56 protein-coding genes, 1 other RNA gene and 1 pseudogene (2 of these 58 only partly in view) are annotated in these 55,309 nt (G+C 59.5%); 28 read left to right on the top strand and 30 right to left on the bottom strand.

The annotated features are described in order from the left end of the window. Together ettA and GOB86_RS03985 are read left to right on the top strand one after the other, a co-directional pair. Window positions 1–1,343, top strand: the 3' portion of a protein-coding gene (ettA, locus tag GOB86_RS03990; RefSeq protein ID WP_165991081.1) for an energy-dependent translational throttle protein EttA. Its footprint begins 337 nt before the window's first position; the window shows 1,343 of its 1,680 coding nt (coding positions 338–1,680); its start codon lies beyond the left edge, outside the window; the stop codon is at window positions 1,341–1,343. Between the two features lie 58 nt (window positions 1,344–1,401). After that, on the top strand, window positions 1,402–1,899 hold the full coding sequence (locus GOB86_RS03985) for a GNAT family N-acetyltransferase (protein WP_165991080.1): 498 nt from the start codon (window positions 1,402–1,404) through the stop codon (window positions 1,897–1,899). A 69-nt stretch (window positions 1,900–1,968) separates the two neighbouring features. Here the strand turns inward: GOB86_RS03985 and GOB86_RS03980 are convergent, their stop codons facing one another. The 3 genes from GOB86_RS03980 to GOB86_RS03970 all read right to left on the bottom strand — a co-directional run bounded on the left by GOB86_RS03980 (window position 1,969) and on the right by GOB86_RS03970 (window position 4,535). After that, window positions 1,969–2,592: an MlaC/ttg2D family ABC transporter substrate-binding protein gene (locus GOB86_RS03980; protein WP_165991079.1), complete on the bottom strand. Its 624-nt coding sequence runs from the start codon at window positions 2,590–2,592 to the stop codon at window positions 1,969–1,971. A 25-nt stretch (window positions 2,593–2,617) separates the two neighbouring features. Next, window positions 2,618–3,466 (bottom strand): MlaA family lipoprotein, encoded by an 849-nt coding sequence (locus GOB86_RS03975; protein ID WP_165991078.1) that lies wholly within the window; start codon window positions 3,464–3,466, stop codon window positions 2,618–2,620. Window positions 3,467–3,707: 241 nt separating this feature from the next. After that, window positions 3,708–4,535: a TerB family tellurite resistance protein gene (locus tag GOB86_RS03970; protein ID WP_165991077.1), complete on the bottom strand. Its 828-nt coding sequence runs from the start codon at window positions 4,533–4,535 to the stop codon at window positions 3,708–3,710. A gap of 116 nt (window positions 4,536–4,651) precedes the next feature. Here GOB86_RS03970 and GOB86_RS03965 point away from each other — a divergent pair, with 116 nt between their 5' ends. Both GOB86_RS03965 and GOB86_RS03960 read left to right on the top strand, forming a co-directional pair. Beyond that, window positions 4,652–5,578, top strand: a complete 927-nt coding sequence (locus GOB86_RS03965; RefSeq protein WP_165991076.1) for a ketopantoate reductase family protein — start codon at window positions 4,652–4,654, stop codon at window positions 5,576–5,578. Between the two features lie 114 nt (window positions 5,579–5,692). Beyond that, window positions 5,693–6,565, top strand: coding sequence for a PhzF family phenazine biosynthesis protein (locus tag GOB86_RS03960; protein WP_165991075.1), 873 nt, complete (start codon window positions 5,693–5,695; stop codon window positions 6,563–6,565). A 54-nt stretch (window positions 6,566–6,619) separates the two neighbouring features. Here GOB86_RS03960 and GOB86_RS03955 read toward each other — a convergent pair whose 3' ends face one another. From GOB86_RS03955 to queA, 4 genes are read right to left on the bottom strand one after another with little or no spacing between them, the layout of a single operon-like run. Then, window positions 6,620–6,868: a ribbon-helix-helix domain-containing protein gene (locus tag GOB86_RS03955; protein WP_165991074.1), complete on the bottom strand. Its 249-nt coding sequence runs from the start codon at window positions 6,866–6,868 to the stop codon at window positions 6,620–6,622. Beyond that, a complete protein-coding gene (gene queG, locus GOB86_RS03950; protein ID WP_165991073.1) occupies window positions 6,865–7,977 on the bottom strand; it encodes a tRNA epoxyqueuosine(34) reductase QueG in 1,113 nt (370 codons plus the stop codon). Before queG ends, GOB86_RS03955 begins: the two co-directional genes overlap by 4 nt. 45 nt (window positions 7,978–8,022) lie before the next feature. Next, complete coding sequence (tgt, locus tag GOB86_RS03945; protein WP_165991072.1) at window positions 8,023–9,183, bottom strand: tRNA guanosine(34) transglycosylase Tgt; 1,161 nt, start codon at window positions 9,181–9,183, stop codon at window positions 8,023–8,025. A gap of 42 nt (window positions 9,184–9,225) precedes the next feature. Next, complete coding sequence (gene queA / locus GOB86_RS03940) at window positions 9,226–10,287, bottom strand: tRNA preQ1(34) S-adenosylmethionine ribosyltransferase-isomerase QueA (protein ID WP_165991071.1); 1,062 nt, start codon at window positions 10,285–10,287, stop codon at window positions 9,226–9,228. A gap of 166 nt (window positions 10,288–10,453) precedes the next feature. Here queA and GOB86_RS03935 point away from each other — a divergent pair, with 166 nt between their 5' ends. Together GOB86_RS03935 and GOB86_RS03930 are read left to right on the top strand one after the other, a co-directional pair. Next, window positions 10,454–10,666, top strand: a complete 213-nt coding sequence (locus GOB86_RS03935) for a hypothetical protein (protein WP_165991070.1) — start codon at window positions 10,454–10,456, stop codon at window positions 10,664–10,666. A 14-nt stretch (window positions 10,667–10,680) separates the two neighbouring features. Next, entirely contained in the window at window positions 10,681–11,175 is a 495-nt protein-coding gene (locus GOB86_RS03930; protein ID WP_165991069.1) for a kinase inhibitor, read from the top strand. A 36-nt stretch (window positions 11,176–11,211) separates the two neighbouring features. On the opposite strand, the gene GOB86_RS03925 is transcribed toward GOB86_RS03930, so the two are convergent. From GOB86_RS03925 to GOB86_RS03900, 6 genes are all read right to left on the bottom strand, one after another. Then, on the bottom strand, window positions 11,212–13,356 hold the full coding sequence (locus GOB86_RS03925) for a hypothetical protein (protein ID WP_165991068.1): 2,145 nt from the start codon (window positions 13,354–13,356) through the stop codon (window positions 11,212–11,214). Between the two features lie 72 nt (window positions 13,357–13,428). Next, window positions 13,429–14,178: a methylenetetrahydrofolate reductase gene (locus GOB86_RS03920; RefSeq protein WP_165991067.1), complete on the bottom strand. Its 750-nt coding sequence runs from the start codon at window positions 14,176–14,178 to the stop codon at window positions 13,429–13,431. Next, complete coding sequence (locus GOB86_RS03915) at window positions 14,175–15,083, bottom strand: bifunctional methylenetetrahydrofolate dehydrogenase/methenyltetrahydrofolate cyclohydrolase (protein WP_165991066.1); 909 nt, start codon at window positions 15,081–15,083, stop codon at window positions 14,175–14,177. The genes GOB86_RS03920 and GOB86_RS03915 overlap by 4 nt, the downstream gene beginning before the upstream one ends. A gap of 126 nt (window positions 15,084–15,209) precedes the next feature. Further along, on the bottom strand, window positions 15,210–16,370 hold the full coding sequence (locus GOB86_RS03910) for a GNAT family N-acetyltransferase (protein ID WP_165991065.1): 1,161 nt from the start codon (window positions 16,368–16,370) through the stop codon (window positions 15,210–15,212). A gap of 18 nt (window positions 16,371–16,388) precedes the next feature. Next, a complete protein-coding gene (locus GOB86_RS03905) occupies window positions 16,389–16,850 on the bottom strand; it encodes a RidA family protein (RefSeq protein ID WP_086646354.1) in 462 nt (153 codons plus the stop codon). A 35-nt stretch (window positions 16,851–16,885) separates the two neighbouring features. Further along, window positions 16,886–18,424: a TSCPD domain-containing protein gene (locus GOB86_RS03900; protein ID WP_165991064.1), complete on the bottom strand. Its 1,539-nt coding sequence runs from the start codon at window positions 18,422–18,424 to the stop codon at window positions 16,886–16,888. A gap of 132 nt (window positions 18,425–18,556) precedes the next feature. Here GOB86_RS03900 and GOB86_RS03895 point away from each other — a divergent pair, with 132 nt between their 5' ends. The 7 genes from GOB86_RS03895 to GOB86_RS03865 all read left to right on the top strand — a co-directional run bounded on the left by GOB86_RS03895 (window position 18,557) and on the right by GOB86_RS03865 (window position 23,178). Next, window positions 18,557–18,991 carry an NADH:ubiquinone oxidoreductase subunit NDUFA12 gene (locus GOB86_RS03895; RefSeq protein ID WP_338421509.1) on the top strand — a complete coding sequence of 145 codons (435 nt, stop codon included), beginning with the start codon at window positions 18,557–18,559 and terminating at the stop codon, window positions 18,989–18,991. A 56-nt stretch (window positions 18,992–19,047) separates the two neighbouring features. Beyond that, on the top strand, window positions 19,048–19,584 hold the full coding sequence (gene mlaD, locus GOB86_RS03890; protein ID WP_165991062.1) for an outer membrane lipid asymmetry maintenance protein MlaD: 537 nt from the start codon (window positions 19,048–19,050) through the stop codon (window positions 19,582–19,584). Window positions 19,585–19,634: 50 nt separating this feature from the next. After that, window positions 19,635–19,850 carry a hypothetical protein gene (locus tag GOB86_RS03885; protein ID WP_165991061.1) on the top strand — a complete coding sequence of 72 codons (216 nt, stop codon included), beginning with the start codon at window positions 19,635–19,637 and terminating at the stop codon, window positions 19,848–19,850. After that, the gene (locus GOB86_RS03880; protein ID WP_242012488.1) at window positions 19,847–20,488 is read left to right on the top strand and encodes a DUF2155 domain-containing protein; all 642 of its coding nucleotides are present in this window, start codon (window positions 19,847–19,849) and stop codon (window positions 20,486–20,488) included. The genes GOB86_RS03885 and GOB86_RS03880 overlap by 4 nt, the downstream gene beginning before the upstream one ends. Before the next feature lie 96 nt (window positions 20,489–20,584). Further along, window positions 20,585–21,328: a trehalose-phosphatase gene (gene otsB, locus GOB86_RS03875; protein WP_165991060.1), complete on the top strand. Its 744-nt coding sequence runs from the start codon at window positions 20,585–20,587 to the stop codon at window positions 21,326–21,328. A gap of 3 nt (window positions 21,329–21,331) precedes the next feature. Beyond that, window positions 21,332–22,675: an alpha,alpha-trehalose-phosphate synthase (UDP-forming) gene (locus tag GOB86_RS03870; protein ID WP_165991059.1), complete on the top strand. Its 1,344-nt coding sequence runs from the start codon at window positions 21,332–21,334 to the stop codon at window positions 22,673–22,675. After that, window positions 22,672–23,178: a disulfide bond formation protein B gene (locus GOB86_RS03865; protein WP_242012487.1), complete on the top strand. Its 507-nt coding sequence runs from the start codon at window positions 22,672–22,674 to the stop codon at window positions 23,176–23,178. Before GOB86_RS03870 ends, GOB86_RS03865 begins: the two co-directional genes overlap by 4 nt. Before the next feature lie 151 nt (window positions 23,179–23,329). On the opposite strand, the gene GOB86_RS03860 is transcribed toward GOB86_RS03865, so the two are convergent. Further along, window positions 23,330–23,812: an NUDIX hydrolase gene (locus tag GOB86_RS03860; RefSeq protein WP_408737303.1), complete on the bottom strand. Its 483-nt coding sequence runs from the start codon at window positions 23,810–23,812 to the stop codon at window positions 23,330–23,332. Window positions 23,813–23,929: 117 nt separating this feature from the next. Here GOB86_RS03860 and GOB86_RS03855 point away from each other — a divergent pair, with 117 nt between their 5' ends. From GOB86_RS03855 to GOB86_RS03840, 4 genes are all read left to right on the top strand, one after another. Then, window positions 23,930–24,913 (top strand): aldo/keto reductase, encoded by a 984-nt coding sequence (locus GOB86_RS03855; protein ID WP_165991058.1) that lies wholly within the window; start codon window positions 23,930–23,932, stop codon window positions 24,911–24,913. A gap of 166 nt (window positions 24,914–25,079) precedes the next feature. After that, the gene (gene uvrB / locus GOB86_RS03850) at window positions 25,080–27,344 is read left to right on the top strand and encodes an excinuclease ABC subunit UvrB (protein WP_194301063.1); all 2,265 of its coding nucleotides are present in this window, start codon (window positions 25,080–25,082) and stop codon (window positions 27,342–27,344) included. 78 nt (window positions 27,345–27,422) lie between these two features. Next, window positions 27,423–28,082, top strand: a complete 660-nt coding sequence (locus GOB86_RS03845) for a 2OG-Fe(II) oxygenase (RefSeq protein ID WP_165991057.1) — start codon at window positions 27,423–27,425, stop codon at window positions 28,080–28,082. A 41-nt stretch (window positions 28,083–28,123) separates the two neighbouring features. Further along, window positions 28,124–30,865 carry a M16 family metallopeptidase gene (locus tag GOB86_RS03840; RefSeq protein ID WP_165991056.1) on the top strand — a complete coding sequence of 914 codons (2,742 nt, stop codon included), beginning with the start codon at window positions 28,124–28,126 and terminating at the stop codon, window positions 30,863–30,865. A gap of 164 nt (window positions 30,866–31,029) precedes the next feature. On the opposite strand, the gene GOB86_RS03835 is transcribed toward GOB86_RS03840, so the two are convergent. From GOB86_RS03835 to GOB86_RS03825, 3 genes are all read right to left on the bottom strand, one after another. Then, window positions 31,030–31,986: a transporter gene (locus tag GOB86_RS03835; RefSeq protein ID WP_242012492.1), complete on the bottom strand. Its 957-nt coding sequence runs from the start codon at window positions 31,984–31,986 to the stop codon at window positions 31,030–31,032. 528 nt (window positions 31,987–32,514) lie between these two features. Next, the gene (gene dinB / locus GOB86_RS03830) at window positions 32,515–33,594 is read right to left on the bottom strand and encodes a DNA polymerase IV (RefSeq protein WP_165991055.1); all 1,080 of its coding nucleotides are present in this window, start codon (window positions 33,592–33,594) and stop codon (window positions 32,515–32,517) included. 183 nt (window positions 33,595–33,777) lie between these two features. Beyond that, window positions 33,778–34,377, bottom strand: coding sequence for a hypothetical protein (locus GOB86_RS03825; protein WP_165991054.1), 600 nt, complete (start codon window positions 34,375–34,377; stop codon window positions 33,778–33,780). A gap of 164 nt (window positions 34,378–34,541) precedes the next feature. Between GOB86_RS03825 and GOB86_RS03820 the strand changes: the two genes are divergently transcribed. The 3 genes from GOB86_RS03820 to GOB86_RS03810 are packed head-to-tail and all read left to right on the top strand — an operon-like array spanning window position 34,542 to window position 36,892. Further along, the gene (locus GOB86_RS03820) at window positions 34,542–35,615 is read left to right on the top strand and encodes a quinone-dependent dihydroorotate dehydrogenase (protein ID WP_165991053.1); all 1,074 of its coding nucleotides are present in this window, start codon (window positions 34,542–34,544) and stop codon (window positions 35,613–35,615) included. Then, window positions 35,612–36,487: a TIGR01459 family HAD-type hydrolase gene (locus GOB86_RS03815; protein WP_253543697.1), complete on the top strand. Its 876-nt coding sequence runs from the start codon at window positions 35,612–35,614 to the stop codon at window positions 36,485–36,487. Before GOB86_RS03820 ends, GOB86_RS03815 begins: the two co-directional genes overlap by 4 nt. Window positions 36,488–36,490: 3 nt before the next feature. Further along, window positions 36,491–36,892, top strand: a complete 402-nt coding sequence (locus GOB86_RS03810; protein WP_165991052.1) for an NUDIX hydrolase — start codon at window positions 36,491–36,493, stop codon at window positions 36,890–36,892. 64 nt (window positions 36,893–36,956) lie between these two features. Here the strand turns inward: GOB86_RS03810 and GOB86_RS03805 are convergent, their stop codons facing one another. From GOB86_RS03805 to GOB86_RS03785, 5 genes and pseudogenes are all read right to left on the bottom strand, one after another. Continuing rightward, the gene (locus GOB86_RS03805; protein WP_165991051.1) at window positions 36,957–37,772 is read right to left on the bottom strand and encodes a TIGR00282 family metallophosphoesterase; all 816 of its coding nucleotides are present in this window, start codon (window positions 37,770–37,772) and stop codon (window positions 36,957–36,959) included. A gap of 33 nt (window positions 37,773–37,805) precedes the next feature. Further along, window positions 37,806–38,390 carry a 5-formyltetrahydrofolate cyclo-ligase gene (locus GOB86_RS03800; RefSeq protein ID WP_165991050.1) on the bottom strand — a complete coding sequence of 195 codons (585 nt, stop codon included), beginning with the start codon at window positions 38,388–38,390 and terminating at the stop codon, window positions 37,806–37,808. Next, window positions 38,377–38,532: non-coding RNA, 6S RNA (ssrS, locus tag GOB86_RS03795), on the bottom strand. The genes GOB86_RS03800 and ssrS overlap by 14 nt, the downstream gene beginning before the upstream one ends. Window positions 38,533–38,676: 144 nt before the next feature. Further along, window positions 38,677–38,880 (bottom strand): annotated as a pseudogene (locus GOB86_RS03790) (cell division protein ZapA); the annotation flags it as partial. A gap of 3 nt (window positions 38,881–38,883) precedes the next feature. Next, window positions 38,884–39,180 carry a hypothetical protein gene (locus GOB86_RS03785; protein WP_165991049.1) on the bottom strand — a complete coding sequence of 99 codons (297 nt, stop codon included), beginning with the start codon at window positions 39,178–39,180 and terminating at the stop codon, window positions 38,884–38,886. Window positions 39,181–39,319: 139 nt separating this feature from the next. Here GOB86_RS03785 and GOB86_RS03780 point away from each other — a divergent pair, with 139 nt between their 5' ends. From GOB86_RS03780 to GOB86_RS03770, 3 genes are read left to right on the top strand one after another with little or no spacing between them, the layout of a single operon-like run. Next, window positions 39,320–39,751, top strand: coding sequence for a hypothetical protein (locus tag GOB86_RS03780; RefSeq protein WP_165991048.1), 432 nt, complete (start codon window positions 39,320–39,322; stop codon window positions 39,749–39,751). Continuing rightward, window positions 39,748–40,662: a class I fructose-bisphosphate aldolase gene (locus GOB86_RS03775; RefSeq protein ID WP_025827857.1), complete on the top strand. Its 915-nt coding sequence runs from the start codon at window positions 39,748–39,750 to the stop codon at window positions 40,660–40,662. Before GOB86_RS03780 ends, GOB86_RS03775 begins: the two co-directional genes overlap by 4 nt. A gap of 38 nt (window positions 40,663–40,700) precedes the next feature. Further along, a complete protein-coding gene (locus GOB86_RS03770) occupies window positions 40,701–41,285 on the top strand; it encodes a thiamine phosphate synthase (RefSeq protein ID WP_165991047.1) in 585 nt (194 codons plus the stop codon). Window positions 41,286–41,340: 55 nt separating this feature from the next. Here the strand turns inward: GOB86_RS03770 and GOB86_RS03765 are convergent, their stop codons facing one another. The 3 genes from GOB86_RS03765 to epmA form a co-directional block, all read right to left on the bottom strand. Further along, the gene (locus tag GOB86_RS03765) at window positions 41,341–42,117 is read right to left on the bottom strand and encodes a fasciclin domain-containing protein (protein WP_165991046.1); all 777 of its coding nucleotides are present in this window, start codon (window positions 42,115–42,117) and stop codon (window positions 41,341–41,343) included. 73 nt (window positions 42,118–42,190) lie between these two features. Further along, window positions 42,191–42,607 carry a hypothetical protein gene (locus tag GOB86_RS03760; RefSeq protein WP_165991045.1) on the bottom strand — a complete coding sequence of 139 codons (417 nt, stop codon included), beginning with the start codon at window positions 42,605–42,607 and terminating at the stop codon, window positions 42,191–42,193. Between the two features lie 95 nt (window positions 42,608–42,702). Then, complete coding sequence (epmA, locus tag GOB86_RS03755; RefSeq protein WP_165991044.1) at window positions 42,703–43,728, bottom strand: EF-P lysine aminoacylase EpmA; 1,026 nt, start codon at window positions 43,726–43,728, stop codon at window positions 42,703–42,705. Window positions 43,729–43,748: 20 nt separating this feature from the next. Between epmA and GOB86_RS03750 the strand changes: the two genes are divergently transcribed. Beyond that, window positions 43,749–44,798: a lysine-2,3-aminomutase-like protein gene (locus tag GOB86_RS03750; protein ID WP_165991043.1), complete on the top strand. Its 1,050-nt coding sequence runs from the start codon at window positions 43,749–43,751 to the stop codon at window positions 44,796–44,798. A 20-nt stretch (window positions 44,799–44,818) separates the two neighbouring features. Here the strand turns inward: GOB86_RS03750 and ggt are convergent, their stop codons facing one another. The 3 genes from ggt to GOB86_RS03735 form a co-directional block, all read right to left on the bottom strand. Further along, entirely contained in the window at window positions 44,819–46,618 is a 1,800-nt protein-coding gene (ggt, locus tag GOB86_RS03745; protein ID WP_165991042.1) for a gamma-glutamyltransferase, read from the bottom strand. Between the two features lie 5 nt (window positions 46,619–46,623). Beyond that, a complete protein-coding gene (map, locus tag GOB86_RS03740) occupies window positions 46,624–47,424 on the bottom strand; it encodes a type I methionyl aminopeptidase (RefSeq protein WP_165991041.1) in 801 nt (266 codons plus the stop codon). A gap of 114 nt (window positions 47,425–47,538) precedes the next feature. Beyond that, window positions 47,539–48,672, bottom strand: a complete 1,134-nt coding sequence (locus tag GOB86_RS03735) for a D-alanyl-D-alanine carboxypeptidase family protein (RefSeq protein ID WP_165991109.1) — start codon at window positions 48,670–48,672, stop codon at window positions 47,539–47,541. Window positions 48,673–48,988: 316 nt separating this feature from the next. Between GOB86_RS03735 and clpS the strand changes: the two genes are divergently transcribed. Further along, on the top strand, window positions 48,989–49,366 hold the full coding sequence (gene clpS / locus GOB86_RS03730; RefSeq protein WP_165991040.1) for an ATP-dependent Clp protease adapter ClpS: 378 nt from the start codon (window positions 48,989–48,991) through the stop codon (window positions 49,364–49,366). A gap of 360 nt (window positions 49,367–49,726) precedes the next feature. Beyond that, the gene (clpA, locus tag GOB86_RS03725; protein WP_165991039.1) at window positions 49,727–52,072 is read left to right on the top strand and encodes an ATP-dependent Clp protease ATP-binding subunit ClpA; all 2,346 of its coding nucleotides are present in this window, start codon (window positions 49,727–49,729) and stop codon (window positions 52,070–52,072) included. Window positions 52,073–52,135: 63 nt separating this feature from the next. Here the strand turns inward: clpA and GOB86_RS03720 are convergent, their stop codons facing one another. Continuing rightward, window positions 52,136–52,636, bottom strand: a complete 501-nt coding sequence (locus GOB86_RS03720; RefSeq protein WP_165991038.1) for a DUF3465 domain-containing protein — start codon at window positions 52,634–52,636, stop codon at window positions 52,136–52,138. Window positions 52,637–52,871: 235 nt separating this feature from the next. On the opposite strand from GOB86_RS03720, the gene GOB86_RS03715 reads away from it, so the two are divergent. Further along, entirely contained in the window at window positions 52,872–53,885 is a 1,014-nt protein-coding gene (locus GOB86_RS03715) for a cache domain-containing protein (protein ID WP_165991037.1), read from the top strand. 92 nt (window positions 53,886–53,977) lie between these two features. Here GOB86_RS03715 and GOB86_RS03710 read toward each other — a convergent pair whose 3' ends face one another. Further along, on the bottom strand, window positions 53,978–54,874 hold the full coding sequence (locus GOB86_RS03710) for a polyphosphate kinase 2 family protein (protein ID WP_165991036.1): 897 nt from the start codon (window positions 54,872–54,874) through the stop codon (window positions 53,978–53,980). Between the two features lie 109 nt (window positions 54,875–54,983). On the opposite strand from GOB86_RS03710, the gene GOB86_RS03705 reads away from it, so the two are divergent. Continuing rightward, window positions 54,984–55,309, top strand: partial view of a YqgE/AlgH family protein gene (locus GOB86_RS03705; RefSeq protein WP_194301062.1) — the 5' portion only. It continues 283 nt past the right edge of the window; 326 of the gene's 609 nt are visible here — the first part of the coding sequence; it begins with the start codon at window positions 54,984–54,986; the stop codon falls past the right edge of the window.

Below are 55,309 nucleotides of genomic sequence, written 5' to 3'. Positions count from 1 at the left end.
TCGCAGAACCCATGGAAGACGACGAAATGAATGCCCTGCTGGCCGAACAGGCCGAATTGCAGGAAAAAATTGACGCAGGCGATGGCTGGGAGCTGGACCGCAAGCTGGAGATCGCCCTTGACGCCCTGCGCTGCCCCCCTGCGGACAGCTCGGTGGAAAAACTCTCCGGGGGTGAGTGCCGCCGTGTGGCCCTGTGCCGCCTGCTGCTGGAAAAACCCGACCTGCTGCTGCTCGATGAACCCACCAACCATCTGGACGCCGAAAGCGTGGCATGGCTGGAAAAAACCCTGCGTGACTACGACGGCACGGTAATGGTCATTACTCATGACCGTTACTTCCTGGACAACGTGACCAACTGGATTTTGGAAATCGAGCGTGGCCGCGGCATTCCGTTCGAAGGGAACTATTCTTCCTGGCTGGAACAGAAGCGCAAGCGCCTGTCGCAGGAAGAAAAGGAAGAAAGCTCCCGCCAGCGTGCCCTTGCCGCCGAGCAGGAGTGGATTAACGCCAGCCCCAAGGCCCGCCAGAGCAAAAGCAAGGCCCGTATTGCCAAATACGAGGAAATGCTTGCCGCCAGTGCCGAACGTGTGGGCGGTGTGGCCGACATTGTCATTCCCCCCGGCCCCCGCCTTGGTGGCACGGTGATCGAGGCAGACAATTTGAGCAAAGGCTTTGGTGACCGCCTGCTGATTGATAATTTGAACTTCAAGCTGCCACCGGGCGGCATTGTGGGGGTTATCGGGCCGAATGGCGCGGGTAAGTCTACCTTGTTCAAAATGATCATCGGGCAGGACAAGCCGGATTCGGGCGAACTGAAGATCGGGGAGACGGTCAAGCTCGGCTATGTTGACCAGTCGCGTGACGACCTTTCACCCGATAAAACCGTGTGGGAAGAAATTTCCGGCGGAACGGATGTTATCTATCTGGGCAAGCGGGCGGTTCCCTCTCGCGCCTATGTGGGGGCGTTCAACTTCAAAGGCTCCGACCAGCAGAAAAAGGTTGGTGTGCTCTCCGGTGGTGAACGTAACCGTGTGCATCTGGCCAAGATGCTCCGGCAGGAAAGCAACGTCATCCTGCTTGACGAACCAACCAACGATCTGGACGTGGATACCCTGCGCGCACTTGAAGATGCACTGGCCGAGTTTGCGGGCTGTGCTGTGGTCATTTCCCATGACCGCTGGTTCCTTGACCGTCTGGCGACACATATCCTGGCGTTTGAGGGTGACTCCCACGTTGAGTGGTTTGAAGGTAACTTCCAGGCTTATGAAGAAGACAAGCGCCGCCGCTTTGGCCCGGACGCCACGGAACCGGGGCGCATTCATTACAAACCGCTTGCCCGTTAAGGGCATGCCCGTGCGAAGGCTCCGTAAGGGGGCCTTCCTTTGTTATGGAGGCTGAGCGGTGGACTTACGCTCGGTCAGAACACCTCGCCTGCTTCTTAAGCCCGTCACATGGCGGGATATGGAAGATATGGTGCGCCTGAAGGCCGATGGCGGTGCTTTTGGCCAGATGCTGGGGGGTGTTTGCACCCGCCAGCAGGCTGAGCGCGAGATGGCGGATGACATTGCATTCTGGGCCTGTCACCGCGTTGGTATTTTTACCATTCATGAAAATGGCCAGTTTGTTGGCATGACCGGAATCCATGACCGACCAGATGGGCGGGGGTTCGGGCTACGCTTTGCTCTGTTTGCAAGTGCAAGGGGGCGGGGTATTGCGCGCGAGGCCGCCAATGCGGCCCTGAACTTTGCGCATGATGCCGGTTTGCACCGGGTTATTGCCGTCGCGGCGGAGAGCAACGTGGCGTCCCGTACCATTCTGGGCGGCATAGGTATGCATGTGTGCGAGACATTCGCCAGAAATGGCCAGACAATGATGGTGTACGAAAGCAAGCGTGCATAAAAAAAGGCACCCGTTCAGGTGCCTTTTCTCCAGATCGCGGGGGTTATGCCGCCAGACTGTTTTGTCCGCTTAGTTGCTGGCCTGATTGTGGCGGTCCAGCTGCTTTTGCAGGGCGGAAAGCAGTGTCGCCACACTCCCGCCATTGCGCGCAATAAAGGATGAGTAGTCGTTACGCTGTGTCAGCCGCAGGCTGGCACCTTCCCCTACCACGTCCACAACCTGAGGCTGTCCGCTGTCGTAGCTGACAACCCACTGCATGGATGCAGGCGGCTGCTGTGGGCGCATAAGGATTGCGTTTACGGAATCTTCACCGCCGGATTTGCTCACATCACCAATGGTAAAGCTGACACCACGGTACTCGCCCAGCTTGTCGGTAATGGCGTTTACCAGCACCTCATGGAACAGCGCCAGATAATGCTGCCGCTCTTCGGGGGTGGCAATTTTCCAGTAACGGCCAAGGCAGTAACGGCCAATACCATCAATATCCACGTTTTTCTGCACGAGCGGAAGAACCTTGGTCTTCTTTTCAGACAGCGGGACAGGGCTGTTCACAATGGCAACAAGCTGAGTGCCAAAGTTCTGAATAAACTGTTTGGCGTTATCCGCTGCACGGGCAGGCAGGGCAAACAGTCCGCTGGCGCATGTCAGGGCCAGAGTGGCAAGAACAATACGGCGACCAGAAAGGAGTTTCATGTCTGCGCTACCTTCTTGTTGTTAGTTATTGATACCAGTCTGGCACGGTGGCGCGGCGGTCATTTTTAATGGCCTCGGCCTGTGCCTTGCGCTGCTGCTGGTAAGCGCTGCGAATGGTGGCGTATGGGTCCAGTGCATCACGCTGCAGGGCATCCAGATCTTCCAGATGTTCCGAGCGGCCATGCACAACGCCCATCATGTTATAGGCCCAGTTAAAGCTGACAAGCCCATAACCACGCGGCACGTAATCCCACGGGGAAAGCCCCTGATCAATGCCATAACCAATGCCGTCACGGAAGGAGGACGGCCCCATGGGCAGGAACAGGTAGGGACCGGAGGAAATACCCCAGTTGGCCATGGTCAGGCCCGCATCGTTGTCATGGTGGGGGAAGCCGGCCATTTTGGCCACATCAATCAGCCCGCCAACACCCACGGTCATGTTAATGCACCACCGCACGAACGAGTCCCCCGCGCGGCGGGGTTTGCCTGCCCCAACGTCGTTAAAGAAGACGGAGGGTTCGTTCATGGTCGTGATCATGTTGCCCAGCGAGTTCCGCACAGGGCGGGGCACGGCCCACACATAGGCCTTAGCAACCGGGCGCAGGGCCCATGTATCGAACTTCATGGTCAGGTTGAACACTTTGCGGTTCAACGGCTCATACGGGTCGTTTGCAGCCTTGTATTCGGCCAGAGCGTCCGGGTCCGTGGGAACGGGGGCTTTTATGGAGCTGCACCCGGCCGTGCCGAGCAGCACAAGACCAAGGCAGAGTGTTCCCAGACGGAAACGGCGATGTACCGAGGAACCTTCCCGCGCCTGATCATGCTGATCCCGTGCGCGAGGGCGGAGCCGTGAGCCGTTCCGTCCTGAAATCATTGCCACCTTTACCTTTGCCTTGTGACGTCCGCATGGCCTGCCGGGCAGACCTGTTTATTGCTGCCTTCTCTACCATGAGAAACGCAGGGTGCAATGGCAGGGCTTCTCTGCGTAGAGGGCAGGGGACAAAAATAGCCCTTTGCATGTTGTCTTTTTGCCGGGAAGAACAGATTTTTGCAATCGCTGTTGCCAGAAAGTCGCACATCCTGCTCAGGATGTGATGGTAGCAGGGAATCCGGCGTTACAGCCCCCGTTCGCGTTTGATGATATCCCACGCAGCATTGATTTTGGAAATGCGGACCGAGGCAATCTGCACCTCTTCGGGGCTGGCGTTGCGTGCGGCCATAACATCGGGGTGGTACTGCCGGACGAGTTTTTTCCAGTGCGCGCGCAGTTCCTCGTTAGAGAGGGAGGCGCTGACTTCCATAACGGTATAGGCGTCATCTTCGCCCATGGCGGCGCGCGCACGGCCCTGCTCGGCGCGCTCCCACGCCCCACGCCCCAGCCCGAAAAGAGCATGCACGCGTTTGAGAAAGCGCAGCTCCTCGGGGGCAAGGGGTTCATCGGCCGCCAGATCGGCGCGGGCAATGGCAAACAGGGTCCCCATCAGGTCTTCAAGAGGGGGCTTGTCCTTGCCGTACGCCTGCCCGAGTTCACGGGCAAAGGCTTCGTAGTCGTCTGTTCTCTGGCGCGCCATGTCAAACAGGCGGCCAATGTCGCGCATGTTCTCGTCTGGCACTCGGAAGCGGGTTTTAAAGGCGTTGATCTCCCGCCGGTTTACAGGGGCGTCGCATTTGGCCAGCTTGGCGCACAGGATAACGCATGTCAGCCCGTAGAGCTGTTCCTTCTTGCCCAAGGTGGCGGCCAGCTTGGCGGCTACAAAAGCCGCGGCACCGTTGGGGTCCGGGCGGGCGCGGGCGGCCCATCGGTCGCTCCAGCCAACGGCAGGGGGGTGCAGTAATGTGCCGCTATCCGCAGCATGGCCCAAAGCTGTGCCCAAAGCCGCGCCCAGTGGCCCGCCAACGGCAAAGCCAGTAACACCACCAAATATTTTGCCCCATATCGCCATGGTGTTCTTTTATCATGTTCTGGCGCGGAACCCTAGCCTGAGCAGGGGGGCTGCAATGGCTGGGCAGCAATGTGCCAGTATCGCATTCGGCGCAAACAGCACCTGAAGGATGAAGCATGCGAACACAGACATCTCCCCACCATGCTCCCGCGCAGCCGGGGGTTGCCCTGATCGGGGCCGGTGCGGTGGGGCTTGTTGTGGCTATGGCCTTTGCCCGTGCGGGGTGGCGGGTGCAGGTCTGTGGTGCGCGTAACCCGTTTGCACACCTGCGGGTGAGCGAGGGGGGGCTGGGGGTTGAATATCCGGTCCAGCATGCCCGTACTCCGGCGGAACTGGTGGGCTGCACGGTGGCCATTGTAGCGGTCAAGGCGTACCAGACAGCCGATGTGGCGGACTGGATTGCGGCCTTCAACCGGCCGGATGCCCGTATTCTGGTAGCCCAGAATGGTCTGGAGCAATGCGAGCGCATTGCCGCCTACGCACCGCTGGCAGTGGGGCTGCCCGTAGTTGTTTATTTTAATGCCGAACGGCCCGCTCCGGGGTGTTCCGTCCTGCGCAGAATCGGCCCGACTGATCTGTGCCTGCCCGCCAACAGGCAGGTCCATGACCTGAGTGTGGCTTTGCAGGCGGGGGGGCTGCGCGTAACCACGGCGGAGGATATGGCTACCGTGGTATGGACCAAGCTGCTGGCTAACAGTGCCGCCAACCCGCTGACCACCTTGTGCGGGCGGCATACGGGGGTCCTGCGCGAGCCGGATTTTGTGGCCAATGCGCGGCAGGTCATGACCGAAGTGGCGCGTGTTGGTCAGGCGGAGGGAGCGGCCCTGACCGCACGGCATGTGGAGGACACACTCGTATGGCTTCAGAATGTGCCGCCCGACAGCACAACATCCATGTTGCAGGATCGGCAGGCAGGCAGGCCTTTGGAATATGACGCCATAACCGGGGCCATTGTGCGGGCTGCGGAGCGGCATGGGCTTGATGTGCCCCTTAACCGGCTTATTCTGGGTCTGTTGTCCGCCATAAGGCCCACACAGGCATAAGTCTGGCGGGCTTGGGGCAGGTCAGCGCGGGATGTCATTGCCCCATAAACGCAGCCTGAGCCCGCAACGCTTGCTCAATTTTTTCTATTTTGCACCGTTTATGCGAGAAGTTTTATGAAGCGTGCTTACAAGGTTGTGGATGTTTTTACAAAAACACCTTTTGCAGGCAACCCGGTTGCCGTGGTGCTGGATGCACAGGGGCTGGATACCCCTGCCATGCAGGCGATCGCGAGTTGGACCAACCTGTCAGAAACAACCTTTGTGCTCCCGTCCCAAAATGCGGTGGCGGACTACAGGCTACGTATTTTTACCCCCCGGAGTGAACTGCCCTTTGCAGGGCACCCCACCCTTGGCAGCGCCCATGCGGTGCTGGAGGCCGGGCGGGCCACTCCGCGTAATGGCCAGTTAGTGCAGGAATGTGGCGTAGGCCTTGTGGCGTTCAAGGTGGCGGGCAGCGGGGTTGGGCGCACGCTATCCTTCGCGTTGCCACCTGCGAGCCAGACGGTGCTGGATGAGGCTGACATAACGGAGTTGGAGGCTATTCTGGGGGTGCAGATGGACCGTGTGGCACGCCCGCTGCGTATTGATGTTGGGCCGGTCTGGATTGTGGCCCGTGTGGCCACAGCGGAGCAGTTGCTGGCTCTACGGCCCGATTCAGGGCGTTCTCTGGTGTTTGAAAACTGCCTAGGGGCCACGGGCATAAGCGTGTTTGCAGCCCATGGCGCGGGGCGGGAGGACATAGAAGTCCGCTCCTTTGCCAACTCGCAGGGGGTGACGGAAGATCCCGTATGTGGCAGCGGCAATGGCAGTGTTGCCGTGTTCCGGCATGTGCATGGCCTGTTGCCCCCCGGTCTGGTCCATTACAGCGCAACTCAGGGGGGCTGTGTTGGTCGTGCGGGCCGGGTTAGTGTGCAGGTTGCCCCCGATGGAGCGGTGCAGGTGGGTGGTCCGTGCATAAGCACGGTCGAGGGGTATCTGGCCGGGTAATAAAGGTCAGGGCCGCTGGGTCAGGTCATGCCCATTACGCACAGCTTGGGTTTGTTAAAGACGGGGTTTGAGCGGGTCTGTTCCCGCCTGCCGCTGGAGCCATTGCAGAGCCGTAACCCGTAGGGCGGATGCCAGGGACTGATCGGGTGCACGGGTTGCGTCTACCTGCGTAACCAGTTGGACCAGCGTTACGTTCTGGTGGGTAATCATGTCCTCCAGAACGGCCCAGAAGGCGGGTTCAAGTGCAACACTCGTATCATGCCCGGCCAGTATCAGGCTGCGTTTGCGTAAATGGCGGCTCATGTCTGGCGGCTTTCAAGCTGGGCAATTGCCCAGTATGCGGCGTCACGCACAACCGGGTCTGGGTCGGTTGTCAGGGCGTGGGCATGGGGCAGCAGGTGCGGCCTGCCGGAATTGCCAATGGCGACCAGCACATTGCGGATAAAACGGTCCCGCCCGATCCGTTTGATGGGGGAGCCTGAAAACAGGGTTCTGAACGCCGGATCATCAAGCTGGCTCAGGGTGGCCAGATCAGGGGCGATCAGGTCTGCGCGGGGTTGGAGTTTGATGTGGCGTGCCGCGTGGGCAAACCTGTTCCACGGGCAGACGGCCAGACAGTCATCACAGCCATAAATATGGGTGCCCATCAGGGGGCGCAGGGCCAGTGGTATGGGGCCTGCATGTTCGATGGTCAGGTAGGAAATACAGCGCCGCGCATCCATCTGGTAGGGCGTGGGAAAAGCCTGCGTGGGGCAGGCGTTCAGGCAGCGGGTGCAACTGCCGCATCCACCGCCGGAGGGGGCGGAGGAGGGCAGGTCAAGCGTTGTGTAGATTTCTCCCAGAAACAACCAGCTCCCATGCTGGCGGGAGACAAGGTTGGTGTGTTTGCCAACCCACCCCAGCCCGGCTTTGTGGGCAAGAGGTTTTTCGGCCACGGGGGCTGTATCCACAAACACTTTGACCTCGGGTGCCCCCACAGTGGCCAGTCTGCCCTCACGCACCACAAACTGGGCCAGATGCTTGAGCATGCCCTTGACCACATCATGGTAGTCCCTGTGGCGGGCGTAGACGGAAATATTGCCGCAGTCGGGTTTTTGCAGGGTTGCCAGAGCATCGTCCGGCGGTGCGTAGGACAGGCCAAGGGCAATCACCGTGCGGGCCTCGGGCCACAACGCTGTTGGCTGGCTGCGCTGTTCCGTACGTTCGGCCAGCCAGTCCATTTGACCGTGGTATCCGTTTGCCAGAAAATCCTGCAAACGCGCACGGGCCTCCGGCCCCAGTGTGGCCGGGCAAAAGCCAATGGCGTCAAACCCCAGTTCCAGCGCTTTTGCACGTATGCGCGCACCAAGGCGGCTGTTGGCGTGTGACGCACCAACCGGGGGTGGGGCGGAGGGATCTATGGCCTTTGTCATGCGTGAAGGGCTGGCCCGCAAGGGGTGGTCAGGTCTGTGGGGGCGTTAGGGAATGGGGGGAATGTGGGGCTGTGGCATTTCATCTTCCGTCCAGTCCTGTGCGGTCCAGTCGGCGCGCATGCGTGCGGCCGTGGTGTCCAGATTTTTGTCCATAATGGCCTGACGGATCTGGCGCATGAGGCGCTGATAGTAGGCGATATTATGCCATGTGAGCAGCATGGGCCCCAGAATTTCGTTCGCGCGGAACAGGTGGTGCAGATACGCGCGGCTGTAGCGTGTGCAGGCCAGACAGTCACAATGGGGGGAAATGGGCCGGGCGTCCGTGGCGTGGCGGGCATTGCGCAGGTTGAGCGTGCCCCGCTCGGTGTAAGCCCGTGCCGTGCGGCCCGCGCGCGTGGGCATGACACAGTCAAACATATCCACTCCGCGCTGCACGCTGCCGAGCAGGTCGTCCGGTGTGCCAACCCCCATAAGGTAGCGTGGCTTGTCAGCCGGCATGATCGGGGTTGTGGTGTCCAGCGTTGCGAACATGAGCTCCTGCCCCTCGCCCACCGCCAGACCGCCAATGGCATAGCCTTCAAACCCTATATCGGTCAGCGCCTTCACACTTTCGGCGCGCAGGTCGGTTTCCGTGCCCCCCTGCACAATACCAAACTGGCCATAACCCGCACGCAGCACATAAGCCTCGCGCGAGCGGGCGGCCCAGCGCATGGACAGGCGCATGGAGGCGGCAATGGCCTCGGGTGGGGCGGGTAGGGCGGGGCACTCATCAAAACACATGGTTATGGTGGCATCCAGATCATGCTGGATGCCAGTTGAGCTTTCGGGCGTTAGCCGATGCTCCGACCCATCAATATGGGAGCGGAAGGTCACTCCGTCCTGATCCAGCCGTCGTAATGCCCCGAGGGACATGACCTGAAAGCCCCCCGAATCGGTCAAAATCGGGCCGGACCAGTCCATAAAGCGGTGTAGCCCCCCCAGTGCGCGCACCCGTGCGGCGCCGGGGCGCAGCATAAGGTGGTAGGTGTTGCCCAGCACAATGCCCGCCCCTGTGGAGCGCACGGCGTCCATGGTCATGGCCTTGACCGTGCCAACCGTGCCCACGGGCATGAAGGTAGGCGTGGCCACGGGGCCGTGGGCTGTGTGCAGCATGCCCGCGCGGGCGGCACCATCAGTACTGTCACAGGTCCAGTGGAAACGGCTCATCGATTGGTCCTTGTGGGGTGGGGCTGTGGAGGGCGGGAGTCTTTAACCGGCATGAACGCTGTTTGCACATGTGAGCAGGCAGGCATCGCCATAGGAATAAAAACGGTAGCCGGTGTGCAGTGCATGGGCATAGACCGCTTTTGCCCGCTCCTGCCCGGCAAAGGCGCAGACCAGCATGAACAGGGTTGAGCGTGGCAGATGGAAGTTGGTCATGAGCATATCCACCGCCCGAAAGCGGTAACCGGGACGGATGAAAATAGCGGTCTCACCCGCAAACGGGTGCACAGTGCCGTACTCGTCCGCCGCACTTTCCAAAAGGCGCAGGGTGGTGGTGCCAATGGCGATAATGCGCCCCCCCGCCGCCCGCGTGGCGTTAATGCGCGCAGCAGTTTCGGGGGTGATCACCCCGTGTTCGGAATGCATGTGGTGGTGCGCAATATCATCCGCGCGGACGGGCAGGAACGTACCGGCCCCTACATGCAGCGTTAAGGTGCATCGCTCGGCCCCCGTGGCATCTACCGCGGCCAGCAGGTCTGGCGTAAAGTGCAGCCCGGCGGTTGGGGCGGCCACAGCCCCTTTGTAGCGCTCAAAAATGGTGGCGTAGTCCTTGCTGTCCTGCGCCGTGGGGCCATTGGGGCGGTGGATGTAGGGCGGAAGGGCCAGAGCGCCCGCTGTTTGCAAGAACGCGTCAAACGCATCCCCCTCGCATGAAAAGCGCAGGGTTGCCCCCCCACCGGGTTCCAGCGCCATGACCTGGGCAGTCTGGTCCGAGTGGGGGAAAGTGAGTGTGTCCCCCACCTTCAGGCGGCGGGCGTTGCGCACCAGTACGTGCCATGTGTCATCGGGGCGGATCTGGTCGAGCGTTATGCCAATTCTGGCCTCCCCGCGCAGGGCATGGAGCTGTGCGCGAATAACCGCCGTGTTGTTGGCCACCAGCAGGTCCCCCGCGCGTAGCAGGGCTGGCAGGTCGCGTACATGGCGGTCCACTAGCGTGTGCGGCATTGTGGCATCCAGCAGGCGTGCGGATTCACGCGGGCGGGCGGGCTCCTGCGCGATCAGGGCCTCGGGGAGGTGGAAGTCAAAATCTTCGGTGCGGTTGCTCATGGTGTGCCGGGTTTACGCAATAGGGCAGCGCAATGCCAGAGGGAAAGGGAGGTCTGCCTCCACGCTACGGGGCTTGCGCATATGGCCATGGAAGGCCAGATTCGGGGTGGAGAAGCCACAGCCAGTTCCGCTTTGGCCCACAGTTTACGTAAGGAGACGTCCCGGTATGTCCTATGCTCTGCTTGATGCGGCCCGTGTGGCCAAGGCTTCTGGTGTTTCGCTCGGTGTTCTCAAAACCAGTGCGGAAACATCCGAAACCCATGTGCGCAAGGTGATCATGATTGAACGGATTGAAGCGCTGGCCAGTGCCGCCGCCGAATCCGGCGAACGTGTGACCCTGACATCCGAAGAGTTCTGGCTGATCAGCAAGAACTGGTAAGGGGAGCGTCCGCCATGGCGTTTGTTCTGACAAGCCCTGCCTTTGCCAATGGGGATGTGCTGCCACAGGCTCAGGTTTATAATGGTATGGGCCAGAGCGGGCAGAATCTTTCTCCCCCGCTCCAGTGGCACGGTGCGCCACAGGGGACAAAGAGTTTTGTGGTGACGGTCTATGACCCCGATGCCCCGACCGGCTCTGGCTGGTGGCACTGGGTTGTGGTGAACATACCCCCCACCACAACGTCCCTGCCCCAAGGGGCGGGCTCGGGCAAAGCCGGTCTGCCAGAAGGGGCCGTGCAGGTCCGCACCGATTTTGGCGCACCCGGCTATGGCGGAGCGGCACCCCCTGCGGGGCATGTGCACCGCTACGTGTTTACGGTGTATGCGCTGGACGTGCCCATGCTCGACATAACGCCCGATGCCAGTCCGGCACTGGTTGGGTTTATGGTGAACCACCACAAGCTGGGGGCCGCCAGCCTGACCGCTCTTTACGGCAGTAACCAGCACTAGCCTGCTGCACACGGCCAGCCTGTGCGGGCTGGCCGGTCAGGCTGTTGGCGGAGTTGGTTTTGTGGGGCGGCGGGGCGTATGGACTGCCAGGTCGTGCAGCACATCCGCCTGCGAGACCAGCACAGCACCTGCTGCAATACTTCCCGCAGGCATGACCAGCACGGCCGCTCCCTCGTTCATGAACCGGACAGACAGGCTGCTCCAGTGGGGTAGAATGAAGTGGCGTAGCATCTGTGCCAGCGCGCAGCGGTCCATGGCGGTATGGACCGTGCTTTTGGGCGTATAAACGGTGTTCAGGTAATCATTCATAAAAGCGGCAATGGCGGGCAGGCGTTCAGGCTCGCCAAAATAGGCTGTGTCCGTGCCAATGCCCCAAGGCGTACCGTGGCTCTGGCGGCCATCATGGTTGAACAGTGCCAGATCAAACCCGTAAGTGGCGGTATTTTTGAGCGTGCGGAGCAACGTGGCTGTATTGGCGGGAAAATACCCCGCGCAATCCCCCGTAAGCACCGGGCAACGGAACCGGGCTACAATGTCTGGCAGGATCAGGTAACGTAACGCGGGCTCTAATGCTGTATCCCGTTCGGCGGTGGCGCCATGGCCAAAGCTCAGGCGCAGGCTGGCGGCGTATTGTTCCAGCCAGTCGGCAATGGTGCGTAAAAAGGCCAGTTGCTCGGTGTTGGGGTTGGCAACGCCAATGCAAAGCTGCACCGGTCCGCTGGAGCGGTCCTGCCGGTAGGCTTGCAGCAGGGAAAGGATAAGGCCGGGCAGGAGGTGAAAGTTCGCACTGTCACACGCAAAAACCAGACAGAGAGCGGGGGGCGTTCCCGCCGGACTGAACCGCCATTCCCAGCGTGAAACACCCGTGCGGTCCGGTATGGCGCGGCTGGCAAGCTGGCTGCATTCCTGCGCCCCCAGCCACGAGAAAATCCCGGCATTATCGGGCGAGGGCATGGCCCCTGCCTGCAAGGCAAGACGGCGGGCAATGGCGTAGTGGGCATCGGCCTCGGCCATAAGCCCCGCCAGCCAGCTTGTGTGGCCCATGGCGGTTTCGGTCCACCAGCTCAGGCCGTTCAGGCGGGCTTCGGTTTCCAGCAGGCGCAGGTCCGTGGCGGTGTTGAGCCGCTGGTAGGCGTTCTCGAACAGCATGGCGTATATCTGGCGGATGTCCGGACCATTTTTGGCGGCCAGCCGCATGGGCACCAGCAGGGTGTCAAACCGTTCATCAAAGCCGGGCAGGTCGAGTTCGTACAGCATGTCGGGTACGAGCAGCAGTGCGTCCTCCCCCTGCGGCAGGCGGGCTAGGAGTGCTGGCAGCGTGGCTGAAAAATCCTGTTTGGGATAGCGCTCGCGCAGGGCCACGGCCAGCAGGTCGGCTGCGCGCGCGTGGTCATGCAGGCGCAGGGCTATAAGAGCCTGTAGCCACACCAGGTCGGCCATCTGGGCAAAAGACTGGGCATACACTGCAAACTGCATGCCCAGTTCCCCCTGCCCGCACTGGCAGCAGAGCTGTGCCAGCACAATGCATGGGGCAATGGCCGAAGGGGTGATGCTCAGCTTGAGGACTTGTTCGCGCACATCATCCACCGTGGCCCATGGGCTGAGCGCACGGCGGAATGCACCAACTTCAAGCAGTTCGGTCACGTTTTCGAGCAGGTTTTCCAGTACGCGGGAGGGGCTCGCGCTTAGTGTGACCTTCTGGGGGGCGGCACTGGTCCATAGGGTGAGCGTATCAGCCCGGAACTCTGCCTGTAGCTGCTCCACAGGCCATGTGTGCGGGCCAAGGCGCAGTTCGTGGCCCGTGCAGGTGGGCTGGCCTACAAAGGTGCGGCCATCATGCCATGCCCCCCGCAGCAGTGTGCGCAGCAGGTCGGCCAGTTCGGGGGGGAGGAGCAGAAAATGCTCCCATGTGGCGCACAGGGGAACGGCGTCAAACTGTGTGGAGCTTCTGCTGGAAAGATAAGCATTGCCCGCCCTGAGTGCCACAAGGGGGCGCTTGGCAATGGAGCTTATGGGTTGGGCCTGCACAAAGGCCCCACCGGGGGCGAGCGTGTTGTGTTGCGCGTCCAGCACAATGGGGGTGGTGGCGCGGCTTGTGCCCGCCGTGGGGCAGAGTGGGTGCAGGCGCTGGCCGGTAAAGCCGACCAGAGCGCCATGGAAGGAGAGAAGGTAAAACGCCATGCCGACCCCGTTGGTAAAAGCGGCACACCCGGCAATACGGAGGTTAAGGTCCTCCTGCGGGGGTGTGCCTGTTCAGGACACCGCTTCAAGCAGGGCGGGCAGGTAGTGCTCCAGTTTAACGCGCACGGGCATAAGATAGGCCGAGCCCTTGTCCCGGTTCAGTTCGCGCAGGACAGTCTGGGCAAAGGCGATGTTGGATTCGAGTGTTGTGGAAAAATCCTTGGGAAACACAATGTGGTTTGTGGTCTCCCAGTAGGAGCGTGAGCGTGGACCAATAACGGGGGACAGCCCCCAGAACACATCCTCGCCTTGCAACCACTCGCGGCACAGGTCGAACAGTTTGTAGTCAAACACGGGCTGGGTGAAAAAGCCGCAGGCTCCGGCTTCCTTCTTGCGGGCGATGTCCTCCAGTTCCTTCCACGGGGCGCGGCGGTAGGGGTCGAACGCGGCATAGACCTTAAGGTGCGGCGCTTCCTTGCGGTAGCGGCGGATAATGCTTTCCGTGCTGTTGGGGTACGTGCGCATGGACAGGTCGGCCGGAGGGTCCCCGTGTACGACCAGAATTTCCTCCAGACCCTCCTGCTCGGCGCCGGGCAGGGGGGCGTGGGGTGCTATGTCTATGGCGCGGATATGCGGAATAACGCGCGGAAAGCTCGGGTGCAGCAGGGCCGCTGCCTCCCAGCTCCGTAGGGGGAAGCGCATGAGGTCAGGCACGTTGAGCGTATCCGCCACGGGGAAAACGGTTTTAACGGTTTCCAGGTCCTGCGTCAGCGCTTCGGCGGAGCGGGGGATCAGTTCAACGCACAGGCGGTTCAGGCTCATTCGGTTTTTCCCTCGATCTGCATCTGTGCCGCGGTGAGTGTGTTCTTGAGCAGGCAGGCAATGGTCATGGGGCCAACACCACCCGGTACGGGGGTAATACGACCGGCTACCTTTACGGCCTCATCAAACGCCACGTCACCTACAAGGCGGCTTTTACCACTTGCAGTCTGGGTGCGGGTAATGCCCACGTCAATAACCGTGGCACCGGGTTTGATCCAGCCGCCCCTGACCAGTTCGCGGCAGCCGGTGGCCACGACCAGAATATCGGCCTCGCGCGCAAGGGCTGCCGTATCCCGCGTGTGGATATGGGCAATGGTGACCGTGCAGCCTTCTGCCAGCAGCAAAAGCGCCATGGGTTTGCCCACAAGGTTGGACGCGCCAATGACCACGGCATGCTGGCCCTTCATGTCGCCAAGCTGGTCGCGCAGGAGCATCAGGCAGCCAAGGGGCGTGCAGGGCACAATGCCGGGCAGGTCCACGGCCAGACGGCCAGCGTTGACCTCACCCAGACCATCCACATCCTTTTCGGGCACAATGGCGTTGGTAATGCGCCGTGCATCCAGCCCTTTGGGCAGGGGGAGCTGAACCAGAATGCCATGAATTTCGGGGTCGTTGTTCAGCCGCCCGATCAGGGTGAGCAGCTCGGTTTCAGACGTGGTTTCCGGTAGCATGTGCATGAAGGAGCGCATGCCTGCATGGTGGGTCTGAATGGCCTTGTTTTTAACGTAGACCTCGCTCGCCGGGTCGTTACCGACCAGAATAACGGCCAGTCCGGGCGTTACGCCATGCTGGTCATGGAAGGCCAGAACATCCTCACGGATCTGCTGGCGCACGGTTGCGGCAAAAGCCTTGCCATCAATCAGGCTGGCCTGATGTTCGGGGGGGAGGGAGGAGGATGTGCTCATCAGTGCCAGTCCGGTCGCATCAGCAGGTGGAAAAAAGATCAGGCGGGCATACGCAAAAAAACGCGTGCCGACAATGTTTGCAGCCCCCTTTGCCCTTTTTGTGGGGGTGGGTCGTGGGGTGTGGCGTTACGGGTTTTGGGGCGGGTGGTCCTGCCGGTAGGGGGTTAGGGCGTTCAGGGCTTGGGCCTCGGCCTGTATGGCGGGGCGCTCGGCTTGCAAAAACCGATCCACCGCATCGCGCAGTGCGGGGTTTTGCAGCCAGTGAGCGGAGTGGGTGAGGGTAGGCACATAGCCACGCTGGATTTTGTGCTCCCCCTGTGCCCCGGCCTCCACACGTTGCAGGCCGTGGGCGATGGCAAAATCAATGGCCCGGTAATAGCAGAGTTCAAAATGCAGGAAGGGCCAGTTGCCTTCGCACCCCCAGTTGCGGCCATAGAGCGTATTTGTGCCCATCAGGTTCAGGGCCGCGGCCACAGGGGTTGCGCCGTTACGCGCCAGCATAAGCACCACCCGATCACCCAGACGCTGCGCCATGAGCGGAAAAAAGTCCTCGCTCAGGTAGGCGCTCCCCCATTTGCGGTCGATCGTGTTGCGGTAAAACTGGTAAAAAGCCTGCCAGTCTGCCTGCGTTATGCTGGCTCCCTGCCGCGTTTCAAACGTCAGGCCCGCGGCATTGGCGTCTCGCCGTTCGCGTTTGATGCTTTTGCGCTTGCGGGCGGAGAGTGTGGCTAAAAAATCGTCAAATGTTGTGTAGCCGTTATTGTGCCAGTGGTATTGCAGGCCAAGGCGGGGCAGCCAGCCACGCTGGTGTAGCACGGTGCTTTCCGCTTCGGTGCAGAAGGTCACATGGGCGGAGGACAGGCCCGTATCCGCGCAGATCTGGCGCAGGGCGTCCGCCATAACGGAGGCGGTCTCAGGCGGGGCATTGGGGTGGAGGAGCAGTCTGGGGCCGGGGGCGGGGGTAAACGGAACCGCAATCTGGAGCTTGGGGTAGTAGCGGCCACCTGCGGCCTCAAACGCGCGGGCCCAACCCTGATCAAACACGTACTCGCCCCACGAATGGCCTTTAAGGTAGGCGGGGCAGACAGCGGCCAGTTGTCCATCAGGGGCGTGCAGGCAGACATGCCGTGGCACCCACCCGCTTGTAGGCCCCGTGGAGCCGCTGTCTTCCAGTGCGGTTAAAAACTCATGGCTGATAAAAGGGTTGTCCGGCCCCGCACACTGCGCCCACTCCCTTGCGGGAATGTCGTGAATGCTGTTGTGCAGGGTAACGGACCAGTCAGCCATAAGGTTTTTTCCGCTTGGTCAGGCGATCTCGAACAGGCCTTCCACTTCCACCGGTGCATCCAGCGGCAGGGAGGGCACACCAACGGTGGAGCGTGCGTGACGTCCTGCATCCCCGAACACGGCAACCGCCAGATCGGATGCCCCGTTCATGACAGAGGCATGGGCCGTAAAGTCCGGTGTGCAGGCAATAAAGCCGCCCAGACGCACAACGCGTTTAACGCGGGAGAGGTCACCCACGGCGGCTTTGACCTGGGCAATGACGTTGATCATGCTGTAACGCGCGGCTTCCACCGCTGTTTCCACACTCACCGCATCTCCCAGCTTGCCGGTGGCGAACAGCTTGCCATTATGCAGGGGCAACTGACCAGACACCACAAGGAGCGAGCCTGTTTGTACGCAGGCCACATAATTGGCCACGGGGGCTGCGGGTGTGGGCAGGTCAATACCCAGTTCGGCCAGACGGGATTGGGGAGTGCTCATGGCGTTTTGTTCCGTTCCTTGTAAAAAACCGGGGCCTAGCAGACCAGACGCAGGTTGCGCCGTGGGCGTGTGGGCTGTGTATCGTCCCCCTCGGGCAGGTCCAGCGGGAGGAGCGGGTCCGGCTCGGACGCACTGTCCTGGTGGGGGCCGTCGGGTAGGCGTCTGTCCAGATAGGTGTCGGACAGGGCCCTGAACGCATAGTCCAGCATGGAAGTGGCATAGGAGGCAACCGGGTCGCCCTCCACCGTGCCTGCGGGGCCAAAGCAGGAATAGGCAAAATTTTCCACGTAGGCTTCCAGTGGCGCGCCATATTGCAGGCCAATGCTTATGGCGTCGCCAAAGCTTTCCATCAGCCCGCGCACCATCGGACTTTCCCGCGTGGGGGTGAGGGACAGCTCACCCAGCGTGCCATCCTCGTATTCCCCCGTACGCATGAACAGGCGGTGGCCGCCAATGGTGGTTTTTTGTGTAAAACCACCATGTCGTGCGGGTAGAATCCGCCGCATGCCCCGCTCCAGCCTGAGCTTTACGGGGGTGGGCAGTGTTTCGGGGCGGGCGGGCATGCGGTCTGCAAAGCCGGTTAGCGCGCGGTACATGGCCAGATGCGCCTTGGGGCCGGGCTGGGGCAGCACAGTCTCGCCCGCAAGGGCTGCGGCCAGTGCGGTTTCCACCGTAAAGCCGCGCACGTCCAGCCGTTGGCGCGTGCTGCTGGCCAGCCTGCCATCTGGGCGGAGCATGGAAAACACGGGAGCCAGCCCGCAGGCTTCCACGCCAAGCAACCCATCTATGGGGTTGGGGGTGGAAAATCCTGTCTCAATCGGGGCTACGGGCGCATCGGTTTCCACTGCGGCTTCATTCCAGACCGCGCGCAGGGTCTCGCCCAGTCCGGGCAGTACGGTCCGGACGGGGGGCAGGGGCAGGGACTCCGGTCCACGTCCCGCGTGGGCGGTCAGTGTGGCCAGTGCCGTAATGGCGCAGGCGGCGGCGCGGCCATCCTCGCTATCATAATCAAGCCCGACTCCTGCCAGACAGGCATCCATGTTGGTCAGCAGGATGTCTCCCGCTGTGAGGGCCTGCATGGGGGGGGCGTCTGTTCCGGCGGAGGGGGTGGGCACAAACAGGTCAGGTAGTAGCAGATCACCATTACGCTGGTCCGCTTTGTTCAGGGCCGTCTGGCGCAGTACCGAGCAGATGAGCTTGAGGGCCGCAACAAAGGTCCGCGCGGCAAACCCTTCCCCGGGGGAGACAAAGGCGGCCAGATTGACCACAAACCCCGCCGGGCGGTCGAATGTGCAGTGCCACACGGCCTCCACCGGAGCCGCCTGACGCGTCAGCAGCAGCCAGACCAGTGATCTGGCCGAGGCCTCGTCCGGTGCAAGGGCCGTGATCCACCGCGACGCAAGCGTGGGCAGGTCGATCGGGCCGTCGCCCGGCATAAGCTGTGCAAGTGCGGACGCGGCGTCCACATCCCACTCTGCGGGCAGGGTAACGGAGCGGAGCGGTGCGTCCGGGTCTGCTGCGGCTTCCAGTGTGCTCATCAGCACACCGTTCCAATGGCGTCTGGCTGTTGTCATGGCCCCATGTTACCGCTGCGCGCACTGGCGGCGTAACCCGACAAAACACGTTCGGGGCCGGGTTATCACCCTGCAAAATGAGGATATGGGGGATAACTTTTGCCAACCCCCTGCTCGCGCGCGGTTGATCGGGTGGTTTGCGATAAAACATGGACCACAGGTCATGCGGAGTCCTATCATCCTCCCATGGCAAATTTCGGAACATGGCTGCATACGCGCCGGAAGGGTCGGCTGTTTGGCAAGGATGCCGATGGCCGCTGTTATTATGAATCAACCGGCCCGGCCCGCAAGGGTGGTGGCATGGAGCGCCCCGAACGCTGGGTCATCTACCTTAAAGGGGAAGATGCCTCCGCCGTGCCGCCCGAATGGTGGGGGTGGCTGCACCATACGCTTGATGCCCCCATTGCGGCGGAGGAGCGCAAACCCTGGCAACTGCCCCACCAGCCCAACATGACCGGAACCGCACAGGCCTACCACCCGCAGGGTAGCCTTTACGCAACCGGCCAGCACCCGCCCGCAACCGGCGATTATGAAGCATGGACGCCCGAGGGTGCTCCCGAGGCGTGATTTGCGGTTCATTCCCTGTTAGAGTGGTCTGTCTCATCAGGGAGTGTACGTAGTTTATGGCATCGGCAATGGCGGAAAAATCACGGCGCAGTCTGGCGGAGCTTCTGACTGGCACAGCCGTGCTGGTGGCTCTGGCGGGTATGCTGGCCGCAGCAGTGGTCGGCGAAGGCCGCAAGACAGATACGGTCGGGTATCGGCTGGGGGCTGATTTCTCGCAGGTGGACGGGTTGAGTGTTGGCTCGGACGTGCGGCTGGCCGGGGTAACAATCGGCACCGTGCAGAGCGAGAGCGTAAACCCGCAGACCTTCAAGGCGCATGTTGTCTTTACCGTGCGCCCGGATATCCACCTCTCGGCGGATACAGCGGCCATTATTACCAGCGACAGCCTGCTTGGCGGCAAATATATCGCCCTCTCCCCCGGTGGGGATGACAAGACCCTGCAGGCAGGGGCTACCATCAGCCAGACCCAGGGGTCGATCAGTCTGGAACAACTCCTGAGCAAGTTTATTTTCTCTGTGACCGATACGCTTACCCGCGCCAACAAGGGGGCAGCAGAGGGCCAGAGTGGGGGCAGCGGCGCAAGCCTGCCCTGAAACAGACATAAAAGCAGTTTAGCAAGACGACTATGATTGAGGCGGACAGAATGACGGCGTTGCGCATATGGCCGCAAGAAGACGGGCAGCCCGTTACATGTCAGGAAAAACTGCGCATGCTGGAAGAAAACTGGCAGGAAGTGCAGCAGGTTCTGGCAGACGCGTTTGAGGATGCAGTGCTGATGGGGGTAAGTGAACAGGTTATGCGTGAACGTCTGGCAGACCTTGTGGCATCCCTTTCGTCCCCCAAGGTGGCCGGAGCATGAAAATGCTGGTCTGGGGGCGGTGCTCCCGCCTGCTGGTAACGGGTCTGCTGGCTTTTGCCGGTTCTGGTGGCGGTGCGGTATGGGCTGCGGGCACTCCGCTGCCCCCCCCTGCTGTTTACCCCTCAGGCACATGGCAGGGTAAGGGCACAGCCGTTGTGCGTGTTCTGGACCGACTGGACGCCCATGTGGAGGTGTTGTCCGTGCCAGTAGGGGGCGAGCCGACACATTATAAAAATCTGGACATTCTGGCCCGCCGCTGCCTCCAGCGCCCTCCAACCCGCGCGCCCGATGCCGCCGCATGGTTGGAAATACAGGACACCCACCCCGGCGGGGCAACTTTTAAAGGCTGGATGCTGGCGGCCGAGCCGGGCCTTGGGGTGCTGGAAAGTTCGGTTTACGATGTGCGCATGGTCAAGTGCGGAGGGGATGATATGGCCCCGTTCCTGCCAGCCCTGCCCAAACCCGTCACCCCCCCACCATTGCCAGAAGCCGCTCCGGTTGAGGATGGTACGGGCATGCCAGCAGGTGCTCCAGCCCAACCCGGCCAGCCCGGGATTGCCGCCCCTGTGGCCCCCGCCCGCCCTGCTGCGCCGGATAACGCCAATCCGTTCCAGCCGGAGAGTGATGGGACGTATTAAGACCCCGATTTGAAGAATTCCTGATCATTACTGTTGCGCCATAGGGGCATGTGGGTTTTGCCCGGCGCCGCAGACAGATAATAAAAGAGGTGCATTGTGTTTGGTTCCTCCTTTGCGCAGGACAACCGTTTTAAAATTCCACCCCTGAGCCAGACAGCGTTTTTGCTGGATTTTGATGGCACACTGGTGGACATAGCCCCAACCCCCGAGTCCGTGGTGGTCCCCCCCGATCTGCTGGAAACCTTGACCCACCTGCGCAATGCCTGTGGGGATGCGCTGGCAATTATTTCGGGTCGGCCGATCGAGCAGATTGATCAGTTTTTAGGGGATGTTCCCTTTGCCGTTGCCGGCGAACATGGCGTGGCCATCCGCCACCGCCCCGGTGGCCCTGTGGAGCGGGCTGTGCTGCCTACCATGCCACAGCGCTGGCTGGTGCAGGCGTCCGATCTGCTAGCGACCCTGCCGGGCACGCGGCTTGAGCACAAGCAGGGCGGCTTTGTGCTGCACTACCGTGCTGCCCCCGAAAAAGCGGAAGTCCTGCGCCAGACGGCGGAACGCTGGGTTAGGGAATCCGATGGTGCATTCATGCTCCAGCCCGCCAAAATGGCGTGGGAAATCCGCCCGACCGGGGTGGATAAAGGGTATGCTGTATCTGTGCTGATGGAAACCGCCCCCTTTGCCGGGCGTAAACCCGTTTTTGTGGGGGATGACGTAACGGATGAGGACGGCATGGCTGCTGTTCACCGTATGGGGGGAGATTTTTTCCGTATTCCTGCGGATTTTCCCACACCGGCGGTGTTCAGGGCCTGGCTGGCATCCCTTGTTGCAGGTAGGGGGTGAGGCATGCAAAGGCTGGTCATTGTTTCCAACAGGGTACCAGCAGTACGTGACCGCAAACAACCCGCTGGCGGTCTGGCTGTAGCACTCCGGGCCGCTATTCAGGATCATCCCTGTTTGTGGTTTGGCTGGTCTGGTCACCAGATAGGCGGAGATGGCGCGGACAGGCCGCTTGGTGTGGATACACTTGGCAATGTGACCTACGCGACCATAGGGCTGACCCAGAAGGAATATAACGGGTTTTATCAGGGCTATTCCAACGGCATCCTGTGGCCGCTGTGTCATTACCGTGCCGGGCTGATGAATTATAGTCGGCATGATCAGCAGATTTATGCCAGCGTCAACACTCTGTTCGCCACCAGACTGGCCCCCCTGCTTGAGCAGGATGACATGGTGTGGGTGCATGATTACCACCTGTTCCCTATGGGGAAAGCCCTGCGGGATTTAAAAGTCAAAGCCCGGATTGGCTTTTTTCTGCATATCCCCTTTCCACCATGGAGCCTGATGCGCTCCCTGCCTGAAGCCTCGGCCCTGCTGCGTGCCCTGCGTGCCTATGATGTGATTGGCGTGCAGACCGAAGACGATGCCCGGAACATGAACGAGGCTTTCTCGGTTCTGGGTATTCCCGCCAGAGCGCGCGTTTTTCCCATAGGAATTGACCCGGACAGTTTTGCAAGCTGTGCGCGTGCGGGTCAGACCCTGCCACAGGTGCAGCGCCTGCAGCAGGACCTGCGCGGCATGCCACTGATTATTGGCGTGGACCGTATGGATTATTCCAAAGGTCTGCCAGAACGGTTGCGTGGGTACGATACGTTCCTCAAACGCTACCCTGAATACAGGGGCAAGGTTGCGTACCTCCAGATCACGCCAGTCTCACGCGGGAGTGTGCCCGAATACCAGAGCCTGCGTGCCGAACTGGACCAGATTGTAGGGCACATTAACGGCACGTATGGTGAGTTCGACTGGACCCCCGTGCGTTACCTGACCCACCCGCTCCCGCGTGAACTTCTGGCAGCTTTTTTCCAGATCTCAAGTGCAGCCCTTGTGACCCCCCTGCGTGATGGGATGAACCTTGTTGCCAAGGAATATGTGGCGGCCCAGCGGCCCGATAATCCGGGCATGCTTGTTCTGTCCCGCTTTGCCGGTGCAGCGGCGGACATGGAGGATGCACTGCTGGTCAATCCTCATGACTCGGACGAAATTGCAACCGCCCTGCACAAGGCGTTAAGCATGTCCGGTTCCGAGCGGCGCGTACGCTGGGAGCGGTTGCGCTCGGAAGTGTGGCGGGTTACCGCCGCAAGCTGGGCGCGGTCGTTTATCGCGGCGTTGTCTGAGGTGAGAACAGCATGAAAAAACCCATGCGGCTGAGCACGGTTGCTTTTTTTATGATTCTGGCTGGTGTTGCAGCCCTTGGCGTTGCGTGGTGGACGCAGCACAAACTTGGAATCATGCCGTGCGAGCTATGCCTGTGGGAGCGCTGGCCGTGGCGTGTGCTTATTGTGCTGGGAGTTATGGTGCCTGTTCTGCCTGCCCGGGTGGGGCGGGGTGTTTTGTGGCTGTGCGCGCCTGTCCTGCTTGTGGCGGAGGGTCTTGCAATATGCCATGTAGGTGTGGAGTGGAAGTGGTGGCCAAGCCCGTTCCCCGCCTGCCATGCCGCCCATGTTGTGGGGCGCACGCTGGCGGAACGCTGGGCCTCCATGCCACTTATGCCGTCCAAACCGTGTGATGCGCCAACGTATCTGATCCCCGGCCTGCCTGTTTCCATGGCGGTTATGGGGGGGGTATTTGCCTGTGTTGTGTTTGTTACGTTGTGCGTGGGTATGGTGCGGAGTAAAAAAATCCGTCGGTTCTGATGGATATTTGGGCTGGGGCGCGCAGGGGCACCAAAACCGGCGCGCAAAACCTATAGTCTATAGTTTTAAAAATTTAGTTTCAGGGCTTTCTGGTTTTCAGGCGCTCGTAAGGCGAATAAAAAACAGACTGTGCTGAAATGCTTTTTCAGATCTACTTTTGTGCCTGCATAATGCTTTGCGCAATCGTATACAGGCGTGCGCTGGCTTTTGTGCCAAGCTGGCTGATTTCCTCATAACTGAACCACCGGACCTCCCGCGCGTCATCCCCGGCAACGGGAACGGTCAGGGCGGGTTGGGGTTCGGTGCAGAGTACGGCCAGAATAAGGTAATGAAAAGCCAGCGTGCCGTCGGGTGTGTAATGTATGCTGTCAAACACGTCTACAAGAGATGTTGCTTGTGCCTGTAAGGATGTTTCTTCCATAAGTTCACGTTCGGCAGCGCGGAAAAAGGCTTCTCCCCCTTCTACCTTGCCGCCGGGAAAACCCCATAAACCCGCATCGGGTGCGTTGGCACGGCGGACTAGCAGAAAATTACAATCACGGCGCACAATAGCCAGCACACCAGCACGAGGAAACACAGAAGGGGTGTGAGCGTTCATGGTCGTGCAGTGTAGGGTGCCGTGCATACAGGTCAACCCATCTTTGCAGTAAAATACTGCATCTCTATCCAGATGCGGTGTTTAATGGGTAGAGTGTGGCAATAGCGCCGTAACTGGCCTGTTGGAGAAAAACATAGTCTGGGAGAGTATAACGTGACGGCGGAATTTATAACGATTGAGGGCATTCCCAAACCGGCCTCGCGTATTGCCTTGGGCACATGGGCCATGGGTGGGTCCATGTGGGGTGGGCCTGATGATGATAACGCTGCAAAAACAATAGATAAAGCACTCGATGTTGGCATAAATCTGATTGATACAGCTCCAGTCTATGGATTTGGTCATTCGGAGGAAATTCTGGGTAAGGCGCTGGAAGGACGGCGCGACCGGGTTGTGCTGGCAACCAAGGTGGGGCTGAACTGGCAGGATGGTCAGGTGTTCCGTGATAGCCGGAAAGCACGGATCGAGGAGGAGCTGGACGCATCGCTCAAGCGTTTGCGCACGGACCATATTGATCTTTATCAGGTGCATTGGCCTGACCCTAAAACTCCATTTGAGGAAACCGCACGCGCGCTGGAAAAAAGTGTTCAGAGTGGCAAGGTCCGCGCTCTTGGGCTGAGTAATTTTTCGCCCGAGCAGATGGATGAGTTTCGCAAGTTCGCGCCGGTTGCGGCCATTCAGCCACCTTACAATCTGTTTGAGCGTGAGATTGAAAAAGATATTCTGCCTTATGCTGTCACCAACAAACTGGTTGTTCTGGCCTATGGTCCGCTGTGCCGTGGTCTTCTGTCAGGTAAAATGACGGCGGAGCATGTGTTTACGGGCGATGACCTGCGTAAGGTGGACCCCAAGTTCCAGCAGCCTCGTTTCAGCCAGTATCTGAACGCGGTGGAAGGACTTAAAACCATTGCGGAACAGCATGGCAAAAGCCTGCTTGCCCTCGCTATCCGCTGGGTGCTGGACCGGGGGCCAACCATTGCCCTGTGGGGTGCCAGAAAGCCCGAGCAGATCACAGGTGTGCAGGACGCCTTTGGCTGGACACTGAGCAAGGACGACATGGCTGCTATTGACGCCATTTTGGACAAGACCATTACCGACCCCGTGGGGCCCGAGTTTATGGCGCCTCCTGCGCGCTCGTAAACCGGGTCTGACCTGCTCTCCCTGCCTGGCGGGGGCTTTGTGGTGGACGGTGGGGCATGGTGATTATGCCCTTCCGTGTCCACTTTGCAGGACGTGCCCCGCCATTGCGCGTGTTTGCAACAGTTGCTCCCTTGCATAGGGGGGCAGAGTTGACCATCTTGTAGGCATGGGTGCTTCATCTTCTTCCGCCGCGCCGCCGCCGTCGCGTGGCAAAAAACGGCCTTCTCTGAGCGAACGGGCAGCCAGCCTGCCGCCCGTGACCTTTGTGCCGGAGCAACAGTCAGTCCGTCCGCGCCTGCGCAGGATGGAGGTTGTCTCCGAATATGATCCCGCAGGTGATCAGCCGCAGGCGATCAAGGAGCTTGTGGCCGGGGTGGATGGGCAGGAGCGCGATCAGGTGCTGCTCGGCGTAACCGGCTCGGGCAAGACGTTCAGCATGGCCAAGGTGATTGAAGCCACCCAGAAGCCAACCCTTATTCTGGCTCCCAACAAAACACTGGCCGCGCAGCTTTATGGGGAGATGAAGCAGTTTTTCCCCAACAATGCCGTGGAGTATTTTGTTAGCTATTACGATTATTACCAGCCCGAAGCCTATGTGCCGCGCTCGGACACGTATATTGAAAAAGATAGCCAGATTAACGAACAGATCGATCGTATGCGCCATGCAGCCACACAGGCGCTGCTTGAGCGGAATGATGTGATTATTGTTGCCTCGGTCTCCTGCATTTACGGTATTGGCTCGGTGGAGACCTACTCCCGCATGGTGGTCAAGCTGGAGCTGGGGGGGGAGATCGACCGCGACAAGCTGATCAAAAGTCTGGTGGAACTGCAATACCGCCGCAACGACGCGGCTTTTGCGCGTGGCGCGTTCCGTGTGCGGGGGGAGAGTGTGGATATCTTTCCCGTGCAGAATGAAGACCGGGCGTGGCGTGTCTCCCTCTTTGGCGATGAGGTGGACGGTATTATCGAGTTTGATCCGCTCACTGGTGATAAAACGGCTGATTTGCAGGAAGTTACCGTTTACGCCAACAGCCATTACGTAACGCCCCGGCCTACACTCAATCAGGCCATAAAGGGTATAAAACATGAACTGCGTACACGGCTGGACCAGTTTACCAAAGACGGCAAGCTGCTGGAGGCCGAGAGGCTGGACCAGCGCACCACCTTCGACTTGGAAATGTTGGAAACAACAGGTGTGTGCAAGGGAATTGAGAATTACTCACGCTACCTCTCCGGTCGTAAACCGGGAGATCCGCCACCAACCCTGTTTGAATACCTGCCCGAAGATGCCTTGCTGATTGTGGATGAAAGCCACGTAACCGTGCCCCAGATTGGTGGCATGGAGCGCGGAGACTTTGCACGTAAATCCATTTTGTCGGACTTTGGGTTCCGGCTTCCTTCCTGTCTGGATAACCGGCCGCTCAATTTTGCGGAGTGGGACAAGTTTCGCCCACAGACCATATTTGTGAGCGCGACCCCCGGCCCGTGGGAAATGGAGCGCACGGGTGGCGTATTTGCCGAACAGGTTATTCGCCCCACGGGTCTGATAGACCCTGTAACCGTTATCCGCCCCGTGGAACATCAGGTGGACGACCTGCTGGCTGAATGCCGCGAGACCATAGCCAAGGGTAGCCGCGTGCTGGTGACCACCCTGACCAAGCGCATGGCCGAAGACCTGACCGATTACATGAACGAAGCGGGTATTCGGGTGCGCTACCTGCATTCGGATGTGGATACGCTGGAGCGGATCGAAATTATTCGTGACCTGCGCATAGGGGCCTTTGACGTGCTGATCGGCATTAACCTGCTGCGTGAGGGGCTGGATATTCCCGAGTGTTCGTTAGTGGCCATTCTGGACGCGGATAAGGAAGGCTTTTTGCGTTCACGCACATCGCTCATTCAGACCATAGGCCGCGCCGCGCGTAACGTGGATGGGCGCGTGCTGCTGTATGCGGATAAAATGACCGACTCCCTGACCTACGCGGTGGAAGAGACTGCCCGCCGCAGGGAAAAGCAGATGGCATGGAACGAGGCGCACGGCATTACCCCCCAGAGTGTGCGCAAGCATATTGGCGATATTGTCGGCTCCGTGTTCGAGCAGGATTACGTGACCGTCGCCCCGGATGAGGATACCGGGGTGGCCGAATTTGTTGGGCAGGACCTGCGCACCACCATAGCTGGGCTGGAAAAGCGGATGCGTGATGCCGCAGCCGAACTGGAGTTTGAAACAGCAGGCCGCCTGCGTGATGAAATTAAAAGGCTCGAAGCCTTGCAACTCGGGTTGGATGCACCGCCACCCTCGCCCAAAACCGGGCAGGGCGCGGGGCGCAGGGGTGCGGGCAAGGGGCAGCAGGTGCCGCGTCCTTTGGGGCCGGGCGGTGGTGGGTATGAGCCAAAACCCGGTAAGGGCCGCAGTAAAAGGCGCTCGTAACGGCGGGGTCTTGTTTATGCCGCGTAACCCTTCTACCGTTTCGGCGGTTAACAGGTTCACTTTTGCGGACAACAGGGTATGACCACCTCAGACTCCACCATTCAGCCCGATTACGCGGCTTTAACGCAGGCTCCCGTGTGCGCGGAGCCATTTACGCATATTATGGTGCCGCATTTTATTCGTAAGGATGATCTGCCCCGCGTGTTCGCAAGCCTTCCCGCTATCAGTTCGGGTGGGTCGTTTCCTCCGCAATCGCTTAAGCTCTCCTCCCTTGTGCAGGCATTGGTGCGGGAGATGGAAGGGCCGGAACTGCGGGGGATTATCGCCCGGAAGCTGGGCCTTGATCTGGAAAACGCTCCCTCCATGCTGACCATCCGTGGCCGCACGCGGGAGAAGGATGGCCGCATCCATACAGACTCAGTGGCCAAACGCGTGACCATTCTGCTCTACCTCAATCCCGCAGGGCCGGGCTGGGAAAAGCAGGAGGGTTGCCTGCGCCTGCTGCGTGGCCCGCATGATATTGAGGACTACGCAAAGGAAGTACAGCCAGTGGATGGTACGCTACTTGTTTTTCCCAATGGGCCAACCACTTGGCACGGGCATAAGCAGTTTGTGGGGTCGCGCTATACCATCCAGCTCAATTACATGACCGAGGACGCCAAAGCCCGCTCCGAACTGCGGCGGCACAAGCTGTCTGCGCTGGCTAAAAAGCTGCCTTTGCCCGCTATGGGCTACTAGGTGTTTTTCCTTGCTGTTTTCCACAGGACACAGGATTTTTCATGATTTTTCGTAAAATGACCATCTCTCGTGTGCGGGGTGTCGCTCTGGTTGCGGGGCTGGCTCTGTGCGGCAGTGCGCTCTCGCCTGTTGGCGCGTTTGCACAGGCGGCGGCTCCTTCCATGCCATCTGCCTTTGTACCACCTTCGCTCAGCAGTGCTCAGGTGGTGCGCGCAACCCTACCCAATGGTTTGCGGGTTGTGATCGTGCCCAACAAGCTTGCACCGGTGGTCACAACGGAAATTAACTATCTGGTTGGTTCGGCTGAAGTGCCAAAGGGTTTTCCCGGCACGGCACATGCGCTTGAACACATGATGTTCCGTGGCAGTCAGGGGTTGGACAAGGACCAGTTGGCCGCAGTGGGCACCCGTCTTGGCGGGAGCTATAATGCTGACACGACCGAGGATGTAACCCAGTATTTTTACACTGCACAGGCGCGCGACCTGCCAGTTCTGCTCAAGATCGAAGCCCTGCGCATGAGCGGGTTGACCCTGTCTGAGGCGGACTGGAGCAAGGAGCGCGGTGCAATTGAGCAGGAAGTCTCGCGCGATCTGTCCAGTCCTGCTTACCGTTATCTTGAACAGTTGCAGGCCATTTTGTTCGCAGGCACGCCCTATGAGCACGATGCACTGGGTACGCGGCCATCGTTTGACAAAACAAAAGCCGCCGATCTGCGGGCATTTTACGAAAAATGGTACGCGCCCAACAATGCCATTCTGGTCATTGTGGGTGATGTAAACCCGGTAACCACCCTGGAACTGGTGGAAGATGCATTTGGCGGTGTTCCACGTAAAACATTGCCAGTGCGGCATAAGGTTTCCCCAGTTCCTCCACCAGCCAAAACGCTTACGCTCGCAACGGACTACCCCGTAGGGTTTGCAACGCTTGCCTTCCCCATGCCCGGTTCATCCGCCGCTGATTACGCTACGGCGGATGTTCTGTCTGACGTGCTGGCCAGCCAGCGTGGCGCATTGTACGACCTTGTGCCGCAGGGTAAGGCGCTGTTCGCAGGGTTTGAATACGCACCCAAAAAGGAAGCCGGGTTTGGGCTTGCTCTGGCCGCTTTCCCCAAGGGGGGGGATTCCGCAAAGGCTATGGCGGATATGCGTGCGGTGCTGGAGAATATTCGCAAGAATGGTGTTCCGGCTGATCTGGTGGAAGCGGCCAAACGGCGCGAAATTGCACAAATGCAGTTTGCCGCTAACTCAGTAAGTGGTCTGGCGTCCACCTGGTCCACGGCACTTGCTTTTCAGGGGTTGGATGCACCGGGTGATCTGGTCGCCGCCTATCAGGCTGTAACGCCCGAGGCTGTTAACAAACTGGCGGCAATTCTGCTGAACCCCGCCCATGCTGTATCTGCGGTGCTTACGCCGGAAAGCTCAGGCAATGCCGTATCGGGCAAGGGGTTCGGGGGAGCGGAATCCTTTGCTTCTTCCCCCGACAAGCCAGTCAAACTGCCTGAATGGGCCGAAAAAGCACTGCTCAAACTGGACAAGCCCGAGCCTACCCCTCAGCCATATGTCAGCACCCTGTCCAACGGGATCAAGCTGATTGTCTGGCCCTCCCATGTTAGCCACACCATTCAGGTCAATGGTCAGGTCCGGCAGACCCCCTCTCTCCAGCAGCCCGCCGGGCAGGATGGGGTGAATGATGTGACCGAAGCACTGTTCTCTTACGGCACCACGCAGTATGACCGTCTGGCCTTCCAGAAGGCTCTGGACGACATTCCTGCATGGGAGAGTGCGGGGAGTTCGTTCTCCTTGCAGGTTCTCACACCAGATTTTGTAAAAGGTGTGGCCCTTCTGGCGGATAACGAACTGCATCCTGCCATTGGAGATAAAGATTTTCAGGTTGTGCGCCAGCAGGCTGCGCAGGCACAGGCAGGTGAACTGCTCTCGCCCGAACATCTGTTCAGCCGGGCTATAAAAACGGCTGTCCTCCCCCCCAAGGACCCCACGTTGCGTGAGGCCACGCCGCAATCCATCATGAGTGTGACGCATGATGATGTGCAGGCTTATTACAAAAAAGTCTGGCGGCCAGACAGAACAACCATTGTTGTGACCGGCGACGTAACCCCGGAACAGGCACAGGCAGTTCTGGAACAGGCATTTGGTGGCTGGAAAGCCGAGGGAGCAGCCCCCGATATTGACCTGCCTGCCGTGCCACTGAGCAAGGCGTCCCACGCGCTGGTGCCAGACAAAAGCAGTGTGCAGGATGAGGTCGTGCTGGCCGAAACATTGGGCCTGACCGCAGCCCAGCCCGACCACTTTATGCTCCAGTTAGGGAACGAAGTGCTGGGTGGTGGTCTGTTCTCCTCCCGTCTGTACCGTGATCTGCGTGTTAAAACCGGGTACGTTTACACAGTGGGAAGTGCGTTTGAGTGGGGCCGCACCCGTGGCATGTACACGGTCAACTATGGTGCAGACCCCGATAAGGTGGGCAAGGCACAGGCCGCTGCTGTGCGTGATATCAAAGCCATGCAGTCCGCACCACCATCGGACGATGAGCTGGCTCTGGCCAAGGCATCTCTTTTGCGCAGTATTCCGCTGGCCCGTGCCAGTCTGGACAGGATCGCAGCCCAGTACCTGCATCTGACAGAACTCGGCCTGCCACTGGATAATGCTGACCGTGGCGCTCAGGCCTATTACAATGCCACGGGGGCGGATGTGCAGGCAGCGTTCCGCCAGTGGATCCGGCCGGATGATCTGGCCTCTATTGTTAAAGGCCCTGCTCCAGCTTTGTAAAAACCATAAAATAACAGCCAGTTTTTATGGGCGGCGGAAAGTTTTCTTTCCGCCGTTTTGGTTTGTGGATTATTCTGGGCTGGTGGACATACAACAGGTTTAAAAATTCAAAGGTTTTTATAAAAAATAAGTTGTGATCACCCTGTTTTCTATTCGCCACGGCATTAGAAAACACTATTGAACGCAACTTGGGGCGATATATCAAAACCAGTGTTATGGCCAGCAAAGTAAGTGGAAACGCCCGCAATAACTCCAAAGCGGGGTGACCAGTTATATTCAATCGCTGGGGCAATCTGCCAGTCGCCGGAGGCTTCGGACAGACTGTTCACTTTTTTGCCTGTCGCGGTTGTACCGCGCAGGTGTGCGCCGTTGGCCCAGTCCCGCGCCAGATCGAGTGCCAAAACCCACTTCTGGTTAATGCCAAACTCAAGGGAAAAACCACTCTCTCCATACATGCCCGGTTGTGCCCGGCCTTTAAAACCAGATGATGTGCCATAGCTTGTTACGTCGTGCAGATGTGCAGTGGTGACCGCGCGGCGGAAGGTGCTCCATACACGTAACCGCAGTTCATGCTGGCCGGGTAGGGTGTAGGTGGATTGCTCGGTCAGGGCCAGGCGGAATGTATAAGCGCCAGCCCCCACGCCGTCCTGCGCACGGCCCAGCCTGTTATAGTCCCCGGTGGGCATGGCCATACCTGCAAAAATACTCAGGGCAGGAATGTAACGTTTGGGATCTGCATCGACATAACGCCACATCAGGTCTACGGGCAGATCACCAAATTTTAGATCGCTGCTGGTGTTGTCTCCCTTTTTCCAACGGTAGCTGATGACAGGAGTCAGCTGAATACTGACGGAATCCGTAATTGAGTATTTATACAACGTAAAGTTGCTAACAGCCTTCTGCCTCGGGTGTAGCGGTTGGCTGCTTCCGTTGCTGTTGAACTGCCCCACTGGCTGGCTGTAGGTCATGTAAGGTTCCCACGCGATCATGCCTTTTTTTGTCATGGCCCCGGAGGGGGAGACAAGGGATCCAGTGTACCACTGGGGTTTTTCTTCCTGTATGCTCTGCTCTTCAATGGTTGTATTGTTATTTGTATCCGCAGCCTGAGCGGTGGCGGTCATAACGGCCAGTAAAGGCAGGCCAAGGAGCGCATGGAAGCAATTATGTGTGCTACCAGACTGACGGGGACGGGCCAAAAGGAATTTCATCTTTCGCATCAGACTACCCTCGTTGGGTGAGGTGTGTCTGTGCCCGTATTCTGGTGTGGAAAAGGCATATGCCTGAGTTGTTGGCCCAGCCCATGGTGGTTGTGTGCTCTTGTGGCAGTGCCAGTGGCAACGGTCTTTGGGGGCGAGGAGGGGGGCACGGTCATTCAGCCAAACCTTAAAGGAGTTCAGTCTTTTATATTGGAACCGTATCGGTTGCCCCGAATTGTCGCGGGTGTAAAGATGTGTGCGTGATCAAAATAAGTGTATCTGTATGTAATGATAGTATGGTTTTTCCCATATTAATTTACATAATATGCAATTTTTCATATATTTTTAGATGTTTGTAAAATATTTACTGTATCGTCATTGTGATATCAAAACGGTTTTGAAATTGTATTGTCCGTATTTGTGTCTGGCGGTGGATTGTGCTGCGATTCGTCCTTACGGCAGCAGAGAAAGCTGGCGATCCGCCGCAGGCTGACCCGGCAGAACCAGCCCGGTAAGCGATACCCCCAAAAGCCGTACGGGCTTTGTAAGGGGGAGCAGGGGGGCCAGCAGCCTGCTCCCGGCTTCGCGCAGGGTGGCCTCGTTTTTGATGGGGTGGGGGAAGGACTGGCTGCGTGTGAGTTGCGTAAAGTCCGCATGGCGAAGCTTGAGCGTAACCGTGCGCCCGCTCAGTTCGCGCTTCACACAACCAGCCCAGACCTGCGCCACAAGTGTATCCATAGCTTGTGCAAGCTCGGATTCTGCATGCAGGTCTTGTAGAAAAGTTGTTTCTTTACCTAAAGATTTTCGTGGACGGTTGGCTTCGACCGGCCGGTCATCCACCCCACGGGCAATCCCATGGTAGAACGTGGCGGCCTTGCCAAAATGGTGTTTGAGAATATCCAGCGCGCAGGCACGCAGGTCTGCCCCGGTATGAATGCCCAGACCATTCATGCGTCGGGCGGTGGCTGGGCCAATACCGTGGAATGTGCCCACTGGCAAAGGGGCCACAAAGGCCTGCCCCATCCCCGGCGGAATAACAAACAATCCATTGGGTTTGCGATGATCAGACGCCAGCTTGGCCAGAAATTTATTGTAGGACACCCCGGCAGAAGCGGTCAGCCCGGTTTGCTCAAAAATACTGGCCCGGATTTCTTCCGCAATAGCTGTAGCCGAAGCGCGGCGGAGTAGAGGGTGGGTGATGTCCAGATAGGCCTCGTCGAGGGAGAGGGGCTGTATAAGTGGTGTGTAGCGGGCAAAAATGGCATGAATCTGGGCCGATACAGCCCGGTAAGCATCAAACCGGGGGGGAACAAAAACCAGTTCGGGGCATTTGCGCCGCGCAATAAGGGAGGGCATGGCTGAACGCACGCCAAATTTTCGGGCTTCGTAGCTGGCGGCGGCAACAACGCCACGCTCCTGGCAATGACCCACGGCAACCGGTCGCCCTTTAAGGGCCGGGTTGTCGCGTTGTTCAACGGAGGCATAAAATGCGTCCATGTCGATATGGATAATGCGGCGTATGGGCGTAGGCATGGCCCAACCATTATGGCATGGATTGCGCCACAATGGAACATAACAAGAACGGTTACAATTGCTTCAAATATGTATGGCTGATCCGCCATCCTCGCGCCCCCCAAGGGCTGGGGCTTATGGAGCAGACTGGCCAGTTGAGCAGGTGTGCGGGGCAGAGCCAGAGTCTGGGTCTGTCAGTGCCGTTCAGCCCAGATTGTAAGGCGCAAAAGTGCTGCGGCGGGATGCCTGACGCCACGAATGGGCAACGCTCATATCCAGATCATGCCAGCGCGCGACCGAAAGGGCGGCGGTTGCCGGGTACGCAGCGCGACTCATGCCCGGCATGGCCACAGGCTGCTGCAAGGGGCGTGCCGCATGGTGGGAGAGCCAGTAGCCCGCCCCGGCAAGGCATGCGCCCAGTGTGGTCAGGGCCGCCACCATACGCTGGCGCAGGCGCGCAAAGGGGAGCAGGGGGCTCAGGAGTGCCTGCATGTCCGTTTCCCGCTCGTTTTGTGCGGCTTCGGTTGCTAGTAGCAGATTATATTCCGTTTCGGTCACGGCCAGCGTGCTGCCAGCGCAAATATCCAGAGCGGGCATTTCGTGCGCTGCCATATCTGTCAGCGCGTCCTGAAAAGCCTGGGAGACGGCCATGAACTCCTGCCGGAAGCAGGGCAGGAACAGGCTACCCGATGCACCGGGCACTGCACCGCATGGTGGTGGCGCACCAGCAAGGCGGCGGATGGTCCACAGGGTCAGCCGTTCGCTGGCGGCCAGATCGGTAAGGTAGACGGGTGTATGATGCATGACGTGATCCGGAGGCGGTGCCTCCCTCCCTTGCTATCGCTCATGGAGGATCATTAAATGAGAATCACTCTTAATTGCAAGTAAAACTTTGGGGAATAATCGTGTGCTCACCGGGCTGGTTTTTTCTCTTTCCTTAGGGGGCGGCTTGGGGCAGTACAAAAGGTATGTCAGTGCTAGCATCCCTCTCCCTGCCGCTTGTGCGCAAGCTTGACCCCGAAAAAGCGCATGAGCTTGCCATAGATGCCCTTACGCTGGGCATTTCCGTTCCCTTCAAACGCCCCGAGGATGACCCGGCCCTTGCCACGCGCGCGCTGGGTATGCGGTTTTCCAACCCTATTGGTATTGCCGCGGGGTTTGATAAAAACGCCCGCGTGCTGCGACCACTTGCCCGGCTGGGCTTCGGGTTTGTCGAGGCGGGAACCGTGACCCCCCGTCCGCAGCCCGGCAACCCCAGGCCGCGCCTGTTCCGGCTGGAGGAGGACCGGGCGGTCATCAACCGCATGGGGTTCAATAATCAGGGGATCGACCGGTTTGCCGTGCGTCTTGCGCGCCTGACCCGGCCATTGCCATCTGGCCGTGCCGGTGGTGCGGGTGTGCCCGTGGGGGCCAATATCGGCATTAACAAAACCGGTGCGGACCCCGAGCGCGATTATCCCGCCCTTGTGGCGCGGGTTAAGCCGTATGTGAACTACATTGTGCTCAACGTGTCCTCCCCCAACACACCGGGTCTGCGCGGGTTGCAGGATGCCGCAAAGCTCAAGGGCATTCTGGACGCCATTGCCGCCCGCCACGCAGAACGCCCCCCGCTGCTGGTCAAGCTGGCTCCCGATCTGGAAAACGACGCAATCGCCCCTATTGTGGAAGCCGCCATACAGGGTGGCGCGCAGGGGTTGATCATTAACAACACCACACTGGCCCGCCCCGACAGCCTGCGCAGCCCGTATAAGGGCGAGTCCGGTGGTCTTTCCGGCCGTCCGCTGGCCACCCGCTCGACCGAGATGCTGCGTATTGTTGCCAGCATTGCCGCAGGCCGTCTGGCGCTCGTCTCCTGCGGGGGGATCGAACACGGGCGGGATATTCTGGACCGTATCCGCCTTGGAGCCGATCTGGTGCAGGTCTACACCGCGTTTGCGTATGAAGGACCGGCCCTGATCGGCCGTCTTAAGCGGGAGATGCTCCAGATCATGCGGGTTGAAGGCATAGAAACGCTGGATGATGTGCGTGTGGTGGACCTGTGAGCGACGTAAAAAACTGGACAGTCCCGCAGATTGCCGGGCTGGAAGCGCTGGCCAGCCAGTATGACGGATATATCATAGACCTGTGGGGCACCGTGCATGATGGGGTCAATCCGTACCCCGGTGCCATAGAGTGCCTGCGCGCGTTGCATAAGGCAGGCAAGCGCGTTGTCATGCTCTCCAACGCGCCCCGTCCTGCCGCAGTTATTGCCACGCAACTGGAAGGGTTTGGCGTAGACCGCAGCCTGTACCATGGGGTGATGACCAGTGGGCAGGAAACCCACCGCCAGATGAAGGACAGGACAGACCCATTGTTTGCCCGCCTTGGGAGCAAGGTGCTGCATATTGGTGGTGTGCATGACCTTGGCCTTTACGAAGGACTGAACATCCAGCGCGTGGCGGATGTGGGGCAGGCCGATTTTGTTATGAACACAGGGCCGGATCTGGAGCGTGGCGTGGCATCGCTGGAGCCATATCTGCCCGAACTGCGCGCCTGCCTTGCCCGTAATCTGCCCATGATCTGCGCCAACCCTGACCGGGTTGTGGTCAAGGGAGGGAACCGGCAGATCTGCGCGGGTGCTCTGGCCGCATTCTATGCCGAACAGGGGGGGGATGTATGCTGGATCGGCAAGCCATACCCCGGCGTGTACCAGCCGGTGTTCGATATGCTGGATGTTCCCCGTTCGCGCATTCTGGCGATTGGGGATGCCTTGGGGACCGACATTAAAGGTGCTGCCGCTGTTGGCGTGGACAGTCTGTGGATTTTGGGTGGCATCCATCAGGAAATGATCGGGAACGACATGGCATTGGCTACGGCCGAGGCCAGTGCGGCTGGCTTGCGCCCAACGGCAGCCGTGCACCGGTTGGTGTGGTAGTCCATGCAGCCAGCCGTCGGGTGTGGCGCTTTTATCCTGCGTGATGGGGGCCTGCTACTGATCCGTCGTGTCAAAGCGCCCGAAGCCGGGTGCTGGGGCTTGCCCGGTGGCAAGGTGGACCCGTTTGAAACCACAGCACAGGCCGCCATGCGTGAAGTGCGTGAGGAGGTCGGGCTGGAGCTACAGGCCGGTCCCCTGTTATGCGTAGTGGACCAGATCGACCGTGCCGTGGGCACGCATTGGGTAGCCCCTGTTTACACGGTTGGGCCGGTGCGGGGGGAGCCGTATCTGTGCGAACCCCATAAGCACGATGGTCTGGGGTGGTTTGCGCTGGACGCTCTGCCACATCCGCTAACCGTGGCCACGCAGGTCGCCGTGCAGGCATTTAACGCGCTGGCGAAGTAAGCTTTTTACCCCCCCGGTCGCATTGATATGCGACCGGGGGCATATGGGCGCGTGTGCCGGGGTGTTAAAAATCCGGCATGGTCTGGGCCAGCAGCCCACCCTGCCGTAACGGGGCCAGACGGCGGGCCAGGCCGGTTGCATCATCCGTTTCCACCATAATGCCGCAGATCGTGGCCTCTCCTTCGGAGGGCTGGAGCCGCTCGCCGGGCATTTTGCGTACAAAGCGGGCAACAGCGGGTTCCTTGGTCATACCGATTACGCTGTTATAGTCCCCGCACATGCCTGCATCGGTCTGGAAGGCCGTGCCCGCGGCCAGAATGCGATGGTCTGCGGTGGGGGTATGGGTATGCGTACCCACAACAAGCGATACCCTGCCGTCGAGCATATGGCCAAAAGCCCATTTTTCGCTGGTGGCTTCGGCATGAATATCTACCACAATGGCATGCACCGTAACCCCCATGCGGTGCTTGGTCAGCAGTTCGTTCATGCAGCGGAAGGGGTCGTCCAGCGGGTCCATGAACAACCGGCCCATTACATTGACCACCAGCGCCTTGCGCCCGTCGGCCAGAGCTACAACCACACTCCCCTGCCCCGGTGTTGCGGGGGGGTAGTTGAGCGGGCGGATAATGCGGGGTTCACCGTCAATATGGCCGATCAGGTCTCGGCGGTCCCAGGCGTGGTTGCCCAGTGTAATCACGTCCACTCCGCTTTGCAGCAGGGTGGTGGCAATGGCGGGGGAAAGCCCAAAACCGTGGCTTGCGTTTTCCGCATTGACCACCACAAGGTCCAGCCCAAGCTGCGCGCGCAGGGCGCTCAGGTGCGAGAGAACGCCATCGCGCCCGGTGCGGCCGACAATATCGCCCAAAAACAGAATTCTCACGCGCGGGTCCTTCGCGCTGTGCGGGGGAGTGGGTTAGCCAAAACGAATAACCTCCTTTTCGGTTACAATGCAGTTCAGGGGCTGGTCATGGGGGCCGCAGGGGAGGTGTGCCACCTCCTGTGTGGAGGGAGCATAGCCTATCCTTGCCGCGTGGGGCAGGGCGGCCAGTGTGCGGTCATAATACCCGCCCCCATAGCCAAGGCGGTTCCCTGCGCGGTCAAACCCCAGCAGGGGGACCAGCACCAGTGCGGGTTCCATAATCGGGCCATCGGGGTAGTGCGTGCCAAAGCGGCCTGCCAGCATGGTGGAGTCGGGGTGCCATTGGCGAAAAACCAGTGGCGCGCCACGTGGGGGTGTCTGGGGGAGCACCACAGTTATGCCCGTGTGTGCCAGCGTATGGCAGAGCGGGCGCAGGTCCACCTCGTGCGGGAGGGGCCACACACAGGCAATGGGGCCGGCATGCGCGCGCAGCAACGGTTCAAGCTGGTGGATAATCCCCTGATCGCGCTCCACGTCACGTGCGCGCAAAGCCGCTGCGCACTGGACCCGCAGGGCTTTTTTGCGCAGTGCAATATCAGGTGGGTCATTGCATGGGGGGGGAATGTGCGGAGCCACCATGGACCGTGGGTCTTTCAACCTCCAGGACCTGCTAGTGCAGGTGGGCACCGGGTAATGTGACCAGGGCCACAACAGAGCCAGCTCCCTAGGAAGTGCTTATCGGCCCAGGGGATGACTTGCCTCACGCGTCGGGCAGCCCCGCCTCTTCTATGTAGGCGCGCTCTATCTCCGCTGCAAGAGATTCCGCAGTGTCCGCCAGATCGGCCAGCCGATTGTTGGTCAGGGCCAGTTCCGCCCGCAGGCGCTCGGCCTCCAGTGCGGCCATGGCCGTGCTCTCGGGCACCTTGCTGCCGGAAAGGTCCTGAATTTCGTCCGCCATCAGAAGGGCGGCCAGCACCAGCAGGCGCGTCTCGCCGCTAAAACCCAGATTGCGGACCTGCTGCACACGGCGTTCCACCTGATGCGCCATGGCCTGAACGTGGCGTTCCTGCCCGTTCTCGCACCCAACAGTGTAGCTGTGGCCGTTAATATGAACCGATACAAGCGCCATGGGTCAGTTCTCTTCCTCATGCCGGGGCGGGTGCGGGTCATGGCCGGGTGTGGTTTGGGCCGTCTGGTCCAGCACGTCACGCACACGCATGATCAGTGCATCTATGTTGGCCAGCAGTTCTTGCTGGTTGGTTTCCGGACGGTTCTGTTTTTTCTGCTGCTGCTTATCAAGAGCAAAGGAAATGCGTTGCAATGCACGGTCCAGACGGGTGATGGACTCTTCCGCAGGTCTTGCGCGGGTGTGCATGCTGGCATAGCTGTTGCCTTGGGGTGCGTGCGGCTCCACGTCTTGATCCTGCATTCCTTTTCCCTTCTCTTGGGGTAAGGAATCACCCGCAAAAGCGATCGCGTCAAGCATGCTCACGGAAAACAGGCCACTTTTCTCATCTTCTCCCGCGTGTATCCGCTATGTGTGCGTGTGTGACCATGCAGGCGCGCACATGGCTTTGGCTGCGGCGGACATGGCGGGGTATGGCGGATGCGTTGGCCTGCTTTCGCCCTGTGGCGCGGTGGCGTACATGGGGACTGGCTGGTGGCATGCCTTAATGGACAGCGTGGCAGAATCGGCCAGCCGGGCCTTTGTGCATGTGCTCGATTGTGACAGTAGTCCTGCTGGTGCGCTCATGGCGTTGCGTTGTGGCCAGCAAGCTGCCATTCTGCGCCCGCAAAACCCACAATATGAGACGGTCCGGGCCTTGTACGCACAGCAAAACGCCACACTTCTGTCACAACGCCCGCCATCATTTAACCTTATCATGCCGTTAAGTGCCATATCGTCTCTTGTCGGGTATTTCGCCCACGGTTATTGCCAACACCAGCATCCGGAAAATAATGTGCCGGACACAAGGCAAAAGAAGGACTGTTCCACATGACGCTGACCCCGAAGGTTAAGGCTATTCTCAACCAGTATGAGAGCGATAACCCCGGTACAAAGACCAATCTGGCCCGTCTGCTCAACGCAGGTAAGCTCGGTGGAACCGGCAAAATGGTCATTCTGCCGGTGGATCAGGGGTTTGAGCATGGTCCAGCCCGCTCTTTCGCTGCCAACCCGGCCGCCTACGACCCGCACTACCACTTCCAGCTCGCCATTGAAGCCGGGCTGAGCGGTTACGCCGCCCCCTTGGGTATGCTGGAATGTGGCGCTGCTACCTTTGCAGGCGAAATTCCGCTTATTCTCAAGTGCAACAGCTCCAACAGCCTTGCGACGGAAAAAGATCAGGCCGTGACCGGCACCGTGGCGGATGCGCTGCGTCTGGGCTGTGCTGGCATTGGCTTTACCATTTACCCCGGTTCCGAATACTGCTTCGACCAGATGGAAGAACTGCGCGAACTGGCGGCTGAAGCCAAGTCCGTTGGTCTGGCCGTTATTGCGTGGAGCTACCCGCGCGGTCCGGTGCTGGACAAAAAGGCCGAAACAGCGGTGGACGTCTGCGCTTATGCCGCCCATATGGCAGCACTGTGTGGTGCGCACATCATCAAGGTCAAACCCCCGACCGATGTTGTGGCTCTCGACGCCTGCAAGCCTGTGTATGAAAAGAACAAGGTGGATGTGGCAACCCTTGCCGCGCGCATCAACCATGTTGTGCAGTCCAGCTTTGCTGGCCGCCGGATTGTGATTTTCTCCGGTGGTGAACACACCGGTACGGACAACCTGCTGGCCACCATTCAGGGCATTCATGACGGTGGCGGCTTTGGCTCCATTATCGGTCGTAACGTGTTCCAGCGTCCCAAGGCGGAAGCGCTGGCCCTGCTCGACCAGATCATCACCATCTTCAAGAACTGAACAATGCAGGCGCGCATTGTGCGGGAAGGATAGCCGCAGTGTCGGAACTTTATCTTGTAACACCTGCACTTTTGCACGCCGATGCATTTTTGCCCGTGCTGGAGCAGCGTCTGGCCCACCACCAGCCAGCCGCTTTGCTGCTGCGTCTGGCCGGTGGGGTGGCTCCCGATGCTGCTATGGCCGTGATCGGGGTTATCCGTCCGCTCGTGCAGGATAAGGGTATTGCCCTTATGCTCGAAGATGCACCGGAACTGGCCGTACAGAGCGGGTGTGATGGGGTCCATCTGTCCCGGTCCTATGTGGCAGCCAGTGTGCGGGATGTTCGTCGCCAGATCGGGGATGAACTGCAACTGGGTGTGACCGTAGGCAGTGGCCGTGACGATGCCATGCGCGCGGGGGAAGAAGGGGCGGATTACGTCTGTTTTGCCCCCGATGCCCCAGACGGAGCGGAAGAGACGCAGGCTGTTCTGGCGCTGGCCCAGTGGTGGTGCATGATGATGGAACTGCCAGCCGTAGCGTTTGCCGCAACACCCGAACAGGCTACCGCTCTGGTTGGGTGTGATGTGGATTTTGTCATGCCCGCAACCAGTTGGTGGGATGACCCCGCCCAGTGGGCGCTCTAGGCCCTACCCCATAAAAACCCGTGCCTTAGTGGCAGAACCGTAGCCCTACCCGATTTTAAGGGGCGGGGGAGAGCGGAGCCGCCTGCGCCGTGGGGGGCAGAAGCAGCGAACGGGTAAAATACAGCACACCATTGGACTGCGGAATACCCATAACCCACAGCTGGCTGCTGGACCCATGTGGTGTGCCCACCATGATCTGATCGGTTTGTGGGTCCAGCCAGATGGTCAGGTTCCGCCCACTCAGGGTTGGGAGTGACAGGCTGTGGCCGGGGGCTGCATCCATTGCTGCGCGCAAAGCCTTGTGGGGCCATTTGCCGGTTACAATCGTATAGCCCAGCATTGTGCGCACAGAACTGGTGTTGGCCGGGTTGAGTAACCGGTCATTATTTTGCGCATTATAGGTTTCCAGCGCATTGTTGGGCAGGGCAAAAACCGTAAAGGGGCCAGCCTGCTGCAAGGTGGCAAACAGGCCCGTGCTGTCCAGCAGATGGGTGTAGTCAGCCAGTTCTATGGAGCTCCGCAATGTGTCTGACAGCGGGCGATCGCAGAAGGCTGGCGTTTGTGGGTTGCTGTAGGCCACAGCACTATCAACCGGGTTTTTCTGGTTGGTCGCGGGGGCAGACGCATCGCTACGCCCGCGGGTGTAGGTGCGTGTGCCAGAGACTGTTGGCATCATATACGAGCAGGTGGAAATGGGCGTTAAGTATGTGTCCTGCCGGGCAGAGCTTTGCTGGCACCCCCCCAATACAATCATGCCTGCCAGCGCGAGTACACGGGGCGCTGCAAGCCCATGCCACCGTAATGGTGCATGGCGTGGTGGATGGGAATGCAAGCAGACCTCCTGAACAGTCATGGCATAAAGGGAACTAAAGACAGGTCAGGAGGCACGGCATGGCGCGGGTAGTCTAGCAGCCGTCACCACGCATTGTCCAACTGATGACAACACCGTTCACCAGCTCAAAATTGGTCTGGCAGCTATAGGTGTAGGCGGTGCTCATGCCGCCCCCCCAGCCACCACCGCCCCAGCCGCCGCCATAACCACCCCAGCCACCGTAGCCGCCCCAGCCGCCACCCCAACCCGGACCATACCCCCAGCCACCGCCCATGGGCATGGTGGTGTAGTCGGTCTCCTGCGTGATGTAGGCGAGAAAGGTATGATCCCCTGTGGTGAACTGGCGCGTAGGCACGCCAAAGGTCCGGATGACGTCCACGGTTGGCCGCCCGATCATGGAATCGAGTTTGCGGCGTTCCTGCGGGCTGGGAACCTGGCAGGCGGCGAGGGCCAGAAGCCCGACCAGTAAAAGTTTGTTTGCGTATGTCATGGCACCGACTTGCCCCTTGGTGGAATACGCCTGCGGTATTCATCGTACTGATGGAAGATGAGCAAAAAACACCTGTTAAGGCTAAATGTTGCAGACTAATCCTGTATCCACAAGACATCCTGTATATGGCGCGCGCCACTGGCCAACATGACCAGCCGGTCAAAGCCCAGCGCAATGCCCGAACAGGGGGGCATATGAGGCAGGGCGTGGAGCAGTTTTTCGTCCATGGGCCATGTGGGGCGGGTGGGGTAAAGCTGGCGGCGTTCGGCCCTGTCCTGCGCAAAACGCTGGCGTTGTTCCACCGGGTCGGTCAGTTCTTCAAACGCATTGGCCAGTTCCATGCCTACCGCGTACAGCTCAAAGCGCAGGGCTACGCGCGGGTCGGAGGGGTCCTTACGGGCTAGTGCTGCCTGGCTTGCGGGCCAGTGCGTTAAAAACGTGGGGCGTGTCTGGCCAATGGCGGGTTCGATTCGCTCCAGCAATAAACGAAAAAACAGGTCTTCCCACTGTTCGCCATTACGCAAGGAGCAGCCTGCGGCATTGGCCAGTGCCTGTGCGTTGCCCTGTGTGGGCAGCAGGTCCACGCCCGCATGGCGGCGAAAGGCGTCTTCCATGCTCAGCCGTTCAAAGGGCTGGCTCAGGTCCAGTGTGCAGGCGTTGCGGTGCACTGTTGGGGGCAGGACGGCCTTGAGCAGGGCTTCGGTCTCGTCCATCAGGCCGGGCAGGGCCATGTTGGGGCGGTACCATTCCAGCATGGTAAATTCGGGGGCGTGCGTGCCGCTGGCCTCGCCATTGCGCCAGACGCGGGCGAACTGGAACAGCGGCAGCCCGGTGGCCGCCACAATCCGCTTCATGGCAAATTCGGGGCTTGTATGCAGGAACAGCGTGTGGCGCTGGCCATCGGGCGTTTCCCGCTCGGTCTGGAAGGGCAGTAAATGCACTTCCTCCCCCGGAGTGGGCACAGCACAGGGGGTTTCCACCTCCACGCAGCCACGGGCTTCCAGAAAAGCACGAACGCCGCGCATGGTCAGGTTGCGGCGGATTAAAAATGGCAGCCGGTCACGAATACGCTCAGGGTCCGGACCACCAGAGGGCAGATGAGATGTTGCAGACACAGACATGGGCAGAGTAGAGCCGGTACATGTCTTCCCCGGTCAAGCCCCCTTTTGCGACCAGCCGAACGCTGCGCACCCCAGATGAACTGATTGCCGCCGGTATGGCCACGTCCGCGCAAAAGGCGGACCTGCACGCCATTGCCCGGCAGTACGCCACAGCTATCCCCCCGGCCTTTGCTGCTTTGATGCAAAGCCCGGATGACCCGATCGGGGTGCAGGTTGTTCCCTCCACGCAGGAACTGGTGGTGGCCCCCGAAGAGCGGTCTGACCCGATCGGGGATGATGCACTCTCCCCCGTGCCCGGCATTGTGCACCGCTACGCGGACCGCGCGTTGCTTAAACCCCTGCTGGTGTGCCCGTTATACTGCCGATTCTGCTTCCGGCGTGAACATGTGGGGCCAGATGGCGGTGTGCTGGATGAAGAGGCACTGAGCCGCGCACTGGACTGGCTGCGCACGCATGAGCAGATCAGGGAGGTGATTCTGACCGGGGGTGACCCGCTTATGCTCTCGCCTCGGAGGTTGGGGGAGATTGTGCAGGCCCTCTCGGCTATGGCGCATGTGACCACCATCCGGGTGCATACGCGCGTGCCAGTAGCTGCCCCCGAACGTGTGACGGACGCATTGCTGGACGCTTTGGAAACAGAAAAAGCCATGTGGATGGCCGTGCACATAAACCATGCGCGGGAAATGGCCCCAGCCGCGCGGAGCAGCCTGCGCAGCATTGCCCGGCGGGGTATTCCCCTGCTTGGGCAGTCTGTTCTGCTCCGCGGCGTGAATGATAGCGAGGATGCGCTGGAGGCCCTGTTCCGCACCATGGTGGAAAACCGTATGCGCCCGTACTACCTGCACCAGCTCGACCCCGCTCCGGGTACGGCGCATTTTCATGTGCCGGTGGAGGAGGGGCAACGTCTGCTGGCGGGGCTGCGCGGACGGGTTACGGGGCTGGCCTGGCCCATTTACGTGCTGGATATTCCCGGCGGGTACGGCAAAGTGCCCCTTGGGCCGGATTATATTGTGAACAACCAGCAGGTGCGTGACCCGCAAGGGGCCACCCATACTCTGGACCGCCTGTAGGTGTAGCTACAGGGGGAGGGTTATTCCCCTATGGCCGCACCACCGGGGTGGCGGTGGTCGGACCCGCCATAAAAGCGTGCAGGTCCGTGGCTGTTCAGGCTGGGGCCGCCCACCAGAATCCCTTCGGGAATGCCCCATGGAGCATGCAGGACAAAGCTGTATCCTTCCTGCTCCAGCGTCTGCTGCACCTGTGGGGTCAGGGCGTTTGCCTCCACCTCCACGCTTTGTGGCATCCACTGTTCGTGGAGCCGGGGCAGGTCTATGGCCTGCTGGATGTTCAGCCCATAATCCACCACACCCAGAATGATAGAGAGCACAATGGTGGGAATGCGCGACCCACCGGGGCTACCAATAACCATGACCGGCTTGTCATTGCGTGAGACAATGGTGGGAGCCATGGAGGAGAGGGGCGTTTTGCCCGGTGCAATGGCATTGGCCACGCTGCCGGGAATGCCAAACATGTTCAGCGCTCCGGGTTTGATGGAAAAATCATCCATCTCGTCATTCATGACAATCCCGGTATTTCCGCCCATGACCTTGGCGCCAAACCAGCCGTTGAGCGTGTAGGTGGTGGAAATGGCAAAGCCGCTTTGGTCAATAACCGAAAACTGCGTGGTTTCCGGTTTTTCGGGCGAGGCCACGCCTGCGCGCAGATCGGCGGAAGGGACGGCCCGGTCGGAGGGGATGTGTGCGCGTACGCTGGCAATATAAGCGGGGTCCAGCAGGCTGCTGACCGGGTTGTGGACAAAAGCCGGATCTCCAAGATCCCGCCGGTCGGAATAGGCGTGGCGCATGGCCTCTATTTCGTGCTGGAGAGCGGGGGCGGAGTGCAGGCCAAGGGTGTGCATGTCATACCCGGCCAGAATTTCCAGCATTTCGCATAGGGCTATGCCGCCAGCACTGGGAGGTGGTGCGGTTTCCACCAGTAATCCACGGTAGGCGCAGCTTATGGGGGCAAGTTCGCGGGGTTGGTAGCGTGCAAAATCCTCGGCCTGCAAAATGCCGCCATGGGCTTTGGATTGGGTCAGAATACTGGCGGCAATCGGTCCTTTGTAAAACGCATCTGCTCCGTTTTGTGCGATCAGTTCGAGCGAATGCGCCAGCTCTTTTTGCACCAGCCTGTCACCGGGCTGGAGAGGGGAGCCATCGGCGCGCAGAAAAATTTTGCGTGCGTAAGGGTCTTTGGCAAAGGCGGCGGTCGAGGTGTTCAGGAGTTGTACATCGCCTTCCTCCAGCACAAATCCGTTGCGCGCGAGTGTTATGGCGGGTTCCATGACCACCTTGCGTGGCAGGTGGCCCCAGCGCTTGTGCACGGCCTCCAGCCCGGCAACCGTGCCGGGCACGGCAACGGACTTCCAGCCCAGAACGGACAGGTCGGGAATGACATTGCCCTTACTGTCCAAAAACATGTCCGTCGTTGCGGCCAACGGTGCTTTTTCCCTAAAATCGAAAAAGATCGAAGGCTTGCCCGGTGGGCGGAGCATCATAAATCCGCCGCCCCCCAGATTACCCGCAGCAGGGTACACAACGGCCAGCGCATACCCCATGGCCACGGCCGCGTCGGCCGCGTTGCCGCCTTTGGCCAGAATGCGCGCGCCAACTTCGGACGCCAGCCTCTGGGCGGAAACCGCCATGCCGTGCTGCCCCGCAACCGGGGCTACAACAGACCCTGTTGCAGAGGGCGTGCCACCATAGGCCAGTGGGTCGGCAACGGGCGCTGCGTGTGCGGGCAGGGGCATGACCCCTGCACTTAGGCAAAAGGCCGCCAGTACCACGTGACGCACAACAAGGGAGGAGAGCGTGGCGGGGGCGGCCTGCATGGAGTTTATCCTTTGGTCGGGTAGGGCGGGCAGTCGTAGCCTGCGGGGGAACGGGTGAAAATTTCGTACCCCGTCTGGGTTACTGCCAGCATATGCTCAAACTGGGCGGACAGGGAGCGGTCGCGGGTGACAGCGGTCCAGCCGTCTTCAAGAATTTTCACTTCAGGTTTGCCAATATTGAGCATGGGTTCAATGGTAAACACCATGCCTGCCTTCAGCTTCATCCCCTCACCGGGGCGACCGTAATGCAGAATGTTCGGTTCGGCATGAAAAACCTGCCCGATGCCATGCCCACAAAAATCCTCCACAATGGAGTAGCGGTGTTTTTCTGCGTGGCTCTGAATGGCGTATCCAATATCGCCCAGCGTTGCACCGGGGCGTACAACTTCAATGCCGCGCATCAGGCTTTCATAGGTGGTGGTGATCAGCTTGGCTGCTTTGATGGACACCTTGCCCACGGTGTACATGCGGCTGGTATCCCCAAACCATCCGTTCAGCTTGGGGGTGACGTCAATATTGACAATATCGCCCTCAATCAGGGGCCGGTCGCCCGGAATGCCGTGGCACACAACATGATTGACCGAAATACAGCATGACTTGGGGTAGCCACGGTAGTTCAGCGGGCCGGGTGTGGCGCCGTGCTCAAGCGTGTAGGCATGAATAATGCGGTCCAGTTCGCCCGTGGTTACGCCGGGTTTGACGTAAGGCGTAATCATGTCCAGCGTAGCGGCGGCCAGTTGGCCCGCCGCACGCAGGCTTTTGAAGTCTTCTTCGGTATGGAGAACGATTCCGCCTCTGCCCGCCATTCTGCACTTCCTCATCGTTGTTGGTGCTTTTGAGAAAGCAGCAAGATGAAGAGTGCAGGCCACAAAGGCAACCCGCTTTGGTTATAACGAGCCGCCTAAATGGCCAGAAAATGTTCAGGTGCGGTTGTGTGCGGCATTATGCCGCACCGTGCTGCGGCGGATGGACGGGGTGGAAATGGTGTGAACCTTGGCCCCAATAACCGTTGCATGGTGGCCGTGGCTGACATTGGTAATAGCTGCGTGGCGGTGGCGTGTGGCGGGGGCTTCCGCCACTTCCAGCGGGGAGTGCCGGTGGTTGGCTGCCGCCATGATCAGCGCGCCACGGTGGCTGCGACGGCGCTGGTTGCTGGTTGCCTGTGCCACAATAAGCGGGCGGGCCACGGGGGCCACACCTTCGGCATCAAATCCGTGGTCGAGCTGGTTGGCCATTACCAGAGAACGCTGGGTGTTGCTGGACGCACCCATAACCACGCCGACCAGACGCACATTGTCCCGCAGGGCCGAGGTTACAAGGTTGCGCCCTGCTTCCTGCGTGTATCCCGTCTTCATACCATCTGCCCCGGCATAGACCTTGAGCATGGGGTTATGGTTGGGAATGTAGCGACCATGGAAGCGGAAGGCAGGCGTTGCGAAGTAATGGTAGTATTCGGGAAAATCAGCAATCAGGCGGCGGCCGAGGGTAGCGAGATCCCGCGCTGTGGTCATCTGGTCCGGGTCCGGCAGGCCCGAGGCGTTACGGAACAGGGTCTTGGACATGCCAATGGCATGGGCCTGCTGGGTCATCATCGCGGCAAACTGTGGCTCGCTCCCCCCGCCGATCAACTCGCCCAGCGCGCAGGCGGCGTCGTTGGCGGATTTGGTGACCAGTGCAAGGACCGCCTGCTCAACCGTCAGCCGGGAGCCGGGAACCAGACCGAGTTTGGAGGGTTCCATAGTGGATGCGTGAATGGAGACCGGCACGGACTGGGTGAGTGATATAGCTCCAGCGCGCAGGGCGTTGAAGGTCATGTACAGGGTCATCAGTTTTGTCAGGCTGGCTGGGTAGCGGCGCAGGTCCGGGTCGGTCTGGGAGAGAACGGTCCCGGTATTGGCATCCATGACAATAGAGCTGATCTGCCCGGCATACTGGGCATGGGCATGGCTGGCGGTTGTAAAGGCGGCAAGCGTTACACCGGCAAGTCGTGCGGTCCATTTACGCAAACGCAGATTTTTTGTGCTGCCAGACGTTAGTCTGTTGTGTTCCGCCATCTGCCGTAACGCCGGTTTGTCTGCCACTGCTACCCCCACCTGTGCCGTATGGAGCACTATTCCGCCTACTGTTAGGAATCGCAAGAGCGTGGCGGCAAAAAACTGGAACCCGGAGGCATGGAATCCAAATAATCCGTGTCCGGTCTCTTTCGTCATGTTGTGCCAGTGTGTGGCATAAATATGGCGCATGGGCCCATTTTGACCGCGTGCACCAGCTATTCTGTCACTCTTGCCACTTTTATTGTACTTTGGCTTTGCCAATATGGTGGTAAGGAACACCTCACGTTTTTCACCCTGCCTCGGGAGTTTGGTTGCTATGGCCTCGTTTCATTTCCCTGTTCTGCATACAGGCAACGGGCCGTCGCGGCGTGATGAGGGAACGGATTCGGATCGGGATGATGTGGAAATTGGCGTGGTGGTGCGGGCCAAGCCCAAAACCCGCAAACCCGCCATGTACAAAGTGCTCATGCTGAACGATGATTACACACCCATGGAATTTGTGGTGTACGTTCTGGAACGCTTTTTCCAGAAGAATCGGGATGAGGCGACGGACATCATGCTCAACGTCCACCGTAAAGGTGTGGGCGTGTGCGGTGTGTTCACATACGAGGTGGCGGAGACCAAGGTGTCTCAGGTCATGGACCTTGCGCGCCAGAACCAGCACCCCTTGCAGTGCACCATAGAAAAAGACTGAAACCGGGTTTTTAAAGACCCCCGCTCCAAGACCCGACACCGGTTATGGTTGTGTATTTGAGTGCTTGCGCGCTCGAACCGGTGTGCGTTGTTACGGAGCCGTATTCGTCTTTTTGGCCGCAAAATCCGTTTGGCTGGTCCCTGCTACGTATTTTTACGATTTGGTGGACTTGGCAAAAAAGCGCGAAAAACCAGCATTCCTGTAAGCCGTAAGAACGAAAAATGCGTGAACGCGTGTTTTTTGCGTGGTTATGACTCGCATTTCTGGCCGAAGCAGCCAAATATGTTTTCAGGGCATCCGATCGTGGTCCGTTGGTAGTTTCGCCACGTTCGGAAAGTCCGGGGAAAGGAGCGTCTCGTCATGTTGTCACGCAATCTTGAGCAGACGCTGCATCGGGCGCTTATTCTGGCCGGAGAACGGCATCATGAATATGCCACGCTAGAGCATCTGCTTCTTGCCCTGGTTGATGATGCGGATGCCGTAACGGTGTTCCGTGCCTGTGGGGTTGATCTGGACCGACTGCGGACAGACCTGACAGGCTTTCTCGACAAGGATCTGGCAGGTCTGGCGTCTGACCGTCCGACCGAACCCAAACCAACTGCCGCATTCCAGCGCGTCATCCAGCGGGCAGCCATTCATGTGCAGTCCACCGGGCGGGATGAGGTCACAGGTGCGAACGTGCTTGTTGCCCTCTTTGCCGAGCGCGAAAGCCACGCCGTGTACTTCCTGCAACTTCAGGACATGACACGGCTTGATGCGGTGAACTTTCTCTCCCACGGGATTGCCAAAGCCCCCGACCGCGCCACCCGGCGCCCGGTTGCAGGCAGCAATACAGGTGCGGAAAAAGGGGAAGAGCCCGAACGCGCTGAGGCCAAGGCCCAGAAAAGTCAGGACGCGCTGTCCACCTACTGCGTCAATCTGAACGACAAGGCTCTGGCCGGTAAGGTTGATCCGCTGATCGGGCGGGATACCGAGATCGAACGCACGATCCAGATCCTGTGCCGCCGGACCAAAAACAACCCGCTTTATGTGGGTGACCCCGGCGTTGGCAAAACCGCCATTGCAGAAGGACTTGCCCGCAGGATTGTGGAAGGCAGCGTGCCTGAAGTGCTGCTCAAATCCACCATCTATTCGCTGGACATGGGCGCGTTGCTGGCTGGCACCCGTTACCGGGGTGACTTTGAGGAGCGCCTCAAAGCCGTGGTAACGGAGCTGGATCAGGACCCGCACGCCATTCTCTTCATTGATGAGATCCACACCGTTATTGGTGCGGGTGCCACATCGGGTGGAGCCATGGATGCGTCCAACCTGCTCAAGCCCGCTCTGGCGGCTGGCACGTTGCGCTGCATTGGTTCGACCACTTACAAGGAATTCCGCCAGCACTTTGAAAAAGATCGTGCTCTTGTCCGGCGGTTCCAGAAGATTGATGTGCCAGAACCCAGCATTGACGATGCGGTCAAGATCCTGCGCGGGCTGAAGGGGAGCTACGAAAAGCACCATAAGGTCCGTTACACGGAAGAGGCCATTCGTGGGGCTGTGGAACTGTCCGCGCGCTATATTCATGACCGCAAGCTGCCAGACAAGGCGATTGACGTGATTGATGAGGTCGGGGCGTCCCGCATGCTCCAGCCAGAAGGCCGCCGCCGCAAGACGGTGAACCTGAAGGACGTGGAAGACATTATCGCCCGTATTGCACGCATTCCGCCCAAAAGCATTTCTGCGGATGACAAGGAAGTGCTGCGCTCCCTTGAGCGTGACCTCAAGGGTATGGTGTTCGGGCAGGATCAGGCGATCGATGCCCTCTCCGCCGCCATTAAGCTGGCGCGTGCTGGCCTGCGTGACCCGGAAAAGCCGATTGGCAACTATCTGTTCTCTGGCCCGACGGGGGTTGGTAAAACGGAAGTGGCCCGTCAGCTTGCCAATGCGCTGGGTATTGAACTGATCCGCTTTGACATGTCCGAATATATGGAGCGGCATTCGATCTCCCGCCTGCTGGGAGCGCCTCCGGGGTATGTCGGGTTTGATCAGGGTGGTCTGCTGACTGATTCCATCGACCAACACCCGCATGCCGTGCTGCTGCTGGACGAGATCGAAAAAGCACATCCCGACCTGTACAATGTTCTGCTACAGGTCATGGATAACGGTCGCCTGACGGATCATAACGGCAAGACGGTCGATTTCAGGAACGTTATCCTGATCATGACCACCAATGCCGGTGCGTCCGACATGAGCAAGGAGGCCGTGGGCTTTGGCCGCAAGGTGCGTGAAGGCGAGGATGAAGAGGCCATCAAACGCCTGTTCACCCCCGAGTTCCGCAACAGGCTGGATGCAGTTATTCCGTTCGCACATCTGACGCAGGAAATTGTTGGGCAGGTTGTTGAAAAGTTTGTTCTGCAACTGGAAGCACAACTGGCGGACCGGCACGTAACCATCGAACTGTCCTCGGCAGCCAAGGAGTGGCTGGCAGAACAGGGCTATGACCGCCTGTATGGTGCGCGCCCACTGGGTCGGGTTATTCAGGAATCCATCAAAAAACCTCTGGCCGAGGAGCTGCTGTTCGGGCGTCTGGCCAAAGGGGGCGCCGTTAAAATCGGCCTCAAGAATGGTGAACTGGCGTTTGATATTGTGGAGAGCAATGGCAATGCGGCCTCCAGTTCCGGCGAAGATGAACGCGGGAGCGAAAAGGAAGAGGAAGCCGCAGACTAGCCCGCGTGCAAAATCTGCAAAATAGATGTGGCTGGCCAGTTTTTCTGGCCAGCCATTTTTTGTTCAGTCGTATTTGGTGCCATTGACAATAACGTAGCCCGGAATCCCCCATGAGCGACCCGTGCCGCGGTGTGTCCAGTCCACGCCCTGCTGACGGGCAGAGTCGTAGTAATAACGGCCAACAACCTCAACCTGGTCACCCTTGGCGACCCACGGCCAGGCGGGTGTATGCATTTCGTCCAGATTGGTGACGATCCTAATGGAAATGTTGGGAGCAACCGTTATGTAAAAATAGCCATGGCGGCCGCTACGGGTCTGCTTGGCTGTTTGCGAAAGGGCAAGAACTGTTCCGCAAATATGCACGGCGGCATCTGCTTTTGGTCCCCCATTTTCAAACGCCTGCTGCTTGGCCAGAAAATCCTGATTGTTGCAGGTATCAGATACGGAGGTTGGCTGGCTTGTGCTTGCGTGTTTGTGGCGTGCCAGCGCAGGGTTGCTCATGCTGGGCAGGCCCAGTCCGGCGCATAGGGCGAGCAGGGCCATACGGTTTGCAAAATGGGTCATGGGGCTCCTTATGGTAGGCTAAAGTGGTCGGTCTGATTTTGTTCATGGCCGGGAGGTCAGGCCCTGTCAAATACCCGTGATTATGGAGAAATAGACTGGTCGTCAGGAGTTTACAGACCATAATAATTTAGGCAGAACAGGGGAATACAGCATATTCTGCTGTTGCTTTGGCGAAAATGGTTGTGTGTCCCATACGCCATATTGTTTCGATACCGGATTGAAAGACATATCCCGCATGCAAGACGATATTCTCAAACTTGCTTACGAAGTCTCTCAGATGACGCGGGAAAAAATTCATCTGATTGCTTCAGTTATGAACGAAGCCAAGTTTCTTGCCATCAATACACGTATAGAGGCCGCACGGGTTGGGCAGGCCGGTGCCGCTTTTGGCCTGCTGGCAGATGAAATGGGGCGTATTTCCACCCGCATTGTTGGCATTGCTTCCGAACTGCGCAAAGCAACGGACAGCAGCACCGACCGCTTGTTAAAAGCTGGGAATGACCTGCTTTTGCGCGGCAAGGGCGAGCGTATGACCGATCTGGCCCTGAATGTTGTGGATCTGATTGACCGCAATCTGTACGAGCGTTCGTGTGATGTGCGGTGGTGGGCTACGGATAGCTCCGTAGTGCAGGCGCTGGAGAGCGCTACCCCCCAAGCTTACCAGTATGCTGCGGAGCGGTTGGCGACAATTTTAAAATCTTACACTGTTTATCTGGATCTTTTTGTTGTCGATCCAAAAGGGCAGGTTGTGGCATGTGGTCGCCCGCAAACGCATCGTTCCCTTCTGGGGAGCGATATGTCGGGCGAGGCGTGGTTTATAAAGGCCATGCGTACGCAAAGTGGGGAAGAATACGCCGTGGCGGACGTAAACCGCGTGCAGGCGCTCAATAACGAACAGGCCGCCATTTACAGCACGGCCATCCGTGCGGGGGGAGAGGCACGCGGGCAGGTGCTGGGCGTTCTGGGTATTGCCTTTGACTGGGCACCGCAGGCTGAGGCCATTGTTAATGGCGTACGTCTGTCCGAAGTTGAACGCGGGCAGACAAAGGTCATGCTGGTGGATGCCGATAAGCGTATTATTGCTTCATCCAACGGGCGTGGCGTTACAGGGGAACATTACAAGTTCACGCCGCACGATGAGCGGGGCTTTTACGTCAGCGAGGATAAGCTGATCGCGTATGCCCATACCCCGGGTTATGAAACCTATAAAGGGCTGGGTTGGTACGGGGTATTGGAAACTTCCCTTTAAAAAAGGAAGGTTTTCATAGGGGTTTGTAAGTATCCTCCCGTTGTCCATTGCGTGCCCCTGTGCGGGTCTGTGACCCGAACAGGGGAAATGCCTCAGGGTTTTTCCTGCAACAGGCGTGTGCGGTAGTCATCAAGCTGGTGCATGACATCGGGGTTGGGTTGTGGCGTAATCTGCCGCAGATTGTGCAGGGCACGAATAATGGTGCCAATCACCACAAGGCGTGCGTACCATTTGTGGTTGGCGGGCACGATGATCCATGGCGCATGAGGGCGGGCCGTCTGGGCTATGGCGTCCTGATAGGCGGTTGCGTAATCATCCCAGTATTCACGCTCATGCAGGTCGGAGGGGGAGAATTTCCAACGCTTTTCGGGAATATCCAGCCGGGCCAGCAGGCGTTCGCGCTGTTCCTCGCGTGAGATGTTCAGGAAAAATTTGAGCACAATTGTGCCCTGCCTGCTCAGGTAATGTTCAAGGTGGCGGATATCGCTGTAGCGCCCTTCCCAGAATTCTGGCGTGTTGAGTGCGCCGGGCAGGTGCCCGTTTTTAAGCAGGTCGGGGTGTACGCGACTGACCAGAACATCTTCATACTGGCTGCGGTTGAAAATAACGATGCGTCCTGCCTGTGGGGCTGCGGCATGGATGCGCCACAAAAAGCCGTGCAGCAGATCGGTCGGGCCGGGCTGTTTGAAGGAGGTCACAGCAACCCCCTGCGGATTAACCCCGGACATAACGTGTTTGATTGTACCATCCTTGCCAGCCGCATCCATGCCTTGCAGAATGATCAGGAGCGAGTGGGTCTGATTGGCGTACAATAGTTCCTGAAGGTCCTGTAACAGGCCTTTGACCTGCCTGAGCAGTTTTTTGCCTGTTTCCTTGTCCAGTCCCAGATGACCATCATCAGCGGGGTCATGGTCGGCAAGGCGGAATTTGCTGCCATCCGTTACCTTGTAACTGTCAAGTGCGTTCAAAAAGCGGGAGAGGGTGTTCATGGACATGTGTCCTGAAAATTGATCAGTATGTGTCGGATGCATAGAATTACAGACAACAGTTGTGCTGGCAATCTTGCCAAAAAAGGAAGTGTTTCTCATATCTTGGTGGATGGCATTCGCAAACCCGACCCAACCCGACCCCTCTGTTATGGATAATGGCCTTTCGCTGGCAGGTATGCTGCTGGTGGCAACGCCCATGCTGGGGGGGACCCTGTTCGGGCAATCCCTTATTTACATGTGCAGCCATACGCCCGATGGGGGCGCTATGGGGCTTGTGATCAACAAGCGCCTGCCCCGCCCGGATTTTGATGACCTGCTTGAACAGTTGCAGATCGAACCCGTGCCACCCGCCCGGCGGATTGGTCAGTGTGCTGGTGGCCCGGTCGAGGAGGGGCATGGCCTTGTCCTGCATTCTGCTGAATGGAGCGGGCAGGA

Origin of the sequence: Acetobacter lambici, from assembly GCF_011516885.1 — a bacterium.
GTDB lineage: Bacteria > Pseudomonadota > Alphaproteobacteria > Acetobacterales > Acetobacteraceae > Acetobacter > Acetobacter lambici.
Note: the sequence above shows the minus strand (reverse complement) of the source record. Positions and strands in the feature narration are given on the sequence as shown.

Coding starts and splice junctions, on each gene's coding strand:
- GOB86_RS03820 (WP_165991053.1), top strand. CDS start 34,542: ATGTCAGTGCTAGCATCCCTCTCCCTGCCGCTTGTGCGCAAGCTTGAC.
- GOB86_RS03915 (WP_165991066.1), bottom strand. CDS start 15,083: ATGAGCACATCCTCCTCCCTCCCCCCCGAACATCAGGCCAGCCTGATT.
- queG (WP_165991073.1), bottom strand. CDS start 7,977: ATGACAAAGGCCATAGATCCCTCCGCCCCACCCCCGGTTGGTGCGTCA.
- ggt (WP_165991042.1), bottom strand. CDS start 46,618: ATGCAGGCCGCCCCCGCCACGCTCTCCTCCCTTGTTGTGCGTCACGTG.
- GOB86_RS03775 (WP_025827857.1), top strand. CDS start 39,748: ATGACGCTGACCCCGAAGGTTAAGGCTATTCTCAACCAGTATGAGAGC.
- GOB86_RS03865 (WP_242012487.1), top strand. CDS start 22,672: ATGAAAAAACCCATGCGGCTGAGCACGGTTGCTTTTTTTATGATTCTG.
- GOB86_RS03785 (WP_165991049.1), bottom strand. CDS start 39,180: ATGCAGGATCAAGACGTGGAGCCGCACGCACCCCAAGGCAACAGCTAT.
- GOB86_RS03975 (WP_165991078.1), bottom strand. CDS start 3,466: ATGATTTCAGGACGGAACGGCTCACGGCTCCGCCCTCGCGCACGGGAT.
- GOB86_RS03880 (WP_242012488.1), top strand. CDS start 19,847: ATGAAAATGCTGGTCTGGGGGCGGTGCTCCCGCCTGCTGGTAACGGGT.
- GOB86_RS03905 (WP_086646354.1), bottom strand. CDS start 16,850: ATGAGCACTCCCCAATCCCGTCTGGCCGAACTGGGTATTGACCTGCCC.
- map (WP_165991041.1), bottom strand. CDS start 47,424: ATGGCGGGCAGAGGCGGAATCGTTCTCCATACCGAAGAAGACTTCAAA.
- GOB86_RS03925 (WP_165991068.1), bottom strand. CDS start 13,356: ATGGCGTTTTACCTTCTCTCCTTCCATGGCGCTCTGGTCGGCTTTACC.
- GOB86_RS03900 (WP_165991064.1), bottom strand. CDS start 18,424: ATGACAACAGCCAGACGCCATTGGAACGGTGTGCTGATGAGCACACTG.
- GOB86_RS03965 (WP_165991076.1), top strand. CDS start 4,652: ATGCGAACACAGACATCTCCCCACCATGCTCCCGCGCAGCCGGGGGTT.
- GOB86_RS03720 (WP_165991038.1), bottom strand. CDS start 52,636: ATGACCCATTTTGCAAACCGTATGGCCCTGCTCGCCCTATGCGCCGGA.
- clpA (WP_165991039.1), top strand. CDS start 49,727: ATGTTGTCACGCAATCTTGAGCAGACGCTGCATCGGGCGCTTATTCTG.
- GOB86_RS03920 (WP_165991067.1), bottom strand. CDS start 14,178: ATGAGCCTGAACCGCCTGTGCGTTGAACTGATCCCCCGCTCCGCCGAA.
- GOB86_RS03910 (WP_165991065.1), bottom strand. CDS start 16,370: ATGGCTGACTGGTCCGTTACCCTGCACAACAGCATTCACGACATTCCC.
- GOB86_RS03835 (WP_242012492.1), bottom strand. CDS start 31,986: ATGACCGCCACCGCTCAGGCTGCGGATACAAATAACAATACAACCATT.
- GOB86_RS03735 (WP_165991109.1), bottom strand. CDS start 48,672: ATGGCGGAACACAACAGACTAACGTCTGGCAGCACAAAAAATCTGCGT.
- tgt (WP_165991072.1), bottom strand. CDS start 9,183: ATGAGCCGTTTCCACTGGACCTGTGACAGTACTGATGGTGCCGCCCGC.
- GOB86_RS03780 (WP_165991048.1), top strand. CDS start 39,320: ATGGCTTTGGCTGCGGCGGACATGGCGGGGTATGGCGGATGCGTTGGC.
- GOB86_RS03885 (WP_165991061.1), top strand. CDS start 19,635: ATGACGGCGTTGCGCATATGGCCGCAAGAAGACGGGCAGCCCGTTACA.
- queA (WP_165991071.1), bottom strand. CDS start 10,287: ATGAGCAACCGCACCGAAGATTTTGACTTCCACCTCCCCGAGGCCCTG.
- mlaD (WP_165991062.1), top strand. CDS start 19,048: ATGGCATCGGCAATGGCGGAAAAATCACGGCGCAGTCTGGCGGAGCTT.
- GOB86_RS03825 (WP_165991054.1), bottom strand. CDS start 34,377: ATGCATCATACACCCGTCTACCTTACCGATCTGGCCGCCAGCGAACGG.
- GOB86_RS03810 (WP_165991052.1), top strand. CDS start 36,491: ATGCAGCCAGCCGTCGGGTGTGGCGCTTTTATCCTGCGTGATGGGGGC.
- GOB86_RS03970 (WP_165991077.1), bottom strand. CDS start 4,535: ATGGCGATATGGGGCAAAATATTTGGTGGTGTTACTGGCTTTGCCGTT.
- GOB86_RS03980 (WP_165991079.1), bottom strand. CDS start 2,592: ATGAAACTCCTTTCTGGTCGCCGTATTGTTCTTGCCACTCTGGCCCTG.
- GOB86_RS03800 (WP_165991050.1), bottom strand. CDS start 38,390: ATGGTGGCTCCGCACATTCCCCCCCCATGCAATGACCCACCTGATATT.
- GOB86_RS03750 (WP_165991043.1), top strand. CDS start 43,749: ATGTCTTCCCCGGTCAAGCCCCCTTTTGCGACCAGCCGAACGCTGCGC.
- GOB86_RS03715 (WP_165991037.1), top strand. CDS start 52,872: ATGCAAGACGATATTCTCAAACTTGCTTACGAAGTCTCTCAGATGACG.
- epmA (WP_165991044.1), bottom strand. CDS start 43,728: ATGTCTGTGTCTGCAACATCTCATCTGCCCTCTGGTGGTCCGGACCCT.
- clpS (WP_165991040.1), top strand. CDS start 48,989: ATGGCCTCGTTTCATTTCCCTGTTCTGCATACAGGCAACGGGCCGTCG.
- GOB86_RS03935 (WP_165991070.1), top strand. CDS start 10,454: ATGTCCTATGCTCTGCTTGATGCGGCCCGTGTGGCCAAGGCTTCTGGT.
- GOB86_RS03710 (WP_165991036.1), bottom strand. CDS start 54,874: ATGAACACCCTCTCCCGCTTTTTGAACGCACTTGACAGTTACAAGGTA.
- GOB86_RS03840 (WP_165991056.1), top strand. CDS start 28,124: ATGATTTTTCGTAAAATGACCATCTCTCGTGTGCGGGGTGTCGCTCTG.
- GOB86_RS03955 (WP_165991074.1), bottom strand. CDS start 6,868: ATGAGCCGCCATTTACGCAAACGCAGCCTGATACTGGCCGGGCATGAT.
- GOB86_RS03760 (WP_165991045.1), bottom strand. CDS start 42,607: ATGACATACGCAAACAAACTTTTACTGGTCGGGCTTCTGGCCCTCGCC.
- GOB86_RS03960 (WP_165991075.1), top strand. CDS start 5,693: ATGAAGCGTGCTTACAAGGTTGTGGATGTTTTTACAAAAACACCTTTT.
- dinB (WP_165991055.1), bottom strand. CDS start 33,594: ATGCCTACGCCCATACGCCGCATTATCCATATCGACATGGACGCATTT.
- uvrB (WP_194301063.1), top strand. CDS start 25,080: ATGGGTGCTTCATCTTCTTCCGCCGCGCCGCCGCCGTCGCGTGGCAAA.
- GOB86_RS03870 (WP_165991059.1), top strand. CDS start 21,332: ATGCAAAGGCTGGTCATTGTTTCCAACAGGGTACCAGCAGTACGTGAC.
- GOB86_RS03930 (WP_165991069.1), top strand. CDS start 10,681: ATGGCGTTTGTTCTGACAAGCCCTGCCTTTGCCAATGGGGATGTGCTG.
- GOB86_RS03845 (WP_165991057.1), top strand. CDS start 27,423: ATGACCACCTCAGACTCCACCATTCAGCCCGATTACGCGGCTTTAACG.